47 protein-coding genes and 16 pseudogenes (1 of these 63 running past the window's edge) are annotated in these 57,671 nt (G+C 43.8%); 30 read left to right on the plus strand and 33 right to left on the minus strand.

The annotated features are described in order from the left end of the window. The first annotated feature begins 289 nt into the window (after positions 1–289). The gene (locus A5N84_RS08410; protein ID WP_072282019.1) at positions 290–1,729 is read left to right on the plus strand and encodes a nicotinate phosphoribosyltransferase; all 1,440 of its coding nucleotides are present in this window, start codon (positions 290–292) and stop codon (positions 1,727–1,729) included. A gap of 505 nt (positions 1,730–2,234) precedes the next feature. Here A5N84_RS08410 and A5N84_RS08415 read toward each other — a convergent pair. The 8 genes and pseudogenes from A5N84_RS08415 to A5N84_RS08450 all read right to left on the minus strand — a co-directional run bounded on the left by A5N84_RS08415 (position 2,235) and on the right by A5N84_RS08450 (position 8,917). Further along, a complete protein-coding gene (locus A5N84_RS08415; RefSeq protein WP_198923892.1) occupies positions 2,235–2,789 on the minus strand; it encodes a copper resistance protein NlpE in 555 nt (184 codons plus the stop codon). 214 nt (positions 2,790–3,003) lie between these two features. Then, positions 3,004–3,525 (minus strand): annotated as a pseudogene (ahpC, locus tag A5N84_RS08420) (alkyl hydroperoxide reductase subunit C); the annotation flags it as partial. Positions 3,526–3,747: 222 nt separating this feature from the next. Further along, positions 3,748–4,200: pseudogene (locus tag A5N84_RS10335) on the minus strand (transposase); the annotation flags it as partial. A 76-nt stretch (positions 4,201–4,276) separates the two neighbouring features. Beyond that, positions 4,277–4,732 carry a helix-turn-helix domain-containing protein gene (locus A5N84_RS08430; RefSeq protein ID WP_072282021.1) on the minus strand — a complete coding sequence of 152 codons (456 nt, stop codon included), beginning with the start codon at positions 4,730–4,732 and terminating at the stop codon, positions 4,277–4,279. Positions 4,733–4,791: 59 nt separating this feature from the next. Further along, positions 4,792–5,186 (minus strand): annotated as a pseudogene (locus A5N84_RS08435) (GFA family protein). A 59-nt stretch (positions 5,187–5,245) separates the two neighbouring features. Continuing rightward, positions 5,246–5,341: pseudogene (locus A5N84_RS13555) on the minus strand (NADH-quinone oxidoreductase subunit B); the annotation flags it as partial. Positions 5,342–5,825: 484 nt separating this feature from the next. Then, complete coding sequence (locus A5N84_RS08445; RefSeq protein WP_072282023.1) at positions 5,826–7,265, minus strand: cryptochrome/photolyase family protein; 1,440 nt, start codon at positions 7,263–7,265, stop codon at positions 5,826–5,828. 128 nt (positions 7,266–7,393) lie between these two features. Next, positions 7,394–8,917 carry an alanine/glycine:cation symporter family protein gene (locus A5N84_RS08450; protein ID WP_072282024.1) on the minus strand — a complete coding sequence of 508 codons (1,524 nt, stop codon included), beginning with the start codon at positions 8,915–8,917 and terminating at the stop codon, positions 7,394–7,396. 307 nt (positions 8,918–9,224) lie between these two features. On the opposite strand from A5N84_RS08450, the pseudogene A5N84_RS08455 reads away from it, so the two are divergent. The 3 genes and pseudogenes from A5N84_RS08455 (at position 9,225) to A5N84_RS08465 (ending at position 11,904) form a co-directional block, all read left to right on the plus strand. Continuing rightward, positions 9,225–10,045, plus strand: a pseudogene (locus tag A5N84_RS08455) (ABC transporter substrate-binding protein). 163 nt (positions 10,046–10,208) lie between these two features. Continuing rightward, positions 10,209–11,113 (plus strand): annotated as a pseudogene (locus A5N84_RS08460) (ABC transporter permease). Continuing rightward, positions 11,110–11,904 carry an ABC transporter ATP-binding protein gene (locus tag A5N84_RS08465; RefSeq protein ID WP_072282025.1) on the plus strand — a complete coding sequence of 265 codons (795 nt, stop codon included), beginning with the start codon at positions 11,110–11,112 and terminating at the stop codon, positions 11,902–11,904. Before A5N84_RS08460 ends, A5N84_RS08465 begins: the two are co-directional and overlap by 4 nt. A 140-nt stretch (positions 11,905–12,044) precedes the next feature. On the opposite strand, the gene A5N84_RS08470 is transcribed toward A5N84_RS08465, so the two are convergent. After that, a complete protein-coding gene (locus tag A5N84_RS08470) occupies positions 12,045–12,728 on the minus strand; it encodes a tellurite resistance TerB family protein (RefSeq protein ID WP_072282026.1) in 684 nt (227 codons plus the stop codon). Positions 12,729–12,836: 108 nt separating this feature from the next. Here A5N84_RS08470 and A5N84_RS08475 point away from each other — a divergent pair, with 108 nt between their 5' ends. Genes A5N84_RS08475 through A5N84_RS08485 form a run of 3 tightly spaced genes read left to right on the plus strand, consistent with a single transcriptional unit; the run spans position 12,837 to position 14,095 of the window. Beyond that, entirely contained in the window at positions 12,837–13,346 is a 510-nt protein-coding gene (locus A5N84_RS08475; RefSeq protein ID WP_072282027.1) for a retropepsin-like aspartic protease family protein, read from the plus strand. An 18-nt stretch (positions 13,347–13,364) separates the two neighbouring features. Then, positions 13,365–13,757: a cyclic nucleotide-binding domain-containing protein gene (locus A5N84_RS08480; protein WP_072282028.1), complete on the plus strand. Its 393-nt coding sequence runs from the start codon at positions 13,365–13,367 to the stop codon at positions 13,755–13,757. Positions 13,758–13,789: 32 nt separating this feature from the next. Next, complete coding sequence (locus tag A5N84_RS08485) at positions 13,790–14,095, plus strand: helix-turn-helix domain-containing protein (RefSeq protein ID WP_158008691.1); 306 nt, start codon at positions 13,790–13,792, stop codon at positions 14,093–14,095. A 1-nt stretch (position 14,096) separates the two neighbouring features. On the opposite strand, the gene A5N84_RS08490 is transcribed toward A5N84_RS08485, so the two are convergent. Then, positions 14,097–14,324 (minus strand): (2Fe-2S)-binding protein, encoded by a 228-nt coding sequence (locus A5N84_RS08490; protein WP_072282030.1) that lies wholly within the window; start codon positions 14,322–14,324, stop codon positions 14,097–14,099. 224 nt (positions 14,325–14,548) lie between these two features. Here A5N84_RS08490 and A5N84_RS08495 point away from each other — a divergent pair. After that, a pseudogene (locus tag A5N84_RS08495) lies at positions 14,549–15,084 on the plus strand (RNA pyrophosphohydrolase). 377 nt (positions 15,085–15,461) lie between these two features. Here A5N84_RS08495 and dksA read toward each other — a convergent pair. From dksA to A5N84_RS08510, 3 genes are all read right to left on the minus strand, one after another. Beyond that, complete coding sequence (dksA, locus tag A5N84_RS08500) at positions 15,462–15,863, minus strand: RNA polymerase-binding protein DksA (protein ID WP_072282031.1); 402 nt, start codon at positions 15,861–15,863, stop codon at positions 15,462–15,464. Positions 15,864–15,951: 88 nt separating this feature from the next. Beyond that, complete coding sequence (locus A5N84_RS08505) at positions 15,952–16,767, minus strand: metal ABC transporter permease (protein WP_072282032.1); 816 nt, start codon at positions 16,765–16,767, stop codon at positions 15,952–15,954. A 12-nt stretch (positions 16,768–16,779) separates the two neighbouring features. Beyond that, positions 16,780–17,484: an ATP-binding cassette domain-containing protein gene (locus A5N84_RS08510; protein ID WP_072282033.1), complete on the minus strand. Its 705-nt coding sequence runs from the start codon at positions 17,482–17,484 to the stop codon at positions 16,780–16,782. 56 nt (positions 17,485–17,540) lie between these two features. Here A5N84_RS08510 and A5N84_RS09680 point away from each other — a divergent pair. From A5N84_RS09680 to A5N84_RS08540, 7 genes and pseudogenes are all read left to right on the plus strand, one after another. Beyond that, a pseudogene (locus A5N84_RS09680) lies at positions 17,541–18,527 on the plus strand (primosomal protein N' family DNA-binding protein); the annotation flags it as partial. A gap of 47 nt (positions 18,528–18,574) precedes the next feature. After that, positions 18,575–19,711: a replication restart helicase PriA gene (gene priA, locus A5N84_RS09685; RefSeq protein WP_158008692.1), complete on the plus strand. Its 1,137-nt coding sequence runs from the start codon at positions 18,575–18,577 to the stop codon at positions 19,709–19,711. A 400-nt stretch (positions 19,712–20,111) separates the two neighbouring features. After that, positions 20,112–20,875: pseudogene (locus A5N84_RS10990) on the plus strand (endonuclease/exonuclease/phosphatase family protein). Positions 20,876–20,962: 87 nt separating this feature from the next. Beyond that, positions 20,963–22,740 (plus strand): annotated as a pseudogene (gene argS, locus A5N84_RS08525) (arginine--tRNA ligase). Between the two features lie 51 nt (positions 22,741–22,791). After that, positions 22,792–23,439 carry an SPOR domain-containing protein gene (locus A5N84_RS08530; protein ID WP_158008693.1) on the plus strand — a complete coding sequence of 216 codons (648 nt, stop codon included), beginning with the start codon at positions 22,792–22,794 and terminating at the stop codon, positions 23,437–23,439. A 90-nt stretch (positions 23,440–23,529) separates the two neighbouring features. Then, positions 23,530–25,125, plus strand: a complete 1,596-nt coding sequence (locus A5N84_RS08535; protein WP_072282035.1) for a peptide chain release factor 3 — start codon at positions 23,530–23,532, stop codon at positions 25,123–25,125. 11 nt (positions 25,126–25,136) lie between these two features. Then, entirely contained in the window at positions 25,137–25,931 is a 795-nt protein-coding gene (locus tag A5N84_RS08540; RefSeq protein ID WP_072282036.1) for a DUF815 domain-containing protein, read from the plus strand. A 145-nt stretch (positions 25,932–26,076) separates the two neighbouring features. On the opposite strand, the gene A5N84_RS08545 is transcribed toward A5N84_RS08540, so the two are convergent. Together A5N84_RS08545 and A5N84_RS08550 are read right to left on the minus strand one after the other, a co-directional pair. Continuing rightward, the gene (locus A5N84_RS08545) at positions 26,077–26,772 is read right to left on the minus strand and encodes a factor H binding protein domain-containing protein (RefSeq protein ID WP_072282037.1); all 696 of its coding nucleotides are present in this window, start codon (positions 26,770–26,772) and stop codon (positions 26,077–26,079) included. A 283-nt stretch (positions 26,773–27,055) separates the two neighbouring features. Continuing rightward, the gene (locus A5N84_RS08550; RefSeq protein ID WP_072282038.1) at positions 27,056–27,337 is read right to left on the minus strand and encodes a hypothetical protein; all 282 of its coding nucleotides are present in this window, start codon (positions 27,335–27,337) and stop codon (positions 27,056–27,058) included. Positions 27,338–27,561: 224 nt separating this feature from the next. Between A5N84_RS08550 and A5N84_RS08555 the strand changes: the two genes are divergently transcribed. The 5 genes and pseudogenes from A5N84_RS08555 (at position 27,562) to A5N84_RS08575 (ending at position 33,398) form a co-directional block, all read left to right on the plus strand. Then, positions 27,562–28,833 (plus strand): ABC transporter substrate-binding protein, encoded by a 1,272-nt coding sequence (locus A5N84_RS08555; protein WP_072282039.1) that lies wholly within the window; start codon positions 27,562–27,564, stop codon positions 28,831–28,833. A 46-nt stretch (positions 28,834–28,879) separates the two neighbouring features. Next, complete coding sequence (locus A5N84_RS08560; protein ID WP_072282040.1) at positions 28,880–29,791, plus strand: carbohydrate ABC transporter permease; 912 nt, start codon at positions 28,880–28,882, stop codon at positions 29,789–29,791. 1 nt (position 29,792) lies between these two features. After that, positions 29,793–30,617, plus strand: a complete 825-nt coding sequence (locus A5N84_RS08565) for a carbohydrate ABC transporter permease (RefSeq protein WP_072282041.1) — start codon at positions 29,793–29,795, stop codon at positions 30,615–30,617. A gap of 6 nt (positions 30,618–30,623) precedes the next feature. Then, a pseudogene (locus tag A5N84_RS13670) lies at positions 30,624–32,236 on the plus strand (alpha-amylase family glycosyl hydrolase). A gap of 22 nt (positions 32,237–32,258) precedes the next feature. Beyond that, positions 32,259–33,398: an ABC transporter ATP-binding protein gene (locus A5N84_RS08575; protein ID WP_198923907.1), complete on the plus strand. Its 1,140-nt coding sequence runs from the start codon at positions 32,259–32,261 to the stop codon at positions 33,396–33,398. A gap of 47 nt (positions 33,399–33,445) precedes the next feature. Here A5N84_RS08575 and A5N84_RS08580 read toward each other — a convergent pair whose 3' ends face one another. Continuing rightward, the gene (locus tag A5N84_RS08580) at positions 33,446–34,270 is read right to left on the minus strand and encodes a TatD family hydrolase (protein ID WP_072282042.1); all 825 of its coding nucleotides are present in this window, start codon (positions 34,268–34,270) and stop codon (positions 33,446–33,448) included. Between the two features lie 198 nt (positions 34,271–34,468). Continuing rightward, positions 34,469–35,256, minus strand: a pseudogene (gene map / locus A5N84_RS08590) (type I methionyl aminopeptidase). A gap of 160 nt (positions 35,257–35,416) precedes the next feature. Here map and rpsB point away from each other — a divergent pair. From rpsB to rseP, 7 genes and pseudogenes are all read left to right on the plus strand, one after another. After that, positions 35,417–36,255 (plus strand): annotated as a pseudogene (gene rpsB / locus A5N84_RS08595) (30S ribosomal protein S2). A 114-nt stretch (positions 36,256–36,369) separates the two neighbouring features. Continuing rightward, positions 36,370–37,332 carry a translation elongation factor Ts gene (tsf, locus tag A5N84_RS08600; RefSeq protein WP_078055684.1) on the plus strand — a complete coding sequence of 321 codons (963 nt, stop codon included), beginning with the start codon at positions 36,370–36,372 and terminating at the stop codon, positions 37,330–37,332. Between the two features lie 122 nt (positions 37,333–37,454). Continuing rightward, positions 37,455–38,180 (plus strand): UMP kinase, encoded by a 726-nt coding sequence (gene pyrH / locus A5N84_RS08605; protein WP_072282044.1) that lies wholly within the window; start codon positions 37,455–37,457, stop codon positions 38,178–38,180. Between the two features lie 50 nt (positions 38,181–38,230). Then, on the plus strand, positions 38,231–38,788 hold the full coding sequence (gene frr, locus A5N84_RS08610; protein ID WP_072282108.1) for a ribosome recycling factor: 558 nt from the start codon (positions 38,231–38,233) through the stop codon (positions 38,786–38,788). Continuing rightward, positions 38,788–39,516 carry a polyprenyl diphosphate synthase gene (uppS, locus tag A5N84_RS08615; protein WP_072282045.1) on the plus strand — a complete coding sequence of 243 codons (729 nt, stop codon included), beginning with the start codon at positions 38,788–38,790 and terminating at the stop codon, positions 39,514–39,516. Before frr ends, uppS begins: the two co-directional genes overlap by 1 nt. A gap of 1 nt (position 39,517) precedes the next feature. Next, positions 39,518–40,335, plus strand: a pseudogene (locus A5N84_RS08620) (phosphatidate cytidylyltransferase). Positions 40,336–40,349: 14 nt separating this feature from the next. Then, positions 40,350–41,693: an RIP metalloprotease RseP gene (gene rseP / locus A5N84_RS08630; protein WP_072282048.1), complete on the plus strand. Its 1,344-nt coding sequence runs from the start codon at positions 40,350–40,352 to the stop codon at positions 41,691–41,693. 11 nt (positions 41,694–41,704) lie between these two features. On the opposite strand, the gene A5N84_RS08635 is transcribed toward rseP, so the two are convergent. Beyond that, entirely contained in the window at positions 41,705–42,214 is a 510-nt protein-coding gene (locus tag A5N84_RS08635) for a UPF0149 family protein (protein WP_072282109.1), read from the minus strand. A 97-nt stretch (positions 42,215–42,311) separates the two neighbouring features. Here A5N84_RS08635 and A5N84_RS08640 point away from each other — a divergent pair, with 97 nt between their 5' ends. After that, positions 42,312–42,728 carry a hypothetical protein gene (locus A5N84_RS08640; protein WP_143324902.1) on the plus strand — a complete coding sequence of 139 codons (417 nt, stop codon included), beginning with the start codon at positions 42,312–42,314 and terminating at the stop codon, positions 42,726–42,728. Continuing rightward, the gene (locus A5N84_RS08645; RefSeq protein ID WP_072282050.1) at positions 42,721–43,026 is read left to right on the plus strand and encodes a cell division protein ZapA; all 306 of its coding nucleotides are present in this window, start codon (positions 42,721–42,723) and stop codon (positions 43,024–43,026) included. The genes A5N84_RS08640 and A5N84_RS08645 overlap by 8 nt, the downstream gene beginning before the upstream one ends. 208 nt (positions 43,027–43,234) lie before the next feature. Here A5N84_RS08645 and era read toward each other — a convergent pair whose 3' ends face one another. From era to dapA, 10 genes and pseudogenes are all read right to left on the minus strand, one after another. Next, positions 43,235–44,143, minus strand: coding sequence for a GTPase Era (gene era, locus A5N84_RS08650; protein WP_072282051.1), 909 nt, complete (start codon positions 44,141–44,143; stop codon positions 43,235–43,237). Further along, on the minus strand, positions 44,140–44,820 hold the full coding sequence (rnc, locus tag A5N84_RS08655; RefSeq protein WP_072282052.1) for a ribonuclease III: 681 nt from the start codon (positions 44,818–44,820) through the stop codon (positions 44,140–44,142). The genes era and rnc overlap by 4 nt, the downstream gene beginning before the upstream one ends. Continuing rightward, a complete protein-coding gene (lepB, locus tag A5N84_RS12170) occupies positions 44,817–45,764 on the minus strand; it encodes a signal peptidase I (protein ID WP_072282053.1) in 948 nt (315 codons plus the stop codon). Before lepB ends, rnc begins: the two co-directional genes overlap by 4 nt. 21 nt (positions 45,765–45,785) lie before the next feature. Continuing rightward, positions 45,786–47,580 (minus strand): annotated as a pseudogene (gene lepA / locus A5N84_RS08665) (translation elongation factor 4). An 89-nt stretch (positions 47,581–47,669) separates the two neighbouring features. Continuing rightward, positions 47,670–48,449: a Rossmann-fold NAD(P)-binding domain-containing protein gene (locus tag A5N84_RS08670; RefSeq protein ID WP_072282054.1), complete on the minus strand. Its 780-nt coding sequence runs from the start codon at positions 48,447–48,449 to the stop codon at positions 47,670–47,672. Between the two features lie 47 nt (positions 48,450–48,496). Then, positions 48,497–48,738: pseudogene (locus A5N84_RS08675) on the minus strand (GlsB/YeaQ/YmgE family stress response membrane protein). Between the two features lie 96 nt (positions 48,739–48,834). Beyond that, positions 48,835–49,770, minus strand: coding sequence for a tRNA (adenosine(37)-N6)-dimethylallyltransferase MiaA (gene miaA / locus A5N84_RS08680; protein ID WP_072282055.1), 936 nt, complete (start codon positions 49,768–49,770; stop codon positions 48,835–48,837). Continuing rightward, positions 49,767–51,554, minus strand: coding sequence for a DNA mismatch repair endonuclease MutL (mutL, locus tag A5N84_RS08685; RefSeq protein WP_072282056.1), 1,788 nt, complete (start codon positions 51,552–51,554; stop codon positions 49,767–49,769). The genes miaA and mutL overlap by 4 nt, the downstream gene beginning before the upstream one ends. A gap of 9 nt (positions 51,555–51,563) precedes the next feature. Then, the gene (bamC, locus tag A5N84_RS08690) at positions 51,564–52,727 is read right to left on the minus strand and encodes an outer membrane protein assembly factor BamC (protein ID WP_233120078.1); all 1,164 of its coding nucleotides are present in this window, start codon (positions 52,725–52,727) and stop codon (positions 51,564–51,566) included. Between the two features lie 42 nt (positions 52,728–52,769). Then, positions 52,770–53,651: a 4-hydroxy-tetrahydrodipicolinate synthase gene (gene dapA, locus A5N84_RS08695; RefSeq protein ID WP_072282057.1), complete on the minus strand. Its 882-nt coding sequence runs from the start codon at positions 53,649–53,651 to the stop codon at positions 52,770–52,772. A gap of 140 nt (positions 53,652–53,791) precedes the next feature. Here dapA and A5N84_RS08700 point away from each other — a divergent pair, with 140 nt between their 5' ends. Continuing rightward, positions 53,792–54,283: a peroxiredoxin gene (locus A5N84_RS08700; protein WP_072282058.1), complete on the plus strand. Its 492-nt coding sequence runs from the start codon at positions 53,792–53,794 to the stop codon at positions 54,281–54,283. Here A5N84_RS08700 and A5N84_RS08705 read toward each other — a convergent pair. The 5 genes from A5N84_RS08705 to proC all read right to left on the minus strand — a co-directional run. Then, positions 54,280–54,492 (minus strand): hypothetical protein, encoded by a 213-nt coding sequence (locus A5N84_RS08705; RefSeq protein WP_072282059.1) that lies wholly within the window; start codon positions 54,490–54,492, stop codon positions 54,280–54,282. The genes A5N84_RS08700 and A5N84_RS08705 overlap by 4 nt on opposite strands. Beyond that, positions 54,489–56,351, minus strand: a complete 1,863-nt coding sequence (gene mnmG, locus A5N84_RS08710) for a tRNA uridine-5-carboxymethylaminomethyl(34) synthesis enzyme MnmG (RefSeq protein WP_072282060.1) — start codon at positions 56,349–56,351, stop codon at positions 54,489–54,491. The genes A5N84_RS08705 and mnmG overlap by 4 nt, the downstream gene beginning before the upstream one ends. A 79-nt stretch (positions 56,352–56,430) precedes the next feature. Then, positions 56,431–56,637, minus strand: coding sequence for a YggT family protein (locus A5N84_RS12175; RefSeq protein ID WP_233120079.1), 207 nt, complete (start codon positions 56,635–56,637; stop codon positions 56,431–56,433). A gap of 16 nt (positions 56,638–56,653) precedes the next feature. Further along, on the minus strand, positions 56,654–56,944 hold the full coding sequence (locus A5N84_RS12180) for a YggT family protein (RefSeq protein ID WP_072282062.1): 291 nt from the start codon (positions 56,942–56,944) through the stop codon (positions 56,654–56,656). A gap of 2 nt (positions 56,945–56,946) precedes the next feature. Next, positions 56,947–57,671 carry the 3' portion of a pyrroline-5-carboxylate reductase gene (proC, locus tag A5N84_RS08725; RefSeq protein WP_072282063.1) on the minus strand. 118 nt of this gene lie beyond the right edge of the window, so only the last 725 of its 843 coding nucleotides appear in the window; the start codon falls outside the window, past its right edge; its stop codon occupies positions 56,947–56,949.

Raw genomic sequence — 57,671 nt, forward strand, 5'->3', positions numbered from 1 at the left:
GGATGGCTTTTAAAGCTTCGTTAAAGTCAAAGTGTTGCATAATGTCATTCCTTGTTTTCTGGATAGTTTATGGGAGTGACACAGTTTTTTGAACACTACAGAAATTTATGAAAAAATAGATAATGATAATGTAACAAATTGGCTTGCCTACTTATGCGTATTGCTCATTTAAATAATAGTGCCTAAATGGTCTAAAATTGCTTAATTTTTTCCACCACTTTCCCCACTCCGATAGACGGATTGGGCTTATCGTCATCAGTCGATGACAGCCATCAGAGGATTTCTGACTATGTTTACCAATAACTTAACCAACCTTATCTTAAATGCCGATAGCTACAAAACGTCGCATTATTTGCAATATCCACCAAACAGCGAATACGTGTCCAGCTATGTTGAGGCACGCCGTGGTGATTATCCTGTGGTCTTTTTTGGATTACAAGCCTTTGTTAAAGAGTATTTAATCACCCCCATCACCCAAAAAGACATTGATGATGCCCAAGCGGTGATAGTTGCCCATGGCTTGCCATTTAATCGTAATGGTTGGCAACGACTGCTAGACAAACATCAAGGTCGCCTGCCCTTACGCATTCAAGCAGTGGCAGAAGGGTCAATCATTCCTACTGGCAATGTGTTGTGTCAAGTTGTCAATACTGACCCTGAATTTTATTGGCTCACCACTTATATTGAAACGGCTCTGCTGCGTGCTTTATGGTATCCAACCACAGTCGCCAGTGTATCGCATTACTGTAAGGGCATCATCAAATCCGCCTTAGCAAAATCAGCAGACAGCTTAGACAGCTTGCCATTTCGATTACATGATTTTGGTTCACGAGGCGCATCCAGCCTTGAGACGGTGGCATTGGGCAGTTTGGCACATTTGGTCAATTTTTCTGGCACAGACAGTCTGACTGCGTTGGTGGCAGCCACCCGTTGGTATGGTATGAATGACGAGATGGCGGGTTTTTCTATCCCAGCTGCTGAACATAGCACCATGACCGCTTGGGGACGTGACGGTGAGCCTGCCGCTTTTGCCAACATGATTGAGCGGTTTGGCGGTGAAGGTAAGGCATTTTCAGTGGTATCAGACAGCTATGACTTATGGAATGCCATTGATAACATTTGGGGCGATGAGCTCAAAGACAAAGTCAAGAATATGGGCGGTACGCTGGTCATTCGCCCTGACAGTGGCGAACCTGCCAAAGTGGTGCGTGAAGCACTGGAACGTTTGGCTGCCAAATTTGGCTCTAAAACAAACAGCAAAGGCTATAAGCAATTACCTGACCATATACGCCTAATCCAAGGAGATGGCATTAACCCACACAGCATCAGCAAAATCTTAGATGCCATCATGGACGCAGGTTTTAGCACTGAGAACGTTACCTTTGGCATGGGTGGTGGGCTGTTACAACAAGTCAACCGAGACACCTTAGGATTTGCCATGAAAGCCAGTAGCATCTGCATTGATGGCAAGTGGCATGATGTGTATAAAGACCCCATTACCAGCCATTCCAAACGCTCCAAAAAAGGTCGTTTGGCATTGATAAACACTGATGGCACAAATGATGGCAATCTGACCAACCATGATGTTCGCCATATTCGCACCATTCGAGAAGATGAATTGGGGAATGATACCAATCATAAAAACAACCTGCTCCAAGATGTGTTTATCAATGGTAAGTTATTGATTGATGACAATTTGACTGTCATTCGTGAGCGGGCGGGGTGGTGATTACCTTTGGTTATTTTATTGTCTTTGGCTAAAGCAATAATGAATAATTATTGGGAAATCCAACCTTAAGCCTTGCTGATGGCAAGCGAGATATCAATACTTTTAAAAGAATACTTTTAAAAGATTGTATGGTCAATTCATAGTAAAACCACCACAAATCCAAAGATGGCTGTCAGATTTTGTTATCCTTAATCTCTGCCATCAATCCCCCCCATCATTCAATCCCCCCATCATTGAAATTATCCCAAATAACCCATAAACCCAATAAAACAAACCGTTTTATCCCATGGTGGAATAACGCCAACTTCCATTTGACCCCCATCTTCTTATCCCAACAAGACTGACCAAGCTGACCAAATTTTTAACTTATCTTAACAAAAAGGGTGAGTTACAACAGTGTCTCAAAAGAAGTGTCTCAAAAAAATCGCCCTGATTAGGGCGAAAGTTACTGACATCTCTACCTAAATCACAAACGATGGTCAGACAATGACACACGACGAATCAATCAAGGCACCAAATTCAATGTGTGGTCAGGCGATGGCTCTTCTCCATTTTCTATATCACGAAATTGCACGCTGTCTTTATCCATATAAATCAAATAAGGCGGTATGTCAGATTGATCTTCTGGATGTAACAACACATATCGACTGTCCAAACCATTGATGTCATATGTTCCTTTGGTTGTTATTTGACCATCAGGCTTGCCCAAATATTCTTGCGCCATCACAAATGTGCCATCAGCGTTTAGCGTCAAGTCAGTCTGAATGCCTGAACAATCTGCACAAGGCAACACACCAGAATAAGCAGATTGAGGCAACACACCCACGCCATCTGTAACAGTAACTTCAGGTTGTTGACCGTCATCGATGGGGTCAGCCACAGCATCATCAGTTGAATCGATGACAGGCTGTTCAACTGCTTGAGTGTTTGCTTCTTCTTGGGTTGCTTGTTGGGTTGCACTGCCTTGATCGGCAGTGCTTTTATTTGAGTTATCACAAGCAGTCAATGATAACAGTGTCGACATGGCAAACACAATGGACGATTTTAGTTTCATATTCATATTAAAAAATCTCTTAAAAATAAGATTAACCAACATTAACAACTTAATTTTTAACAAAAAACATTATGGCATAAAATTTTTATCTCAACAAGACAATTGCCATTACCATCATAAAGGCTGATGACATGCTTATCATCAGCCTTTGTTGTTTTGTTGCTTTTTGTGTTGTTGCTTTTTGTGTTGTTGCTTTTTGTATCAAAAGCTTGAATTGGGCTTAGATTTTTCCAACCAAATCAATGCTGGGCTTTAAGGTTTCTTTGCCATCTTCCCAAGCCGCTGGGCAGACTTCGCCATCGTTTTCACGCACATATTGGGCGGCTTTGACTTTACGCACCATGTCTTTAGCAGAGCGACCAATGCCCAAATCATGAATTTCTGCCACTTTAATAAAACCTTCTGGGTCAATTAAGAATGTGCCACGTAAGGCAGCGTTGTCTTCTTCAATCATGATGTTAAAGCCACGAGTGATTTTGCCTGTGCCGTCGCCCAGCATGGGAAATTTAACTTTGCTGATGGCTTCTGATGAGTCATGCCATGCTTTATGAACAAAGTGGGTGTCAGTTGATACGGCATAAACTTCTACGCCTAAGCTTTTGAGTTCTTCATAATGGTTTGCCATGTCTTCTAGTTCAGTTGGGCAAACAAAGGTAAAATCATGGGGATAAAACATAAAAATCGCCCAGTTGCCTTTGACATCGTCAGATGAGATGGTTTTAAATTCTCCGTTGACAAAAGCTTAAGTGCTTTATCGCTTGATTGCTTGAGCTTATCATTATCATGGTAGGATAAGCGTTTCTCCAGTTTAAAGAATTTAATGTCATGATTTATTTTTTTAATGTTGAAATGCTGTCTTTATCATTTTTAAGCTTCTGAACAAATCATAAACAAGTCTAGGCAGTGTCCCTTAATGTTTAATGCTTAATATCAATGGCCACGCTTATTAAGTAATCCGACAAAATTAAATAATTACATTATTAAACTGTTTAAAGTTCAAGTTTAACGTTGAACCGATATTAGCAAAAACACGATTTACACCGTAACGCAGTGAATTGAAATCGACATAATCACACGGTCTAAGCCAGCCTTGTTTTACCTCTTTGCATAAACGCTCAATAATATTAAGCTGTGGACTGTAAGGGGGTAGATAAAAGATAAACAAACCACGCTGTTGCCAAATCTTTAACCGCTTTTGAATCACTTTGGCAGTATGGACTCTGGCATTATCTAATACAAATACCGTGTATTTGTTAATTTTTAATGATATCTCATCAATAAAGGTAAGTATATCATTAGCCGTCATATTCGTTTCGCTTAGTTGGTAATGAAACTGCATGGTTCTTGAGAGTAGACCAAAACAGTTAATACCTTTACCTCGTTGTACAGGAATACTGATATTTTCATTCTTGTGTTGCCAACCATAGGTACATAGCCTGTTTGACTGATTTTGGTTTCATCACCATAATACAGGTCGATGTCGCTGTTTTGGTTTAAGCTTTCAAGCATCGCAAATTGCCCTTTTGGTCGCATTCGGATGCGTTTGTAGGTGTAGCCAATACTTTTAAAAAACGCTCAAGGGTGCGTTGGCTAAATTGTTTACCTGTTTGCTCAGTGAGTTCATCCATAATGAGTTTAACTCGTTGGCGTTCTCGGCTAATACAGTCTTTGACGATTTGTTCATGCTCATGGGTGAGTATGGCTTTTCTGCCTTGTCCTGGTTTAGTCTGTAACCCTTGTATGCCATGTTCACGATAGCGTTTGACCCAGTTATAGACACTTTGGATGTTGGTGTCTAGTATGTTGGCTATATCTTTAGCTTTGTAGCCTTGGCTTTTGAGTAGGATGAGATGACATCGTTGTCGATAGACTGCTGTTTCGCCTAGTTTGTAGCCTTGCTCAAGTGCTTGTTTTTGAGTGTCTGTCAATTCAATGATGCTGATTTTCATGGTGTTTTAATATTGTGATGGTTGAATAATATTACAATATTAATTTGGCGGATTACTTATTACTCGCCTGTTACCATGGCAATAAATTCAGCTTCTGTTAATTTTGGCGTGTTATTAGCAAGCTCATAATAGCCGCTTTTTTATCAATAAAGATTTGTGATTTCAATTTAAAATCCACCTCATCAAACAATCCTGCCGAAACATAATAATTATCCGTGCCAAACTGATGAAAATACAGATGACTTCCACAAGTTTTGCAAAATGCTCGCTCACCCCATTCAGCACTCTGATAAGTGCTGATGTGGTCGGTATCATTGGTTTTTATGCTCTGCACCATTACCGTAAAACCTGCCGAACCGCCCCATTTACGGCAGTTATTGCAATGGCAAGCGTGAATTTCTTGATTGTCCGCTGTTTCAATGGTAACGGCTTTACATAAACATTGAGCTTTCATGGATTTTCCTTTTTGGATTAACAGTTAATGTTTTAAATTATGATTTAAAACGCATCATCTTAACTTCTAAGATTTTTTACCGCAATGCGGTCAGCTTGTTTTCTATCTCGCTCTGGCATCATCATCGACTGATACACCCCTTCTTTTAATTTATCAAATAACTCATCGCGTTCACTAGGGATAAGCTCTAGGGAAAATTTTTGATTATCAGCAATCGCTTTGAGTATCTCAATATCAAAATCTGTTGCTAGTCCTTGTTCATCTTTAAAATTTAAAAACAAAAGGGGCATTGTTGTGTTGATGCCGACCACATATTTTTGCAATTTTGTTTCTACAGTAGGGGCGGTGGAGGTTGTGCTAGCACTAGAAGTGGGAGTCTCTGTAGCAGTGGGGGGATCATTGTTGCAAGCTGTTAAAATCAATGTTGATAGCAAGACACTGCTAAATACAAATTTTTTCATCATGTTTTATCTCCAGTAAGAATAAAAATTTTAGGAAAATAATTTCTAGCGTAGAAATTAAATTCAACTTAGCAATTATAAATTTATTTATAGTTTTTGTGCTAATGAATAAATTTTGCAAATTGTAGCTTTATTATTTGCGTTATTTTGGTTGGTTTTTCTGGGGTTAATTTAGATTCTAACTACTAGCTTTGGCTTGTTTAAATAATTCTAGGGTTTGCTGGCGCGCTTGTTTGTGATTGACGATGGCTTTTGGATAGGCATTTGGGTGGGTGCTGAGATGGTTTTGTAATTTATTTTCATCGTGCAAGATGTTGGCGTGAATGCTTCTGACTTCAGGTAACCATGTTTTGATAAAGCGCGCATGCGGGTCAAATCTTTTGCCTTGGGTATAGGGATTCATGATTCTAAAATAAGGCACGGCGTCATTACCGACTGAGGCAGACCACTGCCAACCGCCATTATTAGCGCTAAAATCTCCATCAATTAGATTTTGCATAAAATAACGTTCCCCTAAGCGCCAATCAATGAATAGGTCTTTGGTTAAAAACATAGCAACAATCATCCGCAGGCGATTATGCATAAACCCTGTGGCATTTAGACAGCGCATGGCGGCATCAACTATAGGAACGCCAGTTTGTCCATTACACCAGCGTTTAAAATCTTTAGCGTCGTAACGCCATGGCAGGTATCGGTCTAAGGTTAAAAAGGCGTGATGACGGATTAAATCCGCACGATAAAATAAAATATGCTTGCAAAAATCGCGCCATGCCAATTCACTGATAAAGGTATTGCTGGCTTCACTATCACTTGCCATCATAACTTGTTGGCAAATAGTGCGCGCGCTGATGAGTCCAATGGCGAGATAAGGGGATAATCCGCTGGTGCCTTCAATGCTGGGGATATCGCGTTCTTCAGGGTAGTGCGCAAGTTTTTCTTCGATGAAGGTATGGAGTTTGCTGAGTGCTGAGTGTTCATTTGCTAGATAGGCTTGTTGGCAATGCTGAAGCGCCCCATGGGGGTCGGTAAAATAGGACATTGTTTGTTGATAAATCTCATCAATGCTATTTGGACTAGAGCTAAAAGCAGGAAAAGGATTTTGCTGTTTTCTGGGATACTGGCAGGAGGGTAGGTTGAGCAAAAGCGCTCGCCAGCGACGATAAAACGGCGTGAAAACTTGATAATAATTGCCATTTTGTTTGCAAACACTTTTAGGCGGCAAAATGCATTGGTCATCAAAGCTTTGACAAAGAATATTGTGCGCACTTAAGCGTTGGCATAGTTGTTTGTCGCGTTGAATCTCATTTTCTTCATATTCACGATTAAAATAGACGGTTTGGATGGCGTAGGTTTGGCATAAGTGTTCAATATGTTTGATGCTTTCGGCATAATCTTTGGCAAACAATACTTTTAAACTCACGCCAAGCTGTTGCAAAGATTGTTGCAAGGGCGATAAAGCGCGTAGCGTTAAATCTGCCTGTGCAGCGGACATTTCGTGATTTAACCAAGATTGTGGGGTGGCAATAAAGATAGCGAAGGTTGCGCCATTAGCAAGTGCTTGATTGAGTGCGCTATTGTCTAAGGTGCGTAAATCACGGCGAAACCACATTAAATTCATAAACACTCCAAAGTGGGAATCATTAAGCGCCATTCTTGCGTTTCAATGGTGTTCTTTTTAAAGATATTGGCGCAATAATTTCTAAGTCAGCGTTGTGATTGCCCAAAATTGAGCACTAGCGGTTTGTGCTAGTCGTCGTTTATGGATTGATGGCTATTTTGTTGTTGCCAACGCTGTTCCCAGAAGGTGGCATTTTTAATACCAAGCGCTTTGGGATTAAAGCTGTAGGTTTTAATCCCAGCGGCTTTTTGGGTTTCATAGTCTCTAAGGGCAGTAATAGTTGGTTTGGCTAAAAAATACAGCGCAATAATGCCGACAATATTAAGCCATGCCATAAGTCCAACGCCAATATCTCCAATTTTCCAAACATAGCCTGATTGATTGACTGCGCCATAAGCAACAGAAAGCATAATGATAATTTTAATCAGGAAAATGCCTAAATCGCCCATGCCGATTTTTTCACTTAAATAGGCAATATTGGTTTCGGCAATGTAGTAGTAAGCAAGAATGGTGGTAAAGGCAAAAAAGAATACAGCAATGGCAACAAACACAGCGCCAAAATGATTAAAGACGGTGGCAAGCGCCATTTGCGTAAAAGCTGGTGAGTCAATGATGGTGTTTGTTGCGACATTTTGCACGATAAAATTCCCTTGAGCATCAACAATATTATAGGTTTGAGTTATGAGAATCATAAAAGCGGTGGCACTACAAACAAAGAGGGTATCGATATAGACAGAAAAAGCTTGCACAAGTCCTTGTTGACTAGGGTGTTCTACTTCAGCAGCGCCTGCGGCGTGAGGGCCTGTTCCTTGCCCTGCTTCGTTAGAATATACTCCGCGCTTAACGCCTAGGGCGATAGCAGCGCCCATAGCAGCATCAAAACTAAAGGCGTTATCTAAAATAAGTTTAAATATTTCAGGGACTTTGTTGATGTTGATAAAAACAATAATCAGCGCAAGAATGATATAACCTAGCGCCATAAAAGGGACGATGATTTGGGTGAAATGCGCTATGCGCTTAATGCCACCAAAGATGATAAAGCCAAGCGTTATTAAAATAAAAGCCAGTGAGATAAGGGTGTTAACGCCTACTTTGCCTGCAATAGAGGTTTGAATCATTTCGCCTGTGCCAAATACTTCTGTAATGGCATTAGCGACGCCGTTTGCTTGTACACCTGGGAGAAATAAACCGCAGGAAATAATAGAGGCGACGGCGAATAAGATGCCATAAGGTTTCCATCCGAGACATTTTTCAAAATAATAAGCAGGCCCGCCGCGATATTCGCCTGTTTCTGTGTCAGTGACTTTGTAGATTTGTGCAAGGGTGGATTCGATGTAGGCGGTACTTGCGCCTAGAAAAGCGACAACCCACATCCAAAAGATAGCCCCGGGTCCGCCAAATCCAATGGCAGCAGCAACGCCTGCAATGTTGCCAATCCCAACACGCCCTGAGAGTGAGACGGCAAGCGCTTGAAAAGAGGAGATGCCTTCGGCGCTGGTATTGGGCTTAATAAGAAGGCGGAACATTTCAAAAAAATGACGCGCTTGTGCAAAGCGCGTTGCGATAGAAAAAAATAATCCAGCTAACAGACAAAGACAAATTAAAGCTGGACTCCAAATAACGCCATTTATTTGATTGATAATTTTTTCCATTGGTGGATTCTCTATGATGCGGTGATGAATAAAATCTGTCTGTTACACCCCCTCCCGAGTATGAAAACGCCCGGCATAAAACAGGAGGCTTTTTGTAAAGATATGGTTTTATGAAAGGGCGCTAATCTAGCATGATTTTACTGGAAACAATAGCGCTTTATACGGACAAAAATATTGGTTTTATTAGATGGCTATGCTAGATTTAGGGTGAAAGTTTATTTTATTTTAATGTTTTTGCCTCTTGTTAGGAGACTATATGGGTAAGTTTTTGAAAAAAATTTTAGTTTTGAGTATGTTTGGGGGCGCTATGGTATCTCAGGCAGAGGAGTTGCCTCTGGTGGCAGTAACGCAAATTGTAGAACATCCTTCTTTGGATGCGATTTATCAGGGGGTGCTGGATAAATTGAATGAGGAGGGGTTTTTGATGGGCAGACGATGCGCATTGAATATGAAATCGCGCAAGGGGATATATCGATTGCCTCACAAATTGCGAAAAAATTTGCTGGAGAAAATCCAGCGGTGATTGTGGCAATTGCAACCCCTTCAGCACAAACAGCCGCCGCCGCGGCACGCAATACGCCGATTGTGTTTGCAGCGATTACCGATCCCTTGGGGGCAAAATTGGTGAGCAATTTAGAAAAACCAGGTAAAAATATTACTGGGGTGAGCGATGTTATTCCTTTGGATAAGCAAATTGAGCTTATTTTAACCATTAAGCCTGATACGATGACCATTGGGACAATTTATAATCCTGGTGAGGCAAATTCAGCTTCGATTGTAAAACAGCTAGAGGATTATTTAAGCGATAAACCGCAGTCGTTGCTTCCTGTTGTTGCAACTAAGAGTTCGGAAGTGCTTGGGGCAGCGCGCTCTTTGGTGGGTAAGGCGGATGTGATTTTTATCTTTTTGGACAATACCGCGGCTAGCGCTTTGGAGGCGGTGATTCATGTGGGAGAACAAAATCAATTGCCTGTATTTAGTGCAGATACGGATTCAGTAAAACGAGGCACTATTGCAGCATTGGGGTTTGATTATTTTGATGTTGGTAGAGCTTCGGGAGAGTATGTGGTTAAAATTTTAAGAGGGGCTCAGGCTGGGAATTATCTGTTGGTTATGCTGAGAAAGTAAATTTGGTGGTTAATCCCACTCAGGCGCAAAAGATGGCATTACTTTATCTGATGAGATTTTACAACAAGCACATGAGGTGGTTGGTCAATAAGTTTTAAAGCTTGTGCAATATTTTTAGTAGGGTGCTATTTAGTGCCCTACATTTTTTAGGAGTATGGGTTTGATGTTATCAACGATTGCTTTTTATGGTGCGATTGAATCGGGACTGATTTATGCTTTGGTGGCGCTAAGTATTTATTTATCCTTTCGAATATTGGATTTTCCTGATTTGACGGTAGATGGGAGTTTCCCTTTAGGAGCGGCTGTTGCGGCAACGTTGATTGTTTCTGGATATCATCCATGGTTGGCGACCTTGGCGGCAGTTTTAGCTGGAATGTTCGCAGGTGGGGTAACGGCATTTCTAAGCGTGAAATTGCGGATTTTGAATTTATTGGCATCGATTTTAACCATGACGGCGCTATATTCGATTAATTTGCGCATTATGGGGCGTCCGAATGTGGCTTTATTGGGCGAGACAACGATATTGACGTTTTGGGAGCAATATTCTTGGCCTTATTATGTTGTGTCGGTGGGATTGTTTTTTGTGGTGGTGTTGGGGGTGGTGGGGTTATTGTGGTGGTTTTTGCAATCAGAGGTGGGGCTGGCGATGCGTGCAACTGGGGCAAATCCAGCGATGGCGCGTGCGCAAGGCATTACAACGGGGGGAATGACGTTTTTAGGATTGGCTTTGGCGAATGGTTTGGTGGGGCTTGCTGGGGCTTTGTTTGCACAAAGTCAGGGGTCTGCTGATATTACAATGGGGGTTGGGGTGATTGTTATTGGTTTGGCGTCTTTGATTGGTGGTGAGGCTATTATGAGCCTAAATCGGTTATACGAGCATTAATCGGATGTGTGGTTGGTGCAATTGTCTATCGGTTGGCGATTGCTTTGGCGCTTAATGCGAATTTTTTGGGATTAAAAGCGCAAGATTTGAATATGATTACGGCGTTTTTGGTTACGCTGGCAATCGTGTTGCCCAATATGCGCGCTAGAGGGTTCGCTTCTAAATTGATGCAGAGGAAAAAATGATTAGTGCAAGTGAGATGCGAGTTACATTTGGACGGGGAACACCGCTTGAAAATCGTGCATTGCAGGGATTGAGTTTAACTTTGGAGGCGGGTGAGTTTGTAACCGTTATTGGCTCTAACGGGGCGGGCAAATCTACTTTGCTCAATGCGCTTGCTGGCGAGATTTTATTAGATGCAGGGCGCATTCTAATCGATGGGGAAGAGGTAACCCATTTATCTACGCATCAACGCGCGGCGAAAATCGCGCGAGTGTTTCAAAATCCTTTATTAGGGACATGTGAGCGCCTAAGTATTGAGGAAAATATGGCGCTGGCGATTAAGCGAGGGGGGAAGAGAGGATTGTCATGGGCGGTGAAAAATCGTTATAAAAAGCGCTTTCAAGAAGCGCTAGCGCATTTGAACTTGGGGTTAGAGAACCGTTTGCAGGATAAGATGGGTTTGTTATCAGGTGGGCAGCGGCAGGCGGTGAGTTTGCTTATGGCCAGTTTAACCCCATCAAGCATTTTATTATTAGATGAACATACAGCAGCGCTTGACCCAAAAACAGCGTCATTTGTAATCGCGCTCACGCAGGAAATCGTAGCGCAGGAAAAATTAACAACTTTGATGGTAACGCATAGCATGCGCCAAGCCTTGGATGTGGGCTCACGCACGATTATGTTGCATCAGGGGCGGGTGGTGTTTGATATTGCTGATGAGGCGCGTTGTGGGTTAGGGGTGGCGGATTTGCTGAAATTATTTGAGCAACAAAGTGGTGAAAAAATGGGAGATGATGCGTTAATTTTAGGCTAGGTTGGCGCGAGTAAAAAAATAGGCTAAAGCCAATTAAATTAGGTGCGCTAAGGCATTGTTGCAAAAAACGTATTCTGTATTAAAGAACGCCCACGATAAAGTGGGCGTTTTGTGCATGTTATTTTTTATAGCGACTGGGATTAAAATCCTGCTTGTTTTTCAAGATGCTCAACCAGAGATTTATCTAGATTAAGAGCTTGCGCAAGTTGATGAAGATAAACAATTTCTTTGCGGTGTAGGTCATCGCTAATGATGCGTGAGGCGAGATAGACTTCTGCAGCAAGTGCGGTATCGTTGCCGATTTCTTGCGCTAATTGCGCAGGGTTGGCGGGGTGTTGCAATTGTTGTTCAATCCATTGGCGAGTTTGTGCGTCCTCACTCCCTATTTCCTCAAGAATAATTTGTTTTTCTTGATTATCAATGTGTCCGTCTGCAGAAGCGGCGGCAATCATGGCTTTGACAATGATACGGCTGTTGTTTTCTCTGCTTTGTTCGTTGCGTTCATAAGTTGGTTGGGTATTTGTTGTAGTGCTTTGGCTGGGTTGTTTGTCTTGCCAGCTTTGGTAGGCTTTATAGGCTAAAGTGCCAATGGCGGCAAGAGAACCCATTTTGCGCATGCTGCTGTTAATACCAATACCACGGCTTTTATTGCCCATAAGCATGGATAGCAGACCAGCCGCCGCCGCGCCACCACCTAACTTTTTAAGGGCATCGCGATTAATATCAAAACCATTGTTTGACTGCTGACTAGGTGAGCTATCGCGGTTGTCTAAGATTTTTTTGCCCGTTTGTAGGACTTGATTCAAAATATTTTCGATATTCATAAAAACTCCGTAGATTTTAATTTAATAGATTTGGAGGTTTAGCATTATATCTTATAATGACGCTTGCATTGCAAGGGAGGTTAGGTTTGTGCTTTAAGGTTAAGTTAAATGGCGGTTGAAGCAAGAGGGAAATGGGCGCAGGGGTTTGCGTTGTTGTCGTTTTTTTTATTATTGATAGCATTTTATGCCTATGTTGAGGGTTGGTTGCAACAAGCGCATAATCCAAATCAGGCGCCTATGCAGTCAGACGGCGTGTTGCGACTGTTGCCTTCACAAGATGGGCATTATCGTGTCTCTGGACAGATTAATGGCTATCCAGTGGTGTTTGTTTTAGATACAGGGGCAACTGGTATTGCTTTAAGCGAACAATTAGCACAACGCATTGGGTTAGTTGGGATGGGTGAAGTGCGTTCCATGACAGCTAATGGGCTGGTTTTGGCTAAGAGAACGCAACTGCAATCCATTCAAATTGGGGAAATAAGGCTTATCAATATGCCTGCTAGTATTTTGCCTAATATGGATGATGAAGTGCTTTTGGGAATGTCATTTTTGCGTCATTTTGATTGGCGACGTGCTCAGGGTGAGCTGTGGCTAACGCCTATGCAGAATAATTTCTAAAGAATATAGGGGGTTGTAATGATAAAAGAAGAATTATTGCATTCGCGATTACTGCGTGAGTCGTTATTTTTTAATCAGCTTAGTGATGCTGAGGCGCGCGAGATTTTAGCGCATACGCATATATCAGATTATCAGCGTGGTGAATATGTATTGACCCAAGGTCAAATTCCTGAATTTATGATGTTTTTATTAAGTGGTGAGTTGTTTACTTTGCGTAGCACGCCTGAGGGCAGTGAAATTATTATCCGCATGTTAAGTGCTGGGGAGACTTGCATGGAGCGATTTTATTTCCGCCTGACCCTTCCCCTATCATGGTACGAGCTACTAAAGCATCAAAAGCGTTATGCATTGAGGCAGATTTTATTACACAGTATGCTAAAACCAACCATAAAGTCTCTCATAATCTATTGATTATCATTGCAAAATACTATCGAGCTGCAATTTTGCAAATTGACAGTATTACCTTAAGAGACGCCACTTATCGAGTGGGACGCTATCTATTGAGTTTGTCGCTTAATCGTGGGCAGGTCAATCAATTTGATTTAATCTATAAAAAATCAGATATTGCCAATTATTTGGGAATGACACCAGAGACGCTTTCACGCTCTTTGAAAGAACTACAAAAATTAGGGGTTAAGGTGGAAAGTGGACATGTTCATTTAAGTGAAACGTTTCTTTTGGGAGAATTTTGTGATGCGGTGGATAAAAAGCGCTGTATTTGTACGACCTCTCTAAGCAGTGAGAGATGAATTAGGAGGCAAGCATTGGATTAAATACGATAGGCTGTTCTAAGAGAGGATCAGATAAGGGAGAGGATTGTCGCGTTGCGCTAAGCATTTCATCAACAAGAGGCAGGCATTGCCCACAGCCAGTACCAACTTTTAGATGCGCCATAAGCGCAAGACGGCTGGTGTGTCCTGCTTCTATAGCTTGGTAAATTTGCTTATCAGAGATATTTTTACAAAGGCAAATTTTCATAAAAGCGATTCCTAATGATAATCTTTATCAACAGATAATAGGGCGAATGAGCAATGAAAGCAAACGGATATAATTAATTGTTTATTGATTTTTTGTTGATTTTATTAATGATGACAATCAACACTAAATTAAAATCGTCTTAAATAGGGCGCTGGTGTTAAAATTAGTGGAAATAAGCGCGTGTGAAATAATACAGTATGGACAATAATCATTTAGACCAAAATATATTTGATGCTCAGGGTTTTCGTTTTAATGTGGGGATTATTATTATTAATGAATTTGGGCAGGTTTTTTAGGTAAGCGGTGTGGGCAGAATTCATGGCAATTTCCGCAAGGCGGTTTAAATGCAGGGGAATCAACAATTGAGGCGATGTGGCGTGAATTATATGAAGAAACAGGACTGACCCAAGCGCATGTTGAGGTGGTGGGGGCAACAAGTGACTGGCTAAAATACCGTTTGCCAATTCGCTTTCGTCGACGTAGACGGCATGGATTGGTGCAATGCATTGGGCAAAAGCAAAAATGGTTTTTATTGCGTTTGAAAACAAAAGATGTAAGCGTGAATTTGACAACAAATCTGACCCCTGAATTTGATGATTGGCGCTGGGCTGACTACTGGGAGCCAGTCAATGAGGTGGTGTATTTTAAGCGTAAGGTTTATCGTCATGCGCTTAATCAGTTAAAAGGTTTTATTCCTGAACACCATGAATTAATTGAACAACAGGCTGAAGGTTTAAATGCTTTATCACAAGATAATTAAACTGTGCTATGTCTAGTGGCTGATAACCAGCGTGTTGCTGGTTTTTTGTTTGAGCGCTGTGATAAATGTTGTTTAACTTGTTTGCTTGAAATAAGAAAGGTTAAAGAGGGTTGGGTTGGGTTTTGTATCTTTTGGGAAAATATATAAAAAGTTTAACTAAATCATTTGCTTGTCGGTGGTACAAGTCAAGGACGATGATTAAATGAGCGACCAGTATTTTATAAAGGTTTGCAGAAATTAAGCGCCAATTTTTACGCTGTAAAAAAGAGAAAGCATTTATATTCAATAAATGCCATAAAAATACAATGGTGCAAAATTCATTTATATAAAAATTATATAAAAATTGCGTCTATGCGTCTAAAGGATAGGGAAATGTGTTATCGGCTTTCGTAGTAGTGTTTTTCTCGTCTTTCGGAGAGTTGTTTGCAATCGATGCATAGTTCGGCGGTTGGGCGGGCTTCTAATCGTTTGATACCGATTTCTTCGCCACATTCTTCACAATAGCCAAAATCGTTTTTTTGAATGCGGATAAGGGCTTGTTCGATTTTTTTGAGCAGTTTGCGCTCACGGTCGCGGGTGCGTAGTTCTAGGGTAAATTCTTCTTCTAGTGTGGCGCGGTCGTTGAGGTCTGCGGTGGATTCGTGGGCTTGTTTGAGATGGTTTTGGGTGCGTTTGCTTTCTTCGTAAATGGCTTGTTTCCAGTTTTCTAGGATTTGGGTGAAGTGGGCTTTTTGGGCGTTGTTCATGTAGTCTTCATTAGAAGGGGGTTGGTTGCTCATTGGCGGTATCCAATTGTAAAGGTTACAAGGGTTTAAGGGCGCGCATAGTAGCGAACTGTTCAAAGCTTGTCAAAATCACGTGGGTTTGTTAATGGGCTTGGCGTTGTCGGCTTAGGTTTTGGTAGATTTTATAAAGGCTTGCTATGAAATATTGTATGCCTGCAATAACAACGATGGCAGGTGCTACGGGGTAGTTGTATTGCCATGCTAGTGCGATGCCTAGGGTGGTGGAAAGGCTGGCGATAAGGATGGCAAGGGCGACGCTTTGTTCGGGCGTTTTGGCAATTTTGTTGGCGGCGTTCGCGGGGATGATGAGTAGGGCGATGACTAATAATAATCCAAAAAATTGTACCATCACGCCAACAAATAGGGCGAGGATGAGAAGGAAGGCGAGGTCGTAATAGTGGCTATTTTTGAGTTCGGTTTGTGCGATGAGGGGGTGGAGGGTCATAAGAATAAGCGGTTGCCAAAGATAGCGTATACTCAGTGCGGTTAAAAAGGTAACGATGAGGATGATGTAGAACTGGGGGAGGTAGGCGGTGAGGATGTCTCCAAAGAGATAGCCCATGAGGTCGGTGCGGATGTGTTCAAGAGAGGAAAGAACAATAAGCCCAAGGGCGAGGGAGATGTGAGAGAGGGTGCCTAGGATGTTGTTGCTGTCGTCTTTGCTATGATGTTTGAGCAGATAGAGTAGGGCTACAAGGAGTAGGGCGATAAGCCAGATGCCTAGATAGATGGGAAGGTTTAGGGTGAGCGCTAGGGCAATGCCGAGTAGGGAGGCATGCGCAATGGCTTCCCCAAAATAAATAAGGCGTCGCCATCCAAGAAGCGCGCCTAGCGGTGCGGCAGTGGTGGCGGTGAGTAGGGCGCAAAGCCATGGAATGAGAATAAAGGAGATGAACATGGGGTGGCTCTCTTAGGCGGTGGGATGTTGTTGATGAGGATAAAAGGCGATGTGTGTAGGCGCTGGCGTGCCAAATAATTGTATGAATTCTGGATGTTTTTGTATGTCTTCAGGGCTGCCTTGGCAACAGATGTGTTTGTTTAGGCATAAGACGCGGTCACTTTCTGCCATGACGAGGTGGAGGTCGTGGGAGACCATGAGGATGCTGGTTTGGTTGTGCTGCTGGTAGTCACGAATGATTTTATAAAATTGGTCGAGGGTGGTGGGGTCGATGCCAGCGGCGGGTTCGTCTAGGACGATGAGTTGGGGATTTCTTAGGAGGGCGCGGGCAAGAAGTAGGCGCTGGGTTTCGCCTCCTGAGAGGGTTTGTAGGGGTTTGTTGAGAAGTGTGAGCAGATTTAGGCGCTTGAGCCATGGGTTGTCAGGGCTTGGGCGGAGGTCTTTGAGAAAGCGTTGCGCGGTGATGGGGAGGTCTACAGGAACATGAAAACGTTGGGGGAGGTAGCTGATTTTAAGGTGCGGTTGGCGGTAAATGTGTCCACGAGTGGGTTTGAGGTGGTTTAAGATGAGGGCGAGCAGGCTACTTTTGCCTGCGCCGTTGGGACCTACAATGGTAAGGATTTGATTTGTATAAATTTCTAGGTTGATGTGTTCCAGAATAGGGCGTTGGTCTATTTGATAATGGATGTTTTTTAGGGTGATAATGGCGTGGGGCATGGGGTGCTTTGAGGTTAAAAAGGGTTACAGTATAACGTTTAGTTTTGGGGTGAACAATGGTTGAATGTTGGGTGTCGGTGGCGATTGCGCGTCCTTTGTTGGGGTTGTTTGATTATGAGTGTACGCAAATGGTGGCGGTGGGGGTGCGTGTGTTGGTGCCGTTTGGGCGTCAGCAGGTGGTGGGGGTGGTGATGTCGGTTCATAAGACGCGTCCTTTGGTGGATTTTGCTTTGAAATCGGTGGCGCGAGTGTTGGATGACAAGCCGTTGGTAGATGCGCAGATGTTGGCTTTGTGGGGCTTTGCGGCGCGGTATTATTTTCATCCAATTGGGGAGGTGATGCAGGCGGCGTTGCCTAAGGTGTTGCGTGAGGGGGGGGAGAATGTGCAGGCGTTGGCGCGATTTTATGCGGTCTCTGTGGCGGGTTTGGCGCATTTGGCTGAAGGAGGGTTGGGGCATAAACAGGCGGAGGTGTTGAGGTTTTTACAAGCGCAGGGGATGTGTGAGGAGGGGGTATTAAGGTCGCGGTTTGCGCTGTCGGCGCGATGGCTTGCTGATTTGTTGGCGCGGGGGTGGTTGGTGATGGAGCAGCGGTTTTTGCCACAGGCTGGGGCGGTGTTGCCAACGTTGGAACTTAATGAGGCGCAGACGGTGGCGGTTTCTGGGGTGTCGGCATTGGAGGGATTTGAGGTGGCGTTGGTGGAGGGGGTAACGGGCTCTGGGAAATCGGAGGTGTATTTACGTTGTATTGAATATTGGTGTGCTTCGGGGGGGCAGGTGGTGGTGTTAGTGCCAGAGATTGGGTTGGTGCAGGCGATGTTGGCTCGTTTGCGGGGGCGTTTGAAGGGAGCGGTGGTGGCGCATCACTCTGGTTTGAGTGATAGGGAGCGTTTGGATAGTTGGCAGGCGATGGCAAATGGGTCGGCTCAGGTGTTGGTGGGGACGCGTTCGGCGGTGTGGGTGCAGTGTAAGAATTTGCAGGCAATTGTGATTGATGAGGAGCATGACCCAGCGTATAAACAGCAAGATGGGTTTCGTTATCATGCGCGTGATGTGGCGATTATGCGTGCAAAGATTATAGATGTGCCATTGTGTTGGGGTCGGCTACGCCTTCTTTGGAGTGTTTTCATCAGGTGCAGGCAGGGCGGTGGCGTCGATTTTATTTGCCAGAACGGGTCAATGCGCTGGCGTTGCCTGAGGTGGTGTTGGAGGATATGCGTCAGGCATTGGTGCAAGATGGTTTGAGTGTGGGGTTGATTCAGGCTATTCGTCGGGCGCTTGGGGCAGATGAGCAGGTGATGCTGTTTTTAAATCGTCGGGGCTATGCGCCGATGTTGCGTTGTGAGCATTGTGGTTGGCAGGCGTTGTGTGCGCAGTGTGAAACGTCGATGGTGGCGCATGTGAATGTGCGTGAGTTGGTGTGTCATCATTGTGGTGCGAGTGAGCGTTTGCCCGTGCGTTGTCCAAGTTGTGGGCAGGGGGAGCTGTTGATGCTGGGAATGGGGACGCAAAAATTAGAGCAGGTGCTGAAGGCGCAATTTCCACAGGCTCGGGTGTTGCGGATTGATTCGGATGCGTTTTCTACCTCAAAACAGTTTGAACAGGCGCTTGAGCAGGTGCATCGTCGGGAGGTGGATATTATTTTGGGAACGCAATGGCTTTCAAAAGGGCATCATTTTCCGCATTTGAATTTGGTGGCGATTGTGGATGCGGATCAGGCGTTTTATAGTTTGGATTTTCGCAGTGAGGAGCGCTTGGCGCAGATGCTGGTGCAGGTAAGTGGTCGGGCGGGTCGGGAGCGTCGGGGGCAGGTATGGGTGCAGACCAAACAACCTGAGCATCCTGTGTTTAATAGTTTGGTAGAGGCTTATGCTGTACAAGCTAAGCGATTGTATGCACAACGAATAGAATCTGGATTGCCACCTGTTTCGGCGCAGGTGTTGTTATTTGCGCGCCATAAGGAGTTGGCTCGGGTGATGCAGGTGTTAATGATGACAAAGGAGGGGGCGCTATCTGAGGGGATTGGGGAAAACTGGCTATGGCTTGGTCCTGCGCCTGCGGTGATTGCGCGCAAAGGGGGGATTTATAGTGCGCAATTATTGCTTCAAGCGCCTAGTAAAGCGACGCTACAACGGGATTTGCCTAGGGTGTATGCATGGTTTGAGGCGCAGGCAAAGGCGCTTAATGTGCGTTATGGATTGGATGTTGACCCATTATGGCTGGAGTGATTTTAGCTCTGAGTAAAATTTGAAAAGTGTATAATCAGCACTTTGCCATCATCAAGCATTTATTATATTCATGCTAATCACGACTTCTATTTTAATGGGGCTACTGGTTTTGGTGTCGATTCTGCCAGTTTTGCGAATTGGACATTGGACGGTGCGCATTTTTGATTTTCCACGCATGCAAATTGCTTTTATTACGTTAATAGCGTTTGTATTGAGTTTGTTTGTATCGCATAAACCTTTATGGTTCAATGGATTAGAGATAGCCACATTGGTGGCATTATTGTATCAACTGCGTTGGATTTTTACTTATACGCCTTTGCATAAGAAAGAGGTGGTAAAACAAGAAAAAGCAAGCAGTAATACACAACGGCAATTGTCTATTTTAAGTGCAAATGTGTTAATGCCGAATCGTCAAACGTCAAAATTGTTAGCTCTTATTGAAAAATATCAGCCAGATATTGTGTTGACGCTGGAGAGTAATCAGTGGTGGGAAAATCAGTTGAGCGTCATTGAGCAGGATTATCCTTATAGCGTAAAACAACCGTTGGAAAATTTATATGGCATGCATTTGTATTCAAACTGCCGTTAAGTGATTGTGAAATACGCTATCAGATTCAGGAGGATATCCCTTCTATCGTCGGGTATGTGGTCTTGCAAAGTGGAGAGCGGGTTAGATTGTATTGCTTGCACCCAATGCCACCGAGTCCAACAGAAAATGTGCGCTCGCAGGAGCGTGATGCGGAGCTGATTTTAGTTGGGGAGGAGGTTAGTGCGCGTGATGAGCCTGCTTTGGTGTTTGGCGATTTGAATGATGTGGCGTGGTCGCGTTCGACTTTATTATTTCGTCGAATCAGTCGCATGATGGACCCACGAATTGGACGGCGTCCATTTAGTACGTTTCACGCCAAAATTCCTTTTTTACGTTGGCCACTTGACCATATTTTTCACAGCGCGCATTTTAATTTGGTGGTGATGGAGACATTACCTGACATTGGTTCAGACCATCTGCCAATTCATGTGGTCTTGCAATACAATGAATCCACTGGCAATGTTAATTTGGCGGCGCAGGCAAACGCAGAAGATTTAGAGCAAGCAGAAGAGACTAAATCTGAAGTGGTGCAAGCCAACCGTTGTATTAAGGTTCGCCCTAAATCATCACAATGAGCACGCCACGAGATTAAATATTTTCTTCATTGGTTTTTAGCGCATAAAACGTTAAACTACCGCCTTTTCTAGCCATTTTATTCCCTTATGAAACAAGAAATTCAAAACGCTTTGCACGTTGCTTTAACTTTAATTGCCAAAACGCACCATATCGCTGAGGAAGAACTCAATCAACCGATTGAATTAGAACGCTGTAAAGACCCAACGCATGGCGATTTTGCAACCAATCTAGCTATGCGTTATGCCAAGATTTTTAAGATGAATCCTAAAGAATTGGCAGACCAAATTGTGGTTTCTGTACCGCTTATAGAGAGTGTGGCGAGTATGGAGGTTGCAGGTCCTGGGTTTGTCAATATTCGTTTGTCGCATGATAGTGAAACGGCGGTATTAAAAACGATTATGGAGCAAGGCGATAGCTATGGTCGCCATAAAGCGCTGCAGCCACAAAAAATATTATTAGAATACGTATCGGCTAATCCAACAGGGCCTTTGCATGTGGGACATGGGCGCGGAGCGGCTTTTGGGGATACGCTTGCGAATGTGTTGCGCGCTAATGGGCATGAAGTGGACGAGGAGTATTATGTTAATGATGCTGGGCGTCAAATGGATATTTTGGCGTTGAGTGTGTATTGGCGCTATTTGGAAAAACAGCAAAAAGCCAGCGCTTTGCCAAAGGGATTGTATCAGGGGGAGTATGTTTTTGAATTGGCAGAACAACTTAAAGAAACGGTAGGCGAAAATTTGGCTTATGCGCTTGAGGATTGGTTAAGCGAAATGCCACAGGATTGGTCAGAGGCGCAGATTGAGGCGGGAGCACGCGATGTGTTTATTGACCAAGCGATTGCGGATTTAAAAGCAAAATTAGGTGAGACGGATTATCGTAAGGTGTTTGATGTGGCGCTTGAGGCGATGGTGGCAGATATTCGCGAAGACTTGGCGCAATTTGGGGTGGAGTTTGCGCGTTGGTATAGTGAGCGTTCGTTATATGATGAGCATAAAGTGGAAAAAGCGCTAGATATTTTGCAAGAACAAGGGTTTTTGTATGAAAAAGAAGGGGCAATGTGGTTTAGAGCAACTGATTTTGGTGATGAAAAAGATAGGGTGGTGCGTCGTGAAAATGGTGTAACGACCTATTTTGCCTCTGATATTGCCTATCATCTTGATAAATATGAGCGTGGCTATGATGAAATGATTGATATTTTTGGTGCAGATCATCATGGCTATATGGCGCGGGTGCGCGCATCGTTGGCGGCATTGGATTTAGACCCTAGTCAGTTGAAAATTATTTTGGTGCAGTTTGCGGTGTTGTATAAGGATGGGCAAAAGATGCAGATGTCGACGCGTTCAGGCGAGTTTGTAACGTTGCGTGCGTTGCGTGAGGCGGTTACTAGCGATGCGGCGCGCTTTTTTATGTGATGCGTAGGCCTGAGCAACATTTGGATTTTGATATGGATTTGGCGGTATCGCATAGCAAGGATAATCCATTTTATTATGTGGAATATGCTCATGCGCGGACTTGTCGCGTGTTGGAAAAAGCTGAAAATGAAGGGCTATTAACAAGCGATAAGTTGGGGCTGGAATATCGCCTTAAGTTGAAGCTTAAGGAAGAAAAGATGTTGCTTAAAGAATTGGCGCGCTATCCAGAGGTGGTGCTTTCGGCAGGGGAGCAGTATAGCGCGCATCCAATTGTGAATTATTTGCGTGAATTAGCGGGTGCTTGGCATCATTATTATGATGCTGGGCATAAATTGTTGCATGATGATGAGACCATTCGTGCGCCAAGACTGACGCTAACAGCCGCTGTACAGCAGGTTTTGCGTAATGCTTTGGCAATAATAGGTGTAAAAGCGCTGGATAAAATGTAGAGGCAAGGCGTGATTAAAATTAAAGAAAAAAAAATTAGCGCAAGAAGTCAGATGGTTACTCGAATCATGGGATTATGCTTGTTGTTTGTGGTGTTTATTTTTCTCTATATTGGCATTAAGTATCTAACCACAGGCGCGACTCATTCTCAGCAACAGGGCATGGTGGGGCAGTCTAAGTCAAAACCCACTCAACAATCACAATCTTCTGCTACGGTGGTAGAAAATGCAAATGCCAGTGAGGAGTTTAATCATGGTGGACAAATTCGGTTAACTTCTTTAGAAGATAATGCCACATCATCGGCTGTATCCCCACAATCTGCCCCTCAAACACTGCCTGCGCAATCTGCTGTACAAAAAATGCCTGAACAAGCGCCTAAAACGAATAAGGCAAAATATTCTTTTTATGAAGAGTTAAAAAAACGCAGTAATGAGGTTGAGCAGAAGGTAGAGCAAAAAGCTAAAGTAAAGACGAGTTCAGACGCGCTCTTTATAGTTCAAGTGGGCGCTTTTCGGGATAAAAATATGGCAGACCGTTTGCGTGCGCGTTTAATTTTGCGAGATTATCCAGTTTCTCTTGCGCAAAATAAAAGTATTTATGTAGTGCAAGTTGGACCTTATGCGAGCCATAAAGAGGCAGAAGCGATGGAGAGCCAATTAAAGCGTGAAGGCATGGAAACGTTGGTTAAAAGTATAAAGTAGCAGTGTGATAAGGCTTTTTGGGTGCATGCTTTCATAAGAAGGCATGCGCTTTTTGTTGTGATGTAACAATTTATTGAGTGCAAAATATTTATGGGCAATATTCTTTCAAATGACTATCAAAATCGGCGGACCTTTGCCATTATTTCTCACCCAGATGCGGGCAAAACCACTCTAACAGAAAAATTATTACTGTTTGGAGGAGCAATTCAGATGGCAGGTGCGGTTAAAGGGCGTAAAGCGGCGCGCCATGCGACATCAGATTGGATGGCGATGGAGCAAGAGCGCGGAATTTCTGTTACTTCATCGGTCATGCAGTTTCCTTATGAGGGCAAAATGATTAATTTGCTTGACACTCCTGGACATGAGGATTTTTCTGAAGATACTTACCGCACGCTAACAGCTGTGGATTCAGCATTGATGGTTATTGATTGCGCTAAGGGCGTAGAGGAGCGCACGATTAAACTGATGGAGGTTTGTCGGCTGCGTGATACGCCTATTTTTACCTTTATCAATAAACTTGACCGCGAGGGGCGCGACCCAATGGAGTTGATTGATGGAATTGAGGCGGTATTAAAAATTCGTTGTGCGCCAATTACTTGGCCAATTGGCATGGGGCGCTCACTAAAAGGGGTTTATCACCTATTAAAAGATGAGGTCTATATTTATGAGCAAGGAGCAGGCGGCAGTAAAATTGCACTGGGAGAGCGCATTGAGGGGTTGGATAATCCTCGTTTAGATGAGTATTTGGGCGCGATTATAGAAACGTTTCGTGAAGAGGTGGAATTGATTAAGGAGGCGGGGAATGCCTTTGATTTACAAGCTTATTTAGAAGGGACGTTGACGCCTGTCTATTTTGGTTCGGCGGTGAGTAATTTTGGCGTGCGCGAAATGTTAAGCGATTTTGCACGTTATGCTCCTGCGCCAAAAGCTCGACAGACAACAGTGCGCGAAGTGCGCCCTGAAGAGGATAAACTCAGTGGTTTTGTTTTTAAAATTCAGGCGAATATGGACCCAAAACACCGCGACCGTATTGCTTTTATGCGCATTAATTCAGGGCAGTTTAATGCAGGTATGAAGCTTAAACAGGTGCGCTTGGGTAGAGACATTAAAATCCCTGAGGCGCTTACCTTTATGGCAGCAGAGCGCGAACATGCGCAAACCGCGGTTGCAGGCGACATTATCGGTATTCATAATCATGGCACGATTCGTATTGGCGATAGTTTTACCGAAGGCGAAGATTTGCAGTTTGTTGGCATTCCTGATTTTGCCCCTGAGTTATTTCGTCGTGTGCGTTTAAAAGACCCGTTAAAGATGAAAGCGTTGTTAAAAGGGTTAGAACAGCTCTGTGAAGAAGGTGCGACGCAATTTTTTAAACCAATGATTGGTAATGATTTAATTTTAGGGGCAGTGGGGGTGTTGCAATTTGATGTAGTGCAAGCGCGTTTGAAAAATGAATACAATGTAAATTGTTTATTTGAAGGGGTGAATGTGTCTACCGCGCGCTGGGTGGAGGCGAATAATGACAAGGATTTGCAAAAATTTATAGATAAAAATATGCAAAATCTAGCGCATGACCATTACCAGCAGTTGGTCTATATCGCGCCAACTCGGGTGAATTTACAGCTTACGCAAGAGCGTTTCCCTGAAATCACTTTTAACGCAACGCGTGACCATTTAGCGCAGTAATTGGAGCAGGAATGTTTAGTTTAACCCAGCGGGCGCAAGCGCTTTGTAAAGCATTTGATGCTCATGAAACGCTAATAAGTTTAGCGTATAACGGACAGCGAGAGCTGTTAGGTGTTATGCATACCCAAACAATTTCATGGGAAGATTTACAAGAAATTGACAGACAAAAACAAGCTGTTATGCAAAATATGCAACGTTTTATGGCAGGTCAATCTTATAACCATATGTTGCTTTGGGGGGCGCGTGGAACAGGTAAATCGTCTTTAGTGCGTGCATTGTTTGTGCATATAAAATCACAGGGACAGCCCCTGAAATTAGTGCAGTTGGGAATAGAAGATTTGGACAATATGGCGTTTTTGCTATGGGCAATGGCGCAACATTCGGCACGCTTTTTAGTGTTTATCGATGATTTATCTTTTGCAGAGGAAGATGGGCGTTATCGTGCTTTAAAAGCGGTATTAGAGGGTTCAATTGCAGGGATTGGGCGCAATGTGATGTTGTGCGTTACGTCCAATCGAAGGCATTTATTGGCGCAAACCTCGCAAACCATACAAGCACGCCATCCAGAGGAAGACGATGAAGAGCATATCTCTTTATCCGACCGTTTTGGTTTGCGCCTAGCTTTTCATCGTTTATCTCAAGCGCAATATTTGGACTTATTAGCCTATTTATTTACCCGCGAAGGGTTCATCTTAGATGAACAAGCAAAGCGCCAAGCGTTGCAGTATGCAATGGCGCGCGGCTCTCGCAGTGGAAGAATTGCACAACAGTTTTTATATCAGTATCAGCCTATATCGACTCAATAAAAGGCTTAAGATATAAGCGCTTTTATAATCTTGCTTAATTAAGCAGATAAAAAGATAAGCAGATAAAAACCAACTGACATTAATTTTTATCTGCTGTTTTTTATTTTAGTTTTTTGGGAGATTCAGATTAGAGTTCTACCTAAAATTATTCTTTATTTTGACCAATAAAACCGACTACATCATCATAATTGACGTCATCAACGATATACCCCGCGATTTCTTCGGCGTTTGGCCCTCTAAAACTGGCGTAATAGGAAAAATCAGTTAATTTTTCTGGATTATCTATTGCATCAATAGGTTTGCTTTTATTAAATTTTGGATTAGGTAACCCATTTTCTATGCTTGCCGTGCCTATCATAATGTCTTGTCCTACAGGTAATTCCCCTTCATTTAAGAGAATAGGTTGGTCAAGTAGGTTCGTGATTTTGCCACTGCCTTTACGGGTAGCAAAGTCAAATTTAAAGCTAAAATCACCATGAATAATCTCTTGCATGCCAATCTTATCAATCACATCACCTGCTAAAGCAGCGCCAGAGTAATGAATGATGCCTTGGGAAGGTAAAGAATTTTGCGCAGTAAAATTGCCACTAAAATGAAGTTTAATAGGCGCTTCTTGTTCTTGGGCGATTAATTTATCGCTAGTATCAAACAATTGATAAGATAAATGGCTCTCGCGCTCTAATGAGGAGTAGTATTGATTATAGGTCATAATCTTTGAGCTTTTGATATAGCGCTTAACATCCTCATGTCCTAAAAATTCTTGTGGGTTTTTTAAAATAACTTCAATATCTTGCTTACTTTCAGGAATAAAAATATTGGGTTTTATTTTTACACCTGTCATAAGATTGAAGTTTAAAAATTTATCTAAATCCTCTGGATTCTGGGCGGGGTCGTCAATACCAAATTGAAATCCTAGATAATTAACGGCTAGGTGCTTAATCGGTTGTAAATCTTTATAAAAATCTAGTGTTACTTCACGAATAGATTTTGTATGCCCTTTTAGTTCTTCTGCTTTTTTAATCTCTTCTTGGGTGAAATTTTCTGCAAATTTTGCAGGCGCTAAATTGCGCGGTTTGGCTTGAGGAATAATAGGAGATTGTTTTTTAGGAGGGGTTAGATTAGGGCTAATATTTTGCGATGGTGGCTGTTTGATGGGGAGGGAATTTATAGCTGAGGGATTTTCTGTTTGATGGGAATTGGTTTGCTGTGAATGAGTTAGAGCGGCTTCGTCTTTTTGCTGGCTTTTTTATTTTTGTATTTTCTTGAGATTCTGACTTAGCAGAAGGATTTGGTAAGTTTTGAGTATCTGATAATAAATTTGTATTTGAGGGAAAACTGCAAGCAGCTAGCGCTTGTGTAAGTAAAGTTATTTTAATAATTTTGGATAAATTTTTGGATTTATTCATATTTTTTCCTTATAGATTACTTATTTATTGTACAGCAAAGAGTTGATTTTACCATAAATAAGAATCTTTACAATTTGTATTAACATTTAAGGCGGTTGTTTTAACGAAGATGCTATCGAAGGGCACTTTTCACAGTATTGAACATATTGAGCTTGACAGATAATGGAGAGATAAAATATTATCGCTAGTTATTAATTAATAATATTTAAAAAAGGAGGATGGAGATGTTTGGGTTTAATGTTAAATATAAAATAATCAGTGGGTTGGTGTTATCTGGAATAAGCTCAATGGTTATGGGAGAGACGATTTCATTGAGCTGTGGTGCGGTGGGTTCAGAGCGTGAGGTTTGTCGTGAGGGTGCAAAAGCGTGGGAAGAGAAAACAGGGCATACGGTGAATATTGTTTCAACGCCAAATGATACGAATGAGCAATTGGCCTTATTCCAGCAATTGCTGGCGAATAAAGCCAGTGATGTGGATGTGTTTCAGGTAGATGTGGTCTGGCCAGGAATTTTAGGTTCGCATTTTATTGATTTAAAACCGTTTACAAATGGTATTGAAAAAGAGCATTTTGATTCGATTGTGCAAAATAACACGGTGGAAGGGGAATTAAAGGCAATGCCTTGGTTTACAGATGCAGGGCTACTGTATTATCGCAAAGATTTATTGGAAAAATATGGTTTTGAAGCGCCAAAAACATGGGATGAGTTGGCAGAGACGGCTCGCGCTGTTATGAAAGCAGAACAACAAGATGGCAATAATAAGATGCAGGGTTTTGTGTTTCAAGGGAAGGCGTATGAAGGATTGACTTGTAATGCGCTGGAATGGATTTCAAGTTTTGGGGGTGGCACGATTGTTGATGCGCAAGGCAATGTTAGCGTTAATAACGCGCAAGCCATTGAGGCTTTAGATAAGGTAGCCTCTTGGATTGGCGATATTGCGCCACAAGGGGTATTAAATTATGCAGAAGAAGAAGCGCGCGGAACATTCCAGTCAGGCTATGCGGTTTTTATGCGGAGTTGGCCGTACGCGTGGGCATTGGCAAATAGTAGCGAAAGCCCTATCAAAGGAAAAGTTGGCGTGAGCGTTTTGCCGTCTAATGAACCAACAATGGTTGGGAGTGCTACTTTAGGTGGCTGGCAATTGGCTGTATCAAAATATTCTAACCACCCTGAAATCGCAGCGGATTTGGTGATGTTTTTAACCTCAAAAGAAGAGCAAAAACGCCGAGCAATTGTAGGGGGTTACAATCCTACTTATCCAGAATTGTATGAAGATGCTGAAATATTAGCGGCTAATCCTTTTTTTGCAGAGTTGTATGACACCTTTACTAATGCAGTAGCGCGCCCCTCTGACGTAACAAAAGGTAAATATAATCGAGTATCGAATGCTTTTTGGGAGGCGACTCACAGCGTATTAGCAGGAAATAGTGATGCGGCTACGGCGCTTAATGCTTTGGAAACACAGCTAAACGCAATTAAAAAACGTGGTTGGTAAGAGCTTTTAAATTAGTGGTCTATCTGCTGTTTGATGAAGGTATAAAATGAGTGCAAAACATAATACTTTGAATCGATCTAGAATACGCTCAGCTTGGATTTTTTTAACGCCAATGTTGATTACTTTAGTGTTTGCAGCAGGTTGGCCACTATTGCGTACAATTTGGTTGAGTTTTACTGATGCAACGTTGGTGGCGGATAGTGAACGTCATTTTATTGGCTTGGCAAATTACTACAATCAAGAATGGGGCGGGCTTTTAAGTGACAGGCTTTGGTGGCGGTCAGTTTATAACACAGTTTGGTTTGCAGTAATTTCTGTGGCACTAGAAACAATATTTGGACTAATGATTGCGCTGATTATTCATCAGAATTTTAAGGGGCGTGGACTGTTGCGCGCGATTATCTTAGTGCCATGGGTTATCCCAACGGTAGTGAGCGCTAAGATTTGGGGGTGGATGTTAAATGATCAGTTCGGAGTGATTAACAGTATTCTTTTAGATATTGGTTTGATTAGTGCACCAATTGCTTGGACAGCTTCGCCTGATACGGCGATGTGGGCAGTGGTGATGGTTGATGTATGGAAAACGACACCGTTTATGGCGCTACTTATTTTGACGGGATTACAAATGTTGCCTAAGGATTGCTATGAAGCCGCACGCGTTGATGGAATTCATCCCTTGAAAGTGTTTTGGAAGGTGACGTTGCCGTTAATTAAGCCTGCTATTGCAGTAGCGGTGATTTTTCGCGCATTAGATGCCTTGCGGATTTTTGATTTAATTTATGTGTTGACCTCAAACAGTCAAACAACAATGACGATGAGCGTTTATGCTAGACAGCAGTTGGTGGACTTTCAGGATGTGGGTTATGGGTCGGCAGCAGCAACGCTTCTACTGATTATTATTGCTTTGATTACGGTAGCTTATTTGGTTATTGGGCGGGTAAAATTAAGCGGAGAATGACATGGCAGGCGTAAAAAAAATAGCGTTCTATATGTTGATTATTGGGGTGTCAATCGTAGCATTATTCCCATTTTATTATGCAATTCTGACGTCTTTTGAGCATGGCTCGGCACTGTTTAGTGTCAATTATTTTCCTGAGTCGTTTGATTTAGAAAATTATCGCAATGTGTTTTTAAAACAGCCTTTTGCGCGCAATATTTTAAATTCAGTGGTGGTTGCTTGTTCGGTGGTGGTAATTTCTTTATTTATCGGGCTGATGGCTGCTTATGCTTTGGGTCGAATTAAATTCCGCGGACGAGCAACGTTATTATTAACGATTTTATCAGTCTCTATGTTTCCTCAAGTGGCAGTTCTTTCAGGGATGTTTGAATTAGTGCGTTATTTTGGTTTATACAATACTTTGCCTGGATTGGTGATGGCTAACATTATGTTGACGTTGCCCTTTACAGTGTGGGTATTGACGACTTTTATGCGAGAGCTGCCTAAGGAGCTTGAGGAAGCCGCATTTGTGGATGGGGCAACGCCAGCACAGGTCATTCGATTAGTGTTTATGCCATTAATGTGGCCGGCAATGGTAACAACAGGATTGCTGGCGTTTATCGCGGCATGGAATGAGTTTTTATTTGCGCTAACATTTACCTTATCAAATGATGTTCGTACTGTGCCTGTAGCGATTGCATTAATTAGTGGAGGGTCAAAATATGAGTTGCCTTGGGGGAATATTATGGCAGCTTCAGTGATTGTAACCCTACCCTTGGTGATTTTAGTGGTCATTTTTCAACGTAAGATTATTTCAGGACTTACCGCAGGAGCGGTAAAAGGATAGTTTATTATGAGAGAAGTCAATAAACAGTGGTGGCGTGGTGGTGTAATTTATCAAATCTATCCGCGTAGCTATATGGATAAAAATGGGGATGGAATTGGTGATTTGGCGGGAATCATTGAGAAATTACCTTATATTGCTTCTCTTGGAGTAGATGCTATTTGGTTGTCGCCATTTTACCCGTCGCCCATGAAAGACTTTGGCTACGATGTGCAAGATTATTGCGATGTTGATCCAATGTTTGGAGACTTACAAGAGGCTTATCGCTTAATTGAGAAAGCTCATGAGTATGGAATTAAAGTTTTGATTGATTTGGTTTTATCTCATACGTCTGATAAGCATCCATGGTTTATTGAAAGCAGCGCAAGTCGAGAAAATGATAAGGCGGATTGGTATGTGTGGAGTAATCCAAAAGCAGATGGAACTCCCCCTAATAATTGGCTATCAATTTTTGGAGGCAGTGCTTGGCAATGGCATGCAGGACGAAGGCAGTATTATTTACATAATTTTCTTACTTCGCAGCCTGATTTGAATTTTCATAACGAGCGCGTGTGTAAGGAAATGTTGGCAGTCGCACGATTTTGGCTAGAGGCTGGTGTGGATGGTTTTCGCTTGGATACAGTTAATATGTATACGCATGATAAATTATTGCGTGATAATCCACCTGCAACAGCAAAGACAAGGTCAATGGGATTCCAGATGAGAATCCTTATGCAATGCAGCAAACAATTTATAACATTAATCGACCAGAAAATTTACTGTTTATTGAAAGATTACGCGCTTTGATGGATGAATTTGGGCAGACAACGACAGTGGGTGAATTGGGCGCAGTGGCTGATGTGCCTAAAGCAATGAGTGAATATACAGGGGATAAGCGTTTGCATATGGCCTATAGTTTTGCGTTGATGCATAAGCAACATGATGTAGCTTATATTCGTGAACAAGTAGAAAAAATTGATGAAAAATGTTGGGCTAATTGGGCATTGTCTAATCACGATGTGATGAGAGTGATGAGTCGTTGGGAATTAGAGGATACGCCTCAGGCAGCAGTAACGTTGATTGCTTTAATGACAACATTGCGTGGCTCAAGCTGTTTATATCAAGGGGAAGAGTTAGGATTGCCTGAGGCGACTGTGCCCTATGAGGCTTTACAAGACCCTTATGGCATAGAATTTTGGCCTGAATTTAAAGGTCGTGATGGTTGTCGTACGCCAATGGTGTGGAGTGATGCGCCTGACCATGGTTTTGGTAGCCTAGAAGCATGGCTGCCCCATGATAGTGCGCAAACCCCTTATGCGGTGAGTCTGCAAGATAAGCAGTTTAATAGTACGCTTAATCGAGTGAGGCGGTTTTTAAATTGGCGGAAAAAACAAGCGGTATTACGTTATGGCGATATGATGTTTTTAGAAGGTTATGCTAAAGATTTATTGGTTTTCGAGCGAACACTAGAGCAGGAAAAAGTGCGCTGTATATTCAATCTGTCTAATCAGATGCATGAAATTATCTTGCAAGATAATGAGCAATTGCTATCTGTGTCTGGTTTTGAACAATTAGAAGAGCAACTAGAGAAAACTCAGATACAAATAGCGCCTTGGCAAGCTGTGTTTATTAGTATTGTATGAAAATGATATAAAGGGGGCATTGATGAGTAGCGTGGTGCTGAAAAATATCCATAAGAGTTTTGATAAGGTTGAGACGATTCACAATATTAATCTAAGTATTGAAGAGGGTGAATTTGTAGTATTTGTTGGTCCGTCAGGTTGTGGTAAATCTACTTTATTACGTTTGGTTGCTGGTCTGGAGGATATTACCTCGGGTGAGCTTTATATTGATAATGAGTTAGTCAATGATTTGCCTCCTGCCAAACGAGGGGTATCGATGGTGTTTCAGTCGTATGCCCTTTATCCGCATATGACGGTGTATGACAATATGGCGTTTGGTTTGAAACTAGCTAAAACGGCGCATGAAACAGTAGATGCGCGAGTCCGTGAGGTGGCAAAAATTTTAGAATTAGAGCCTTTACTTGACCGCCTACCACGTCAGTTATCAGGTGGACAAAGACAGCGCGTGGCGATTGGGCGAGCGCTGGTTCGTAAGCCAAAAGTTTTTCTCTTAGATGAACCATTATCAAATTTAGATGCCGCGCTACGGGTGCAAACTCGTTTAGAACTAGCGAAGTTGCATAAAAGTATGAACAGCACGACAATTTATGTAACGCATGACCAAGTGGAGGCGATGACATTGGCTGATCGCATTGTAGTGTTGCGTGATGGATATTTAGAACAGGTAGGAGAGCCACTGACGTTATACCATCATCCAGCTAATAAGTTTGTTGCTGGATTTATTGGCTCACCCAAGATGAATTTCTTACCTGTAAAAGCTGAGCGAATTAGTGAGCAAGTCTTGCGAGTGCACTTTTCTGATGAATATCAATTGGATTTGCCATTTTTGCGTGGTACAAATGCTCGATTTGCGACAACTTTGGGAATTCGTCCTGAACATATTCGCCTCACGACGATGAATAATGCCGTGTTAAATGGAGAAATTGAGATTATAGAGAAATTAGGAGAATCGCAATTTGCCTATATTCGTATTCCTGGGGAACATTTATTAGTAGCGCGGTTACGTGGGAAAGAAAGTTACAAGGTGGGTGAACGTGTGGGGTTTTATTTTCACCTAACGAAACGCATTTATTTAATGAGAATGGCGTATCTATTACGCGACGTTATGGCGCTGTGGGTGAAGAATTTGAATCTTAAAATTATGTTCTATATTTGTATGTAAAAAATTCTAGTGTTGATAAAACTGGCTGTGTTGATGTTAGTTCGCTCTTAGTGTGGGGTATGTTCAGGAGCAGGGATTTGTTCGAGGCGGAAAAATCGCTGAGTGTTTTCATAGATAAGTTGAGCGAGTGTTTGTGGATTTTGTTGGCGACATTGGGCGAGTGCGCGCAAAACTTCTGGTAGATATTGAGGTTCGTTGGTGCGCGGTGTAGGGGTTAAGGTTTTGGGGGTAAGGTAGGGCGCATCGCTTTCTATCATTAGGCGATTATCAGGGATATGGTGGACGATATTTCTCAGGGATTGTCCACGCTCGGGGTCGCAAATCCAACCCGTAATGCCAATATATAATCCAAGTTCAAGGGCTTTGTGCAATTGGTCTAAATTGCCTGTAAAGCAATGCCAAACGGCGCCTTGTAATTCTGGAAGGGCAGGGGTAAGGATAGTGAAAAAATCATCGGCGGCGTGGCGTTCGTGCAAAAACACAGGTTTGCCAACGGTTTTGGCAATCTCTAATTGAGCGTTGAAGCTTTTACGCTGATTGGTGGGGGTGGCGAGATTGCGGTGGTAGTCTAGTCCCGTTTCCCCGATAGCAACGACGCGCGGATGACGGGCAAGCGCTTGAATGGCAATGGGATGGCGTTTGGGGTGCCAATCATTGGCATGATGTGGATGGTGTCCTGTGGTGGCGTAAAGCTCTGGATATTGGTTGGCAAGCGTGAGCGCTTGTTCGTTGCTGATGAGGTCTGTGCCTGTGAGGATTTGTTTGACAACGCCTGCGCCTTGCGCTGAGCTGAGGATTTGTGCGAGATTAGGAAGTAATCTTGGGCTGGTGAGATTGCAGCCAATATCAATTAATGGGTAGGGCGCGCGCATTATAATTTGATAAGAAAATAAACAAAAATGACTAAAATGGTCATAAGAAAGGCGAAAGTGCCCCAGTGTTGGGGCGCCTCTTGGCTTCGCTGAAAGAGTGTTTTGATGTTGTCTTTGCTTTTAAACAACATGTAGATAAAAAATACGCCAACAAGTGCTGTGCCAATTTGCGTAAGCATAAAAATTCCTTGGTTTATATTAGTTTAGGTTGAAGCGCTCGCGCTCTTTTGCGCTGTAGGTAAAAATTTCATAGCCATCTTTGGTAACGCCTAGGGTGTGTTCCCATTGGGCGGAGAGGGAGCGGTCGCGTGTAACAGCTGTCCAACCATCTTTTAATATTTTCATTTGATGACCACCAGCGTTAATCATGGGTTCGATAGTAAAAATCATGCCTTCTTTAAGTGTTGCGCCAGTGTTGGGTTGACCGTAGTGCATCACTTGTGGTTCTTCATGAAAGTTTTTGCCGATTCCATGGCCGCAAAAATCACGGACAACAGAAAAACGTTGTGCATTGGCATGTGTTTGGATGGCGTGTCCTATATCGCCAAAAGTTGCTCCGGGTTTGACAACCTCTATGCCACGGTAAAGGCATTCGTAGGTGGTATCGACTAAGCGTTGGGCAAGGACTGAGGGTTTACCTACGATAAACATGCGACTGGTGTCGCCATGATAACCCTCTTTAATAACAGTAACGTCGATATTAACGATATCGCCGTTTTTAAGTGTTTTTTGAGAAGGGATACCATGGCAGATAACATGATTAACTGAAATGCAAGTGGCTTTGGGAAAAGGCGGGTAGCCATAGCTAGGCAGGCGCTAACGGCATTTTGTGTTTCTTCGATATAGCGTTGCATGCGAGTATCTAGTGATTCGGTGCTCACACCTGCAACCACATAAGGCGTAATCATATCGAGAACATCGGCAGCAAGACGTCCAACAACGCGCATTTTTGCAAATGCTTCTGGGGGGTAGATGGTAATAGCCATAAGAAATAAATTGATTTGAAATGGACGTCTATGTTATAAATCCCGCGCCAATAAGGCAACCTAAAACACACAAACGTCGACACACAATCTTGGGTGCTTATGAAAATAAGTAAGATTTTGGGGCGTTTGGAGGCTTAACCCTTTATTTATGGAGAAGATTATGAGTTCTGTTAGCATGCGCGAATTATTTGAAGCTGGCGCACATTTTGGTCACCGCACCCGTTTTTGGAATCCAAAGATGGCTCCTTATATCTATGGCAAACGGGTGATATTCATATTATTAATTTAGAGCAAACTGTACCGATGCTTAATGATGCGCTTAATTTTATTAGCGCGATTGTGTCAAATGGCGGTCGTGTCATGTTTGTTGGTACAAAGCGTAGCGCTAGTGAAGCGATTGAAAAAGCAGCTACAAGCTGTGGCATGCCTTATGTTAATTTCCGCTGGTTAGGCGGTATGATGACGAATTTTTCAACCATTCGCCAATCAATTTCTCGTTTAGAAGCGATTGAAAAAATGGGTGAAGATGGCACTTTTAATAAATTAGCTAAAAAAGAAGTGATTATGCTTGAGCGTGAGCGTGAAAAACTAGAGCGCTCATTAGCAGGGATTCGCAATATGCGTCAATTGCCAGAAGTGTTGTTTGTAGTCGATGTGGGACATGAGCATATCGCCATTAAAGAAGCGAAAAAATTAGGCATTCCTGTGGTTGGAATTGTTGATACCAATAATAAGATTGATGGCGTGGATTACATTATCCCTGGGAATGATGATTCAGTGCGCGCGATTCGTTTGTATGTTGATGCGGTTGCTAAAACAATTAGTGAGGCAAAAGCAAGTGTAACAACTGGTGGGCGTGAAAATGCGGAGAAATCGCTAGAAGAGGTGGTAAAAGCGCAGGAAGAAAAAGTGCAGGAAGAAAAAGTGCAGGAAAATGCGCCTGCTGAGCAAGAAGCCTCTGTACAATCAGAAGAAAATCAGCAAGACGAACAAGCTTAAGTCTGTTAATGGAATGCGTCTTTTTGTTAATGCAAAGAGGCGCTTTAGAATTTTTTATTTTTTAGATGAAGCAGTTAGCAATAATTGCAAGATTAAAAGATTAAGGAGTGAATTATGGCAATTTCTGCCCAACAGGTAAAAGAATTACGCGAGCGCACTGGCGCTGGCATGATGGAATGTAAAAAAGCATTGCAAGAAACCAATGGCGATATTGAAGCTGCAATTGAGCATATGCGCAAAACAGGTTTGGCTAAAGCAGATAAAAAAGCCAGTCGTGTTGCGGCAGAGGGAACGATTGTAACCGCTGCGAGCAAAGACAATAAGCGCGTAACTATGCTAGAAGCAAATTGCGAAACTGATTTTGTCGCGATGGGCGATGATTTTCAAAACTTTGCTAAGCGCTTAGCTGAAATTGTTGAGCAAGATAATGTGGTAGATGTTGAGGCTTTAAGTGCAAAAGAATTTGAAGCAGGTGTGAGTGTAGATGAAAAGCGTCGCGCTTTGATTGCTAAGATTGGTGAGAATATGACGATTCGTCGTTTTACGACGCTTGTCTCAACCAGTGGGGTGGTCGGAAGCTATTTGCATGGTCAAAAAATCGGGGTGTTGGTGGAATTAGAAGGTGGAGATGTGGATTTGGCGCGGGATATCGCAATGCATATCGCAGCTTTTAATCCTGTGGCGCTAGATGCGCAGTCTTTGCCTCAAGATTTTTTAGACAAGGAAAATGAAATCCACCGCGCTAAAGCTGAGCAAAGCGGTAAGCCTGATAATATCATTGAGAAAATGGTTGAAGGGGCGATGAAAAAATTGTTTGGTGAGGTTACCTTACTAGGGCAAAAATTTGTTAAAAATGGTGATATTACTATTGAACAATTGCTCAAAGAGCATGGCGCTAAAGTAATTAGTTATGTGCGCTATGAGCTTGGTGAAGGTATTGAAAAAGAAGAGACTGATTTTGTTGCTGATGTTATGGCGCAAGTAAAGGTCAATAATTTGAGTAGCAAGAGATTAAGACCGCCGTTTATACGGCGGTTTTTTTTGCCAGTTATGCGCTTTGCTAGATGGGTTAATTGAGTTTGTTAGGCAAGGATGTAAAAATTTATCGCAAAAAATAAACTCGGCGACAGCTGGTTTGAGCTGTTGGCGTGATGATTTTAGGTAAAGGTATAAGATTTTATTGGTAAGGAGAAGTTAAGGTGGCAGATAAAAAAGCGTTAAAGTACCGTCGTGTGTTACTAAAAATGAGCGGTGAGGTGTTAATGGGGCATCAGTCTTTTGGATTAGATGCGATGACGATTAATCGGATTGCCGCAGAAATTGGGCAGTTATGCGCTGCTGGTGTGGAGGTGGCAATTGTTATTGGGGGTGGGAATTTGTTTCGCGGGTCGCAGTTGGCGGCTTTGGGTATGGAGCGGGTAACGGGCGACCATATGGGGATGTTGGCGACGTTGATGAATGCTTTGGCGATGCAGGATGCGTTGCAGAAAATTTCTGTTGATGTGCGGGTGCTTTCGGCTTTAACGGTTGATCAGATTTGTGAGCCTTATATCCGTAGGCGAGCAATTCGCCATTTGGAAAAAGGGCGGGTGGTGATTTGCGCAGCAGGAACGGGAAATCCTTTTTTTACAACTGATTCAGCGGCAAGTTTGCGCGCCATTGAATTGGAGGTGGATGCTCTGTTAAAGGCGACTAAGGTAGATGGTGTTTACTCAAAAGACCCTAAACGCTATGATGATGCGGTAAAATATGAGCATTTGAGCTATCAGCAGGTATTGGTTGATGGGCTTCAGGTGATGGATGCAACGTCTATTGTGATGTGTCAGGAAAATGAGATGCCGTTGGTGGTTTTTGATATGACAAAAGAGGGTGAGATTGTGCGCGCGGTGTTGGAAGATTGTGTAGGCACGGTTATTCATGCCTGATTTTGAATGTCTTTTTATTCTATTTTGATTGTTTAAGTGAGGTGATTTTTATGCTAGAAACTATTTTAAATGATGCACAAGTGCGGATGAAAAAATCGGTGGCGAATTTTGAGCAGGATTTAACTAAAATTCGTACAGGGCGTGCGCATGCAAGTTTGCTTGACCATGTTGAGGTTGAATATTACGGCTCTATGGTGCCTTTATCGCAGGCGGCAAATGTGTCTGTGGCAGATCATCGCACGCTGATGATTCAAATTTGGGAAAAAGATATGGTGAAGGTGATTGAAAAGGCGTTGATTAATTCTGATTTGGGGATTACGCCTAATACAGCTGGGCAAAATATTCATATTAATTTACCCCCTTTAACTGAGGAAAGACGTAAGGATATGGTGAAAATTGTGCGTGCTGAAGGTGAGCAGGCGAAGGTGGCTGTGCGAAATATTCGCAGAGATAGTAATCAAAATATTAAGCAACTGGTAACAGATAAGGAGATTTCTGAGGATGATGAGCGTCGTGCAGAGGCGGAGGTGCAAAAATTAACGGATAAATATATTGCTGAAATTGATGCGCTTTTAGATGAAAAAGAAAAAGAATTGATGGAGATGTAATGAGTGCTTCGGCGTCTGATTCTGTGCCAGCGCATGTGGCGATTATTATGGATGGCAATGGGCGCTGGGCAAAAAAACAGAAAATGCCACGAACTTTTGGACATCAGGCAGGGCGCGAGACGGTGCGTGAGGTGATGACGTTGAGCGCACAGCTGGGGGTGTCGGTGTTGAGTTTGTTTGCCTTTAGTACAGAAAATTGGCGCCGTCCTAGGCATGAGGTGGGTGTGTTAATGCATTTGATGCTTAAAACGATTGCTGAAGAGGTGGAAACGATGGTTGAAAAGGGGATTCGTTTTCGCATGTTGGGCAATCGCTTGGGGTTGCCTGCAGAATTGGTTGCAGCGATTGAGCGGGCAGAAGATTTAACACGAGCGTGTGAGACGATGCAGGTGGTTTTGGCGCTTAATTATAGTGGGCGCTGGGCAATTACTGAAACGGCGAAGACGTTGGCAAAGGCGGTAAAAAGAGGGGAGTTAGAGATTGAGTCAATTGATGAGCAGGCATTTGCCGCAGCGCGTCCTATAGCGGATTTGCCAGCGGTCGATTTGTTAATTCGCAGTAGTGGTGAAATGCGGTTGTCTAATTTTTATCTTTGGGAGATGGCGTATGCAGAGCTATATTTTACCGATACGCTGTGGCCAGATTTTGCTGAGGCAGATTTTAAGCAGGCGTTGGCGGTATATGCAACGCGGGAGAGGCGTTTTGGCGCTTTAACGCAAAGAGGATGATATGTTAAAGGTTCGGATTTTATCGGCGCTGGTTATTGCGCCTGTATTTTATGTGGCGTTGGTGTATTTCAATGCGCTATTTTTTTGCGCTTTTTGGGGGATGATTGTGTTATTTGCAGCGCGGGAATGGGCGCGATTTGTGCAGTTGGATTTAAAAATGCAGTGGGGGTTTGCTGCTGTGGTGTCTGTGCTAAGCGCTTTGATGATGTATATTTTGCCTCGTGTTGACCCTATGTTGGTGGCAATGCTGTTATCAGCGGTGGCGCTTTTTTGGTTGGCTATTGTGCCTCTTTGGTTGCGCTTTTATGCGCGCACGGAAGCTCTGCCTATTGCTGATAGGGTGTTGCTGGTGGTGGGTGCGATTGTGTTGTTGGCATTTGCTATGGCGGTGAAGTTGATCTGGCAACGATTGGGGGGGGTGGGGTTGATGGGGTTGTTTGTGATTGTGTGGAGCGCTGATATTGGGGCTTATTTCTGCGGGAAGTCGTTGGGTAAGGTGGCGCTTGCGCCTACAATTTCGCCGAAAAAACGCGTGAGGGGTTTTGGGGTGGGGTAGCGGTGGCTTTGTTGGCGGCTTTTGTGTTTGTGTGGTTAACAAATATGGCGCGTTATCAGTGGTTTTTTATTATCTATACGAGCGTGGTGGTGGTGTATGCAACTTTGGGGGATTTGTTTGAAAGTGCGCTTAAAAGACGCTGTGGGTTGAAAGATAGTAGTCAATTGATTCCTGGTCATGGTGGAATGATGGATAGAATTGATAGTTGGTTGCCAAGCATTGTGTTGTGGGCAACTTGGTTTGCATTGGCGGATTTCTTATAAGTTGAGGTAGTTTTATGGTGTGGGGGTTATTAGGCTTTTTGGTGACAATTGGATTTTTGGTTACGATTCATGAGTGGGGGCATTTTTATGTGGCGCGTTTGTTTGGGGTTCGGATTTTGCGTTTCTCATTGGGCTTTGGGAAAGCTATTTTGACTTATCGTGGTAAGAAGGAGGGCACGCTTTATACATTAGCGCCTATTCCTTTAGGTGGTTTTGTGCAGATGTATGGGGAGTCTGATGAGGAGGAGGTAAGCGAGGCGGAAATCGGGCAGACGTTTAAGGGTAAGGCGCCATGGCAGCGATTTTTGATTGCTTTTGCTGGTCCTTTTGTCAATTTGGTCTTTGCAGTGCTGGCATTTGCGGTGTTGTTTTTGTTTGGGGTGCGCGGGCTAACGCCTGAGGTGGCTTATGTTGCTTCTCAAGGTTTGGCGGCTGAAGCGGGTTTGCAATCAGGTGATGTGATTACGCGGGTTGATGGAAAGGCTGTGAAGTTAGCGCTTGATGCGCATGTGGCTTTTACAGGTGCTGGACATGAAATGGTGGCGGTGGAGTATGTGCGTGAGGGCGCGCCTGCGGTGGCGCATTTGGATTTATCAGGACTAAAAGCAGGCGATGAATTGCATTTGGATGAGGTGTTGGGGCTTTATCTGGTGGATGAATGGTTGTCTGCGGTGGTGGCGGAGGTGGTTGAAGGCTCAGCAGCAAGTGAGATGGGCTTTGAGGTAGGGGATGAGATTGTGGCGATGAATGGGCAACGGGTTGATTTGATTCGTATTGGCGAGAAGATTGCGCGTTTGCCTAATGCGCAAGCGAGTTTTACGGTGCTTAGAAATAATGAGCATTTGGTGCTTTCTGGCGTGATTGGGCAACAGCAGATGGAGGGCGCGAAGGCACCTAGTGGACTTTTAGGGGTGCGTTGGCAGGCGGTGGATGTGAGTGCTTATGAACGTGTGGAGCGCTATGGGGTGATGGCGTCTTTGGTTAAGGGGGTGGAAAAGACTTTCTATTATGTGCGGTTAACTTTTGATATGTTCGCGCGCATGATAATGGGGCAGGTGTCTTTGGATAATGTGGGCGGCCCAATTACCATTGGAGATGCAGCGGGGAAAACGTTGCAAATTGGATGGGCTGCATTTATAAATTTTTTAGGGGTGGTTAGTTTGTCATTGGCGGCGATTAATTTATTACCTATTCCGATGTTAGATGGGGGGCATATGCTATTTAATGCCTTGGAAATGGTGCGCGGTAAGCCACTGAGTGAGCGTGCAACGCAGTGGGCGTATCGCTTAGGGGGTGCATTAGTGATGGGATTTATGGCATTTGTGGTGCTCAAAGACTTGCATCGCTATTTGTGGTAGAGATGGAGAAATTAGCGGTTTAGGGTGGCGTAGAGCAGGAGTGCGCCCATGCGACAATGTTCTTCTACTTCGGTGAGAAGGCGTTGATTGTCTTCGCTATCAGGTAGATTGATTTCAAGTTCCATGACGCTTTGTAAGTCAGTGATAAATTCTTGGCAATCTTCATCGAGTTTGATATTTGAGGCGTTTTGTTGTGCATGATGAGTGGCAAGGAGAAAGCCTTTTGTCCATTCGGTAAGCGCTTGGGCGCGCTGGCTAAGCGTTACATTGTCTTCAGGTAATAAAAGCTGATAGTTGAGGTCGTTACTTTGCAGCGCGGTTTCTATATTTTGTATGAGTTGGGTGAATAGGGTTTGTGTTTTAGGTTCGAGTGCTTGGGTAAACAATAGGTTGGAATAGTGATTTTTTTGCTTAAAGCATAATAATGCGGTCAGTAATCCGTGGCATTCGCTGGGGGTAAACCACCATTGTTGATGATAAATATGTTGGGCTAGGGTGTTATAGTCTATTGGTGTGTTCATGAGATTTTTTTGCATTACTTTAAAAGGTGATAGTATAAGCGATTATGCGCTGGTTATGCTGGCGCTTTTTTAAATGATTAGATGAGGTGTCACTTTGGTGCAAGAGAGATTACATATTGATGAACTAAAAAGGGTGGAAAAACAGGCGACACTGCTGCTGAAAAGGTGGCGACGCCTGCAAAAAGACCATGAACAGTTGGTAGAAAAATATCGTAAGTTGGAGGAGAAGTCTTCTGATGCTGAACAATCTTTCCAACAGCGCTTAGAGACTGTGCTTTCTGATAAAAAAACAGCGATTGAGCAATTAGAGCAAACTTGGCAGAATAAGTTTAAGCAAACGAATGAAGAGCAAGAACGTGTGCTAGAAGCACTAAAACAAGAACAGACTCAAGCTCTAGCAATGCAAAAAAAAGAGTCTGAGGAGAAAATTGAGGCGTTGGAGCATAAATTAAAGACGTTAGAAGCGCATCATGAGATTTTAATTGAGCGGGTGAGAGGAGTGTGCGGTGAGTAAGGAAAAAATTAAGGTTACATTGCAGATTTTAGAGAATAGTTATCCGCTAATGTGTGAGGTGCATGAGCGCAATGTGTTGTTAGAAGCGGCTGAGGCGTTTAATCAAAAGCTAACAGAAATTCGGCGAGATAATCCAAAATTGACGCTGGAGCGGTTGGTTATTTTTGGCGGACTTCAGATGGCGTTTGAGCTGTATCAGGATAGACAAACATTCGCTAATGAGGTTTCAACGGTTAATCAGGTGAGTGAACGGTTGTTGAGCGCTTTGGATATGGCGATAAATGAATATAAGGAGTGATTTTCCTTTAATGTAGGGGGTTGTTTTAAGGATTAATTGAGTGAGCGATTTTTAAAATCGCTCTTATTTTGTTGAGTCTCTAAGACTGATAAGCGCATATCATCAGCGGTTAGAATGTATTTATTTTTTGCGTTTAATATAATCCATCGTATGTTAGAGCAAGCGCTGGCGGTGTTGCTGGCACTTTTTTATAAGCGATGAAATAAGATTATTTATTAGGGAGTTGGGCGTCACTATAGCCCATGCTGTTGATGATTTGCTCGTCATCGCGCCAATTTTCTTTAACCTTAACCCAAGTGCGTAATAGGACTTTCTGTTCAAGGATTTTTTCTAGGTCTTCACGCGCACGTTGTCCAACTAGTTTAAGGGTTTTACCGCCTTTGCCGATTACAATACCTTTCTGACTGGGACGTTCGACCATGATGGTCGCGTCTATAATGATGAGGTTGCCTTCTTCAACGTAGCGCTCAATGATAACGCCAAGTTCGTAAGGTAGTTCCTGATGAAGATAACGAAAGAGTTTTTCACGAATGGTCTCTGCTGCAATAAAGCGCATGCTGGCGGTAGTGATTTGTTCTTCTGGGAAAAGCCATTGTTGTTTGGGAAGATAACGCAAAAGGCTTTGTTCGACGGCATCAAGATTGCGCCCATTTTGAGCGGATACGGGTATGATTTCTTGCCAGTTGGTTTTTTGTGCTTGAATGTGTTCAAGTTGGGAGAACAGTCGGCTTTTATCTTTTAAGCGGTCAATTTTATTTAGGATATGGAGTTTAGGCTGGGGCATTTGCGCAATTCCACGGCAGACATAATCGTCTTCTTCTGTCCAGCGGTTTACTTCGCTAACTTGAACGATTAAATCAACAAAATCCATACTTTGCCAAGCAGCTCGATTCATATGTCGGTTAATGGCTTTTTTACTGTTTTGATGGATGCCAGGGGTGTCGACAAAAACCATTTGTGCGTTGCCTACCGTATGGATTCCTAAAAGCGCATGGCGAGTAGTTTGTGGTTTGTTGGAGGTAATGGCAATTTTTTGCCCAAGAAGGTGATTGATAAGCGTTGATTTGCCGACATTTGGGCGACCGATGATGGCGATGTATCCAGATTGTGTGCTCATGATTTACTCTTGGGATTATAGAGGTTCAGAAGAATTTGCGCGGCTTGCTGTTCTGCTTTTTTACGGCTGTAATCAACCGCCTGCACCTGATAATGTTCTGTTGTTGCGGTGATATGAAATTGACGGCGATGCTCGGGCCCGCTTTCTTTGGTGATGACATATTTTGGGGTAGCCATACCTTGTCCTTGTAAGAGCTCTTGCAATTGAGTTTTTGGGTCTTTAAGACTGGCGGCGTCGGGAAGATTGGTGAGCGTGCGTTCAAATAATGCCAAGGTGGTGCGCTCGCATTCATCATAGTTGCTGTCTAGATAAATAGCGGCAATGATGGCTTCTAATGTATTAGCAAGCGTCGAGCTACGCGTTGCGCCTCCTGTTTTTAATTCTCCACTGCCTAGACGAATAAATTGCCCAAGGTTGAGATGTGAGGCGATTTTTGCTAGTTGCGCACCTTTTACAATACTTGCACGTTGGCGGGTTAAATCACCTTCTGACGCATTGGGATAATAGCGATAAAGCCAAACACTGATGATGGTTTCCAGTAGGGCATCGCCTAAATATTCAAGGCGCTCGTTGTGTATGCTGTTATAACTTCGATGCGTAAGCGCTTGCGTTAGAAATTCGGGTTGTTTGAAGCGATAGCCAATTTGCGCTTCTAGGTCTTTTTGATGTTGTATCATTTTAAAGAGGTGCCAATTCGTCCACAGTGTCCACGAGCTAATAAACAATCACTATTTAGCCAAATGAGGACTGCTTTACCAACTAGATTTTCTTCAGGAACAAATCCCCAAAAACGGCTATCTTGTGAGTTATCACGGTTATCCCCCATGACAAAATAATGCGCAGGTGGGACGGTGATTTCATTGGCAAGCAAGATGCGTTGGTAGGGATTATTGCTAAATTGAACAAGATGATTTTTGCCATTTAGCGTTTCAGTAAATTGGCTAAAATTATTGTTCTCTCCAATAGGGGTGAAGGGTTGTTCTTGGTCATTAATCCATACGCGTCCGCTGTCAAAGCGGATTTTATCTCCTGGTAGACCAATAACACGTTTGATGTATTTGATTTTTTCATCGCGTGGGTAGTTAAAAACAATGATATCACCGTGTTTTACTGCTCCAGTTTCAATAATTTTTTTATGCAAAACAGGCAGGCGAATTCCATAGGTAAATTTATTTGCAAGAATAAAATCACCCGCTTGTAAAGTCGGTTCCATAGAGGCAGAGGGAATTTTAAAGGGCTCGTAAACAAAAGAACGTGCAAACCACACGATAAATAACACCCAAAACATACCACTAAAAAATTCTATAAATTTTTCTTTTGGATAGACGGGGCGTTTGAGCCAATAAAGTTCTTCTTTTTCAATAGGTTGATTTGAAATGAGTTTTTGCGTAATCTGTTTGATGTGTGCTTTAGACTTTTCAGGTAGATTTTTTTGATGAAGGATACCTAGACGCCCAAGATAGTGTTTTTGGTCTTCTTCGGTAGTATTTTGTTGCAAAAAACGTTGATAAAGGGCGTTGCGCATTTTGCGGTAGGTTAGACCATCAATAATATAAAAAATCAAGCAGATGAATACGGCTAAGGTCAGAAGAAGTTCAAAATGTTGCGTGAGGGCATTCATAAATAGTCCTTAGATTTTTAGTTAGTTTTTATGATCAACTTTTAATACCGAAAGGAAAGCTTCTTGTGGGATGTCAACGCTACCAACTTGCTTCATACGTTTCTTACCTGCTTTTTGTTTTTCAAGAAGTTTGCGCTTTCGTGAGACGTCGCCACCATAGCATTTAGCCAGCACGTTTTTGCGCATGGCTTTTACAGTTGAGCGCGCGATGATGTGTGTGCCGATGGCTGCTTGAATGGCAACTTCAAACATTTGTCTTGGAATTAGCTCTTTCATTCGTTCTACTAGCTCACGTCCGCGCTGTTGGGCAAGTTCGCGGTGGACTATAGTCGATAGAGAATCGACCTTATCGCCGTTAATCAAGACGTCAAGACGCACGAGATTGGCAGGTTGAAACCGATTAAATTCATAATCAAAGGAGGCAAATCCGCGGCTCACTGACTTGAGGCGATCGAAAAAATCTAAAACCACTTCGCTCATAGGCAGTTCAAACTTTAGCTGAACTTGTGAGCCAGTATATTGCATATCTTTTTGCGTTCCCCGTTTTTCAATACATAAACCAATCACTGAACCGAGATGTTCTTCAGGAACGAGGATGTTGGCGGTAATAATGGGTTCGCGGATTTCATCAATTTCATTGGTAGGGGGAAGTTTGCTGGGATTATCAATTTCAATGACGCTCCCGTCAGATTTTTGCACTTGATAGACCACGGTAGGCGCGGTGGTGATAAGATCAAGATTATACTCACGCTCTAGGCGTTCTTGGATGATTTCCATATGCAACATTCCCAAAAACCCGCAACGAAAACCAAACCCTAGCGCTTGTGAGGTTTCAGGTTCGAAAAATAATGAGGCGTCGTTTAGGCAGAGTTTGGCAAGTGCTTCGCGTAAATTTTCATAATCTTCAGATTCAATGGGGAAAAGTCCAGCAAAGACGCGCGGTTGTACTTTGCGAAATCCTGGTAGACTTTCAGTTGTGGGGTGGGCAGCATCGGTTAGGGTATCGCCAACAGGCGCGCCGTTAATTTCTTTAATGCCTGCGATAATAAACCCAACTTCGCCTGCATGTAGGGTGTCGCGTTCGATGGGTTTTGGGGTGAATACTCCCACTTTGGTAATGAGATGTTCATCGCCAGTACTCATAACACGCATTTTTTGTCGTTTGCTTAAAGAGCCATCAAAGATACGAACGAGGGAGACAACGCCAACATAGGGGTCAAACCATGAGTCAATAATCAGTGCTTTGGCAGGCGCGTTAGGGTCGCCTTGGGTGGGGGATTTTTTCAACCAGTTGTTCTAGCAGTTCGTCAATGCCAATCCCTGTTTTGGCGCTCACTTGCAGGGTGTCGGTGGTATCTAGTCCAATAATATCTTCTATCTCTTGCATGACTTTGATGGGGTCTGCTGAGGGAAGGTCTATTTTATTGAGGACAGGGAGAACTTCTAAATTTTGTTCGATGGCGGTATAGCAGTTAGCAACAGATTGTGCTTCAACACCTTGGGCGGCATCAACTACTAATAGAGCGCCTTCGCAGGCATATAGTGAGCGCGAGACTTCGTAGGAAAAATCCACATGCCCTGGGGTGTCGATGAAGTTAAGCTGATAGTGTTGTCCGTTTTTGCTTTGATAATTTAAAGAGACGCTTTGCGCTTTAATGGTAATACCTCTTTCGCGCTCTATATCCATGGAGTCTAGGACTTGAGCGGACATTTCCCGTTCGCTTAGTCCGCCACAAGTTTGAATGAAGCGGTCAGATAAGGTTGATTTGCCATGGTCAATATGGGCAATAATTGAGAAGTTGCGAATATGCTGCATAAACCCACTAGAACTGTAATCTTAAAGGCGGCGGATTGTAGCAAATAAGGCGCTTGAATACTATCAGAAAATGGGGAGTTACTGGGGTGTTAGGTGCTTTGAGTGGGAGGATGTTGATAGGTAAAAGGGGTGTGCTGGGTAATTTTTTGCGCATGGATTAAGCGTTTAGGTTCTTTTGTTTTGTTGATAAATTGTGGGAGCGGTTGTTGGCGCAGTTTTGCTTGGGCTTGGTAGTAGTGATGCCTGTTAGGATGTTCGGGATGTACGAGGTTATAGGTTTGTGGCAGGGTGGGTGGGTGTTGGTAAAGCGCTAGGATGGCGTTGGCGATGTCTTGATGGTGAATTAGATTGAGGGGTTTGTCGGTAATTTCGCTAGTTTGTCCATAATATTTGCTGCCGCTGAGGCGGTTATCGCCAAAAAGTCCACCACAACGGAGAATGAGGCTATTGGGAAGAGTGTTTAAGAGTTGTTGTTCTGCTTGGTAGATTGGACTTTGGGGGTCGGGCGCGCTGTTTTCATCATAATGACCAGCGTCGTCGGGATAGGCGCTGGTGGAGCTAATCAAGAAAGTGAGGCGGTTGGCTGGGAGGGAGCGCAGTTGTTTGGCAAGGCGTGCGGTGTGTTGAGGATAATTGCAATATCCGCCTGCACTGGGTGGAATGGCGATGAGGGTGTAGTGGCTGGAGATTAAAGGGGTGGGCAGTGGGTCTTTGCGCCAGTCGTAGATGTGGGTAGGAATGGGGAGGGTTTGAGCGCTTTGCGCGCTTTGTGTGGTCGCTTGTAGGGTGAAATAAGGGGTGAGTGCGCTAATGAGATGGCGCCCAAGCCAACCGCAACCGATAAGACTTAAAATGGGTTTGCTGTGCATGCGTTTCTAAGAAAGAGAAAAGCGCCTCAAGGGCGCTTTGTTACTGGTTATTTTTGTTTAATTGCGCTAATAATGGCGAGTAAAACAACTGCGCCAATGGTGGCGCTTAAAATTGAGCCGATGATGTTGCTGGCGCTGATGCTAGAAGGGTAAAGATAAAACTACCAATTCCTGCACCGATAACCCCTACTACGATGTTACCAAGTACGCCAAATCCGCGCCCTTTAATAATTTGTCCTGCAAGCCAGCCTGCAATGGCGCCAATAAGTAGACCAATAATAATACCCATGTTGTTCTCCGTGTGTATTGTGTATTTAGATTTGGGTTAAAGGGGTTTGCCTTTAACGCTGGCGCATTGTACACAATTTTAAGGGCTGGGTTGAGTTTATTTGTTGAACTCTAAGCGGTTAAGAATGTGGGTGAGGGGGTTTGTTTGATTGGGGTCGATAAGTGGAAGCTCTAGTTGGATTTGTAGGCGGTTGCGCATCCATGTAATTTGGCGTTTGGCAAGTTGGCGGGTGGCGATAATGCCAAGTTCGATGGCTTGATTTAAAGAGTGTTGTCCTTCAAGATATTGCCAGAGTTGGCGGTAACCAACGCTGCGCATGGAGGGGTGGTCGGCGCTAAGGTTTGGGCGGGCTTTGAGTTGGGCGACTTCATCAATAAATCCTTGTTTGAGCATTTGATGAAAGCGCTGTTTAATGCGCTGGTGAAGAACTGCGCGTTCGGGATAGAGTCCGATGGCGGTGATGTGCCAGTTAGGGGGTTGGGGGGATTGGGTGAAGAGTTGGCTGGGTGGGGTGTGGGTGAGTTGGTAGAGTTCGTGTAGGCGGATAAGGCGTTGGCGGTCGGTTGGGGCAATTTTGGCGGCGCTGATGGGGTCGTATTGGGCTAGTTTGTCGTGCATGGCGGTTAGTCCAATGGTGGCGATTTCTGCTTCAATTTTTGCGCGGATTTGGGGGTTTGCTGGGGGGAGGTCGTCTAATCCGCCAAGTAGGGCATGAATGTAGAGCATGGTGCCTCCTACAAGTATGGGGAGGCGGTTGTGTTGATGCGCTTGTTGGATGTGTTGCTGGGCTTGGCGACAAAATTGGGCGGCGCTGTAGGTTTGTTCGGGTTCGATGAGGTCGATGAGGGCGTGTGGGTGTTGTTGTAGGGTTTGGCGGTCGGGTTTGGCGGTGCCTATGTCCATATGGCGGTAGATTTGCGCGGAATCTACACTGATGAGTTGGCTTGGGTGGTGCTGGGCAAGTGTGAGTGCAAGTTCGGTTTTGCCTGAGGCGGTTGCCCCTAGAATGATGACGAGAGGTTTTGGGTTCATTGTCCGCGCATAAAAAATTGATTGAGTTGGTCGATGCTTAATGCGATCCATGTGGGTCGTCCATGGTTGCATTGGGCGGAGGCGGGGGTATGTTCGAGGTCGCGCAGGAGTTGGTTCATTTCACTTAGACTTAGGGGGTCGCCACAACGGATGGCTTTGTGGCAGGAGAGTGTGGAGAGGATTTGATGATGGAGGTGTTCGAGTTGGGTGCTGGAGGGGTATTGGCTGAGTTCGGTTAGAAGGTCTTGTAAAAGGGTGCTGATATCAGCGCGTTTGAGGCGTTCGGGAACGGCGTCAATGGTGAGGATGTCGTTTTCTAGCGTGAGGTCAAAGCCAAGGCGCTCAAGGGTGGGCTGGTGTTGGATGTAGGCTTCGCTTTGTTCGGGGGTGAGGTCGAGGGTTTGGGCGATAAGGAGATGTTGGCGAGCAATGCTGTGGCTGTGTAGTTGGGCTTTTAGGCGTTCGTAGAGAATACGTTCGTGAGCGGCGTGGGTGTCTACGAGAATAAGTCCTTGCTGGTTTTGTGCGAGGATAAAGATGTGGTGGATGTGTCCTATGGCATAGCCTAGGGGATGATCATGGGATTGAGGGCTGGGCGAGGGTGTAGGAGATGGGGGAGGAGTGGGAATGCTTTGTGCCCATTGATAGTAATGGCGGGTTTCAGCCAAGCTAGGCGTTGGGTTTTTTGTGGCGGAATAAGATGGGGGGTAGTTTGCAGATTTTGTGCTTAGGGAGAGCGGTATGTTGGGTTGAGATGCAGGAGGGGTGGGTTGAGTTGGCAGAGGTTGTGGCGCGCTGGGTAGGCGTGTTCCCCGCAGGGCATGATTGAGGGTGCTGTAGATAAAATCGTGGGTAAGCCGTGGTTCACGAAAGCGGACTTCATGTTTGGCGGGATGGGCATTAACATCAATCCAATCTGGTGGGAGTTCAAGGTGGAGTACAAAGATGGGATGAGCGCTTTTGTGTAAGACGTCTTGATAGGCTTGTTTGATGGCATGAACGATGACTTTATCGCGAATCATGCGTTGATTGATAAAAAAATGTTGTTTGTCGGTTTGGCTGTGGGTGTAGGTGGGTAGCCCAACCCAGCCCCATAAGCGTAGGTGGGCGTTGGTGGCTTCAATGGGAATGGATTGTTCGAGCATATCTTCACCCATGACGCTGATTAGGCGTTCTTCTGGGGTGTTGCCTGTATAGTGGCAGAGGGGTTTACTATGATGATTTAGGGTGAGGCTTAAGCTTTGATGGCTTAGCGCTAGGCGGGCGATGAGTTGCTGGATATGGTAGCGTTCGGTGCGTTCAGATTTGAGGAATTTTTTGCGTGCTGGGGTGTTGTAGAAAAGGTCGCGGATTTCAATGGTGGTGCCGATAGGGTGGGCGATTGGACTGGGGATATCGCTGATATGAGGGATAATGCGGTAGGCGAGGTCGCTATCTTTATGGCGACTGATGAGTGTGGTTTTAGAAACGGAGGCGATGCTGGGGAGTGCTTCGCCACGAAATCCTAAGGTTTGGATGTGTTCTAGGTCATCGAAGGTGCGGATTTTGCTGGTGGCGTGGGTGGCAAACGCTAAAGGGAGATCTTCAGCGATGATGCCATGCCCGTTATCGCGTACGCGAATTAGCGCGCTGCCACCGTCTTCGAGGTCGAGGTCAATTTGGGTGGCGTGCGCGTCTATGGCATTTTCAACCAGCTCTTTTACAACCGATGCGGGGCGCTCGATAACTTCTCCTGCGGCGATTTGGTTAATCAGTGCATTAGGGAGCGGTTGAATTCTTGCCATGCTTTAGTGTTATAAATGGGCTTGAATGGTTTCTAATACGGCGCGCGCTTGAGAGGGTTCAAGAGGTTGACCTTGGGCGGTTTGGATAATCACAATGCTGTGCTGACCTTGGTCAGCTAGGCGCACGAGATAGTGTGGGCGGGGAGGGGCTTGGGTGTTTTGAGGTTGATTGCCCCAGAGTTTGTTCCATAGGCTTTGTTGGTTGGTTTGTGCGTCGCTTTGTGGAGCGTAGCGCACGAGATAGGCGCCATCCTTTTGATTTTGTTGCTCAAAGGCGAAGCTGGCATTATCAAGAGCGATGCCTAAAATGCGCCATGCATAGGCATATTCACCGTTGATGATGAGTGCAGGTTGCGCGTCTGGTAATAGGGTGAGTTGGGTTTGTATGCCTGTATTTTGATGTGCTTGTGTGGCGTTTGTGTTGTGGTGTTGGCGACGTTGTTCAGCAGAGATAAAAAGTGCTAAACGGCGCGTCATTTCAAGTTGTAAGGCTGGATTGTCGTTATCTGAGAGGCTCCAAGCAAAGCCTGAAGGGTCTTTCTCTGAGAGGTGGTCATATTGGGGTTCTTCTACTGCTTGTGTGTAAAGTAAGGTTACTTGGGTGGTGGTTGGGCTGACTTTGCTAAATTGGATGCGGTAGCGGTCGCGCTCGCCACTGTCGCTAATAAATTCGACTAAACTTCCAATAAAACCACTTAATCCTGCTGAGGGAGTATTGGCGCGGTTTTCTAGCCAATCTGTTTGCATGATGCCGAGGCTAGGTTCTTGAGTGGTTAGGCGGATACCGTTGTTATCCCAATAGCGTTTGACAAGTTGCCAAGTGGTGGTGGCGTCGTTATTAACCAGTAAATAAGGCAGTGTACCATTTGTTTCAATTACTTCTACACCATAAAGCTCGGGCAACACTTCAATATAACCTCGACTGTTGCGAATGGCGTTATCTTGTTGGTAGGCTTGATAGCTGGCGATAATGTTGGGATTAAAATCAGGGATGATTAGCTGGTCATCAATGGCAGCGCTGGAAAGGTTGGGCGGAATTTCTAGTTGTTTGCCTACGCTACTTTGACGGTAATCAGGGCGTCTATCGGGGATTGCGTCCCGAATATTGCCTGTACAGGCGCTAAGAGCCAAGGTGCTAGAAAGTGCAGTTAGAGTGATAATAAATTTATTCACAGGATTACCTTTTTTATCGTGTGGCTTGAAAAGGCGGTTATTCTATAGGATTTTTGCCTGCTGTAGAGCTTTTTCTACGATGGATTGATGCTCTTCATCCAGTTCAACGAGTGGCAGGCGAATGCCATTGTCAATTTTTCCCATGCGTTGCAATGCCCATTTTACAGGCATGGGGTTGGTTTGAGTAAACATGGCCTCATGCAAGGTTGCAATGCTTTGATTAAGCGCCAAACAGGCGGATTCATCGCCTTTGAGTCCTTTATCGATGAGGTCATGCATTTGTTTGGGCGCAATATTAGCGGTAACGGAAATGACGCCATCAATCAGTCCACTGCACACAGCGCGAGCGCTAATGCCGTCTTCTCCACAAAGAATTGAAAAGTTGCTTGGGCGTGGGAAATGTTGGCGCAAAATTTCAAGGCGTTCGTAGGTGCTGGCTTCTTTAATGCCGACGATATTTTTGATTTTAGCCAGTTCAACGACAGTTTCAGGGAGCAGGTCGCATGATGTCCGCCCAGGGACGTTATAGAGTAATAAAGGAAGTGGCACAGATTGCGCAATTTGTGAAAAATGACGGTATAAGCCACTTTGTGGGGGTTTGTTGTAATAGGGGACAACTTGTAATGTGGCATCGCATCCGCCCTGATAAGCAGAGAATGTTAGGTCAATCGCTTCTTTGGTAGCATTAGCGCCTGCACCTGCAATAACAGGGACGCGCTTATTGACGCACTCAACACTAAAACGAATCACTGCTTTATGTTCATCATGGCTTAAAGTGGCGGATTCTCCCGTGGTGCCAACCGATACGATGGCATCAGTGCCTTGTTGGATTTGCCATTCAATAAGGGTTTCTAATGCTTGCCAATCAATTGTGCCGTCTGCGCTCATGGGGGTGACTAGGGCGACCATAGAACCTGTAAACATATTTTTCTCCTATAATTTGCTGTCATGGTATGCGTTTTGTGGCATAAAAATCAAGCTTGAATACAGAGAGGAAAAAGCGCGATATTTTTATTATTAGGCGTTAAGATATCATCTTTTTTTTAATTAAATTGTGAGGATATATGGCAAAGCAATCAAAACTTGATTGGGAAGAATTGGCTAAATTGGAAGTAGCAAGCACTGACAATATAAATTTCAAAATGGGGGATTTGCTTGGGCGGTGGTGTGTGATTTATTTCTATCCTAAGGACTTAACCTCTGGATGCACAACAGAAGGGCAGGATTTTAGAGATTATTTTGCTGAATTTGCATCGCTTGGGGTGGATATTTATGGGGTGTCGCGTGATAACTTGAGTTTGCATGAAAAGTTTAAGGAAAAACATGATTTCCCTTTTGCTTTGTTGAGTGATTCTGAAGAAAAATTGTGTCAGGCTTTTGATGTGATTAAAGAAAAGAAAAATTTTGGCAAGACTTATATGGGGATTGTACGCAGTACATTTTTGCTTAATGCTGAGGGTGAGGTGGTCAAATCATGGCGCAATGTGAAGGTTAAGGGGCATGTGCAGGCGGTACTTGAGGCGACTCGTGAGTTAAAAAAGGATTTGTTGGATTAACGTTTGGTGGCGTAAATAGGATAAGAGTCGCCATCCCATTGATGTTTATCATCAGGAATAAAGACCAGCGCATCGCCGTTGTGGTTGGAAACAATCCAGCCACCTGGCACGGCGCTACGGTATAAATTTGGTACAACTTTGTTTTTACTTTTAAGGCGTTGCCAAGTCAAAGTTGGGGTAGTTGAATCAAAAAGGTTTAAGAATTTCATGCTTCTGTTTGGTCTTTATTGTGTTTTTTAAAATGGATGAGCAGGATTGAGATGGCTGCAGGGGTAACACCTGAGATGCGCGCGGCTTGCGCGATGTTTTCTGGTTGTACTTTTTGTAGTTTTTCCGCTACTTCTGCCGAAAGGCTGGTAACTTGGCGGTAGTCGTAGGGAATGGGTAATTTTTGTTGTTGGTGTTTTTGAATTTTTTCAACTTCGAGTTGTTGGCGGCTGATATAGCCAGCGTATTTATTTTGAATTTCTACTTGCTCAATAACGCTAGGTTTTAGGTCGGGATTTTGTGAAATAGCGCCGAAGTCGATAAGGCTTTGGTAGTTGATTTCAGGGCGCTTTAAGAGTTCCTGTGCGCTAATGGATTGTTTGAGTTCGGGATATTGTTTGGGGTTGACTAGGGTTTGTGCAAGTTGCTGTTGGGTGTGTTCAATAGCATCGAGTTTGGCGCATAGGGTTTCATAGCGATATTGGCTAACCAATCCTAGTTGATGCCCAATTGGAGTGAGACGGGCATCAGCATTGTCTTCTCTTAGAAGTAGGCGGTGTTCAGCGCGTGAGGTAAACATGCGGTAGGGTTCGCTAGTGCCTTGGGTAATCAGATCATCTACTAATACACCAAGATAGGCTTGGTCGCGCAAGGGATACCATGGGTCTTGCTCTTTAATGCGCAGCGCGGCATTGAGTCCAGCAAGAAGTCCTTGAGCGGCTGCTTCTTCATAGCCTGTTGTGCCGTTGACTTGTCCTGCAAAAAATAGGTTGCGAATGTGTTTGCTTTCCAGATGATGATAGAGACCTTGAGGATTAAAAAAATCGTATTCGATGGCATACCCTGGGCGAGTGATAAAGGCGTTTTCTAGTCCTTTGATGGAGTGGATGTATTTAAGCTGTGCTTCAAAAGGAAGGCTGGTAGAGACGCCGTTTGGATACAGTTCGTTAGTGGTGAGGCTTTCGGGTTCGATAAAAACTTGATGGCTGTTTTTATCGCTAAAACGCATGACTTTATCCTCAATCGAGGGGCAGTAGCGAGGGCCGCTGGCATGAATGACGCCACTATAAATAGGGGATTGATCAAGATATTGGCGGATGATGTCGTGCGTTTGTTCGTTGGTATGTGCGATATAGCAAGAGACTTGGCGTGGATGTTGGTTGATGTTGCCTAGATAGGAAAAGACTGGGCGCTCTATATCGCCAGCTTGTTCGGTTAACATAGAAAAATCAACACTGAGCGCATCTAATCTTGGGGGGGTGCCAGTTTTTAGGCGAGCGACGTCAAAAGGGAGGTCGCGCAATTTTTCTGCCAAATCAATCGCGGCAGGGTCGCCTGCTCGTCCACCTGAGAAACCATTTAATCCAACGTGGATTTTACCGCCCAAGAATGTGCCAGCGGTAATGACAATACAATGTGCATAAAAATCAATTTGATGCTTGGTGCTTACGCCACAAACTTGATCACCTTTTAAAAGAAGGTCGGTTACAGGTGATTGGAAAATATCCAAATTCTCTTGATTTTCGACCATGCTGCGAATAGCGCTACGATAAAGATTACGGTCAGCTTGCGCGCGGGTAGCGCGAACAGCGGGACCTTTGCGACTATTAAGCGTGCGCCACTGTATGCCGGCTTGGTCAGCTGCTTTTGCCATAAGACCATCTAAAGCATCGATTTCTTTAACAAGATGACCTTTGCCAATACCGCCAATGGCTGGATTGCAACTCATTTGTCCGATGGTTTCGATGTTGTGCGTAAGTAATAAAGTAGAGACGCCCATACGTGCTGCTGCACAAGCGGCTTCTGTGCCTGCATGACCGCCGCCAACGACGATAACATCATAGTGTTTTGGATAATTCATGGCGCAAGATAAGGAGTTAAAAGGGGCGCTATGATACGTTGTTCAATAAGTGTTTTCAATGATTTTGCAGGGCTTATAGTTAAAGAATCTGTATTAAATGAGCGAGTAGGCGGCGAATAAGGTTGAGTAAAAATAAAGCGGCTATAGGAGAGAAATCTAATCCGCCAAAAGAAGGGATTAGGCGACGAATGGGAGCGAGTAGCCACTCGTGGCAACTGAGCATGATTTGCATGACACTTTGACGAGGATTGGTTTGTAACCATGAGCCGATGACTGCAATAATCATGCTGTAAAAAACAATATCAATCCAAGTGTTTAAAAATAAAAATAAAAATACCAAATTTTAAACCAAGAGCAAGGTTATGCAGTAGCCCAATGCCAACTAGTATTGAAAGCAATAGGGCGACGAATAATGCGGAGAGGTCGTAGCGTTTAGTGCGAAAAAGAGCGCGAAAAGGTAAAACGATGGGATTGGTGAGTTCGTTAAGCTTTAAGACAATGGGGTTGACTCCAAGACGGTAAAGATTAACGTGAAAACGTACGATAAATACGCCAATAAATAATTTAATGAAAAAAATAAGTATGGACATCATGGTTACCAATCCTTTGTGAGGTCATCTTTTAACGCGCGATTTTTTTCTATTGTGGCGGTAAAGGTATTACGAACCAATGTGTCTATGTCGTGTGATTCCATGATTTTAATGCCTTCGGCGGTTGTGCCTCCTGCAACAGCAATTTTATCGCAGAAGTGTTTAAAACTAGGGGATGGGTCTTCGCTTTCTAGAGCAAGCGTCGCAGCGCCCATGGCGGTAACGGAAAGAATGTCAAAAAGTTCGTCTGCCTCAAAACCAAATTGTTCACCAGCTTGTGCCATAGACTGCATAAAACGAAACATAAAGGCTAGTCCGCTCCCTGATAGGGCAATAATGCCATCAAGCTGGATTTCATCGTCTAACCAAATGATAGAACCAGCGCTGTTGAAAATAGATTCAATGAGCGCCTCATCTTCCTCTAGGAGGTCAATATCGCTATAAAGTGCTGTAAGACCTGCTTGTTTTTCACTAGCAATATTCGGCATGGCTCGCACAATTAGCGCATCCCCTAGGATTTTGCGGTAGTCTTCTAATTCAATTCCAGCGGCTAGGGTGATGATGAGTTTGTCCTCTAAATTATATTGGCTTAATTGCGTTAGTACGTCGTGCATCTGCTGGGGTTTGACTCCAAGAATAATAACGTCGCTATCATGAACTAAGGCGGCGTTATCACAATGTGCGCGAATGTTAAATTGTTTGCCTACCGCTTGAGCATGTTCTGGGGTTT

Source organism: Rappaport israeli (assembly GCF_001888055.1).
GTDB classification, from domain to species: Bacteria; Pseudomonadota; Gammaproteobacteria; order Cardiobacteriales; family Cardiobacteriaceae; genus Rappaport; species Rappaport israeli.

What these genes read in the sequence shown, in the direction of transcription:
- A5N84_RS08410 (WP_072282019.1), top strand. Translation starts at nt 290, where the DNA reads ATGTTTACCAATAACTTAACCAACCTTATCTTAAATGCCGATAGCTAC.
- A5N84_RS08415 (WP_198923892.1), bottom strand. Translation starts at nt 2,789, where the DNA reads ATGAATATGAAACTAAAATCGTCCATTGTGTTTGCCATGTCGACACTG.
- A5N84_RS08430 (WP_072282021.1), bottom strand. Translation starts at nt 4,732, where the DNA reads ATGAAAATCAGCATCATTGAATTGACAGACACTCAAAAACAAGCACTT.
- A5N84_RS08445 (WP_072282023.1), bottom strand. Translation starts at nt 7,265, where the DNA reads ATGAATTTAATGTGGTTTCGCCGTGATTTACGCACCTTAGACAATAGC.
- A5N84_RS08450 (WP_072282024.1), bottom strand. Translation starts at nt 8,917, where the DNA reads ATGGAAAAAATTATCAATCAAATAAATGGCGTTATTTGGAGTCCAGCT.
- A5N84_RS08465 (WP_072282025.1), top strand. Translation starts at nt 11,110, where the DNA reads ATGATTAGTGCAAGTGAGATGCGAGTTACATTTGGACGGGGAACACCG.
- A5N84_RS08470 (WP_072282026.1), bottom strand. Translation starts at nt 12,728, where the DNA reads ATGAATATCGAAAATATTTTGAATCAAGTCCTACAAACGGGCAAAAAA.
- A5N84_RS08475 (WP_072282027.1), top strand. Translation starts at nt 12,837, where the DNA reads ATGGCGGTTGAAGCAAGAGGGAAATGGGCGCAGGGGTTTGCGTTGTTG.
- A5N84_RS08480 (WP_072282028.1), top strand. Translation starts at nt 13,365, where the DNA reads ATGATAAAAGAAGAATTATTGCATTCGCGATTACTGCGTGAGTCGTTA.
- A5N84_RS08490 (WP_072282030.1), bottom strand. Translation starts at nt 14,324, where the DNA reads ATGAAAATTTGCCTTTGTAAAAATATCTCTGATAAGCAAATTTACCAA.
- dksA (WP_072282031.1), bottom strand. Translation starts at nt 15,863, where the DNA reads ATGAGCAACCAACCCCCTTCTAATGAAGACTACATGAACAACGCCCAA.
- A5N84_RS08505 (WP_072282032.1), bottom strand. Translation starts at nt 16,767, where the DNA reads ATGTTCATCTCCTTTATTCTCATTCCATGGCTTTGCGCCCTACTCACC.
- A5N84_RS08510 (WP_072282033.1), bottom strand. Translation starts at nt 17,484, where the DNA reads ATGCCCCACGCCATTATCACCCTAAAAAACATCCATTATCAAATAGAC.
- A5N84_RS08530 (WP_158008693.1), top strand. Translation starts at nt 22,792, where the DNA reads ATGGTTACTCGAATCATGGGATTATGCTTGTTGTTTGTGGTGTTTATT.
- A5N84_RS08535 (WP_072282035.1), top strand. Translation starts at nt 23,530, where the DNA reads ATGGGCAATATTCTTTCAAATGACTATCAAAATCGGCGGACCTTTGCC.
- A5N84_RS08540 (WP_072282036.1), top strand. Translation starts at nt 25,137, where the DNA reads ATGTTTAGTTTAACCCAGCGGGCGCAAGCGCTTTGTAAAGCATTTGAT.
- A5N84_RS08545 (WP_072282037.1), bottom strand. Translation starts at nt 26,772, where the DNA reads ATGACAGGTGTAAAAATAAAACCCAATATTTTTATTCCTGAAAGTAAG.
- A5N84_RS08550 (WP_072282038.1), bottom strand. Translation starts at nt 27,337, where the DNA reads ATGAATAAATCCAAAAATTTATCCAAAATTATTAAAATAACTTTACTT.
- A5N84_RS08555 (WP_072282039.1), top strand. Translation starts at nt 27,562, where the DNA reads ATGTTTGGGTTTAATGTTAAATATAAAATAATCAGTGGGTTGGTGTTA.
- A5N84_RS08560 (WP_072282040.1), top strand. Translation starts at nt 28,880, where the DNA reads ATGAGTGCAAAACATAATACTTTGAATCGATCTAGAATACGCTCAGCT.
- A5N84_RS08565 (WP_072282041.1), top strand. Translation starts at nt 29,793, where the DNA reads ATGGCAGGCGTAAAAAAAATAGCGTTCTATATGTTGATTATTGGGGTG.
- A5N84_RS08575 (WP_198923907.1), top strand. Translation starts at nt 32,259, where the DNA reads ATGAGTAGCGTGGTGCTGAAAAATATCCATAAGAGTTTTGATAAGGTT.
- A5N84_RS08580 (WP_072282042.1), bottom strand. Translation starts at nt 34,270, where the DNA reads ATGCGCGCGCCCTACCCATTAATTGATATTGGCTGCAATCTCACCAGC.
- tsf (WP_078055684.1), top strand. Translation starts at nt 36,370, where the DNA reads ATGGCAATTTCTGCCCAACAGGTAAAAGAATTACGCGAGCGCACTGGC.
- frr (WP_072282108.1), top strand. Translation starts at nt 38,231, where the DNA reads ATGCTAGAAACTATTTTAAATGATGCACAAGTGCGGATGAAAAAATCG.
- uppS (WP_072282045.1), top strand. Translation starts at nt 38,788, where the DNA reads ATGAGTGCTTCGGCGTCTGATTCTGTGCCAGCGCATGTGGCGATTATT.
- rseP (WP_072282048.1), top strand. Translation starts at nt 40,350, where the DNA reads ATGGTGTGGGGGTTATTAGGCTTTTTGGTGACAATTGGATTTTTGGTT.
- A5N84_RS08635 (WP_072282109.1), bottom strand. Translation starts at nt 42,214, where the DNA reads ATGAACACACCAATAGACTATAACACCCTAGCCCAACATATTTATCAT.
- era (WP_072282051.1), bottom strand. Translation starts at nt 44,143, where the DNA reads ATGAGCACACAATCTGGATACATCGCCATCATCGGTCGCCCAAATGTC.
- rnc (WP_072282052.1), bottom strand. Translation starts at nt 44,820, where the DNA reads ATGATACAACATCAAAAAGACCTAGAAGCGCAAATTGGCTATCGCTTC.
- lepB (WP_072282053.1), bottom strand. Translation starts at nt 45,764, where the DNA reads ATGAATGCCCTCACGCAACATTTTGAACTTCTTCTGACCTTAGCCGTA.
- A5N84_RS08670 (WP_072282054.1), bottom strand. Translation starts at nt 48,449, where the DNA reads ATGCACAGCAAACCCATTTTAAGTCTTATCGGTTGCGGTTGGCTTGGG.
- miaA (WP_072282055.1), bottom strand. Translation starts at nt 49,770, where the DNA reads ATGAACCCAAAACCTCTCGTCATCATTCTAGGGGCAACCGCCTCAGGC.
- mutL (WP_072282056.1), bottom strand. Translation starts at nt 51,554, where the DNA reads ATGGCAAGAATTCAACCGCTCCCTAATGCACTGATTAACCAAATCGCC.
- dapA (WP_072282057.1), bottom strand. Translation starts at nt 53,651, where the DNA reads ATGTTTACAGGTTCTATGGTCGCCCTAGTCACCCCCATGAGCGCAGAC.
- A5N84_RS08700 (WP_072282058.1), top strand. Translation starts at nt 53,792, where the DNA reads ATGGCAAAGCAATCAAAACTTGATTGGGAAGAATTGGCTAAATTGGAA.
- A5N84_RS08705 (WP_072282059.1), bottom strand. Translation starts at nt 54,492, where the DNA reads ATGAAATTCTTAAACCTTTTTGATTCAACTACCCCAACTTTGACTTGG.
- mnmG (WP_072282060.1), bottom strand. Translation starts at nt 56,351, where the DNA reads ATGAATTATCCAAAACACTATGATGTTATCGTCGTTGGCGGCGGTCAT.
- A5N84_RS12175 (WP_233120079.1), bottom strand. Translation starts at nt 56,637, where the DNA reads ATGATTATTGCAGTCATCGGCTCATGGTTACAAACCAATCCTCGTCAA.
- A5N84_RS12180 (WP_072282062.1), bottom strand. Translation starts at nt 56,944, where the DNA reads ATGATGTCCATACTTATTTTTTTCATTAAATTATTTATTGGCGTATTT.